The organism is Pseudomonas entomophila L48, from assembly GCF_000026105.1.
GTDB lineage: Bacteria > Pseudomonadota > Gammaproteobacteria > Pseudomonadales > Pseudomonadaceae > Aquipseudomonas > Aquipseudomonas entomophila.
Window position 1 is genome coordinate 5,334,523 of record NC_008027.1, and the last position, 55,910, is coordinate 5,390,432.

General features: G+C 65.2%; 54 protein-coding genes and 1 riboswitch (1 of these 55 running past the window's edge). Of the genes, 35 read left to right on the forward strand and 19 right to left on the reverse strand.

Annotated elements, in window-relative coordinates:
• Window positions 1-71, reverse strand: the 5' portion of a protein-coding gene (epd, locus tag PSEEN_RS23215) for an erythrose-4-phosphate dehydrogenase (protein WP_011536017.1). It extends 991 nt beyond the left edge of the window; the window shows 71 of its 1,062 coding nt (coding positions 1-71); its start codon is at window positions 69-71; its stop codon lies beyond the left edge, outside the window.
• 154 nt (window positions 72-225) lie between these two features.
• Window positions 226-2,223: a transketolase gene (gene tkt, locus PSEEN_RS23220; RefSeq protein WP_011536018.1), complete on the reverse strand. Its 1,998-nt coding sequence runs from the start codon at window positions 2,221-2,223 to the stop codon at window positions 226-228.
• Window positions 2,224-2,482: 259 nt separating this feature from the next.
• Between tkt and PSEEN_RS23225 the strand changes: the two genes are divergently transcribed.
• The 4 genes from PSEEN_RS23225 to PSEEN_RS23240 all read left to right on the forward strand — a co-directional run bounded on the left by PSEEN_RS23225 (window position 2,483) and on the right by PSEEN_RS23240 (window position 6,960).
• Window positions 2,483-3,475: an ArsR/SmtB family transcription factor gene (locus PSEEN_RS23225; protein ID WP_011536019.1), complete on the forward strand. Its 993-nt coding sequence runs from the start codon at window positions 2,483-2,485 to the stop codon at window positions 3,473-3,475.
• A 19-nt stretch (window positions 3,476-3,494) separates the two neighbouring features.
• Window positions 3,495-4,685: a methionine adenosyltransferase gene (metK, locus tag PSEEN_RS23230; protein ID WP_011536020.1), complete on the forward strand. Its 1,191-nt coding sequence runs from the start codon at window positions 3,495-3,497 to the stop codon at window positions 4,683-4,685.
• Window positions 4,686-4,830: 145 nt separating this feature from the next.
• Window positions 4,831-6,504 (forward strand): NAD-dependent DNA ligase LigB, encoded by a 1,674-nt coding sequence (gene ligB / locus PSEEN_RS23235; RefSeq protein ID WP_011536021.1) that lies wholly within the window; start codon window positions 4,831-4,833, stop codon window positions 6,502-6,504.
• Between the two features lie 60 nt (window positions 6,505-6,564).
• A complete protein-coding gene (locus PSEEN_RS23240) occupies window positions 6,565-6,960 on the forward strand; it encodes a DUF1090 domain-containing protein (RefSeq protein ID WP_011536022.1) in 396 nt (131 codons plus the stop codon).
• A 115-nt stretch (window positions 6,961-7,075) separates the two neighbouring features.
• Here PSEEN_RS23240 and PSEEN_RS23245 read toward each other — a convergent pair whose 3' ends face one another.
• On the reverse strand, window positions 7,076-7,522 hold the full coding sequence (locus PSEEN_RS23245; RefSeq protein ID WP_044488514.1) for a c-type cytochrome: 447 nt from the start codon (window positions 7,520-7,522) through the stop codon (window positions 7,076-7,078).
• 119 nt (window positions 7,523-7,641) lie between these two features.
• Here PSEEN_RS23245 and mltA point away from each other — a divergent pair, with 119 nt between their 5' ends.
• Window positions 7,642-8,793: a murein transglycosylase A gene (mltA, locus tag PSEEN_RS23250; protein WP_011536024.1), complete on the forward strand. Its 1,152-nt coding sequence runs from the start codon at window positions 7,642-7,644 to the stop codon at window positions 8,791-8,793.
• Between the two features lie 178 nt (window positions 8,794-8,971).
• On the opposite strand, the gene PSEEN_RS23255 is transcribed toward mltA, so the two are convergent.
• Complete coding sequence (locus PSEEN_RS23255; RefSeq protein WP_011536025.1) at window positions 8,972-9,358, reverse strand: MAPEG family protein; 387 nt, start codon at window positions 9,356-9,358, stop codon at window positions 8,972-8,974.
• Window positions 9,359-9,389: 31 nt separating this feature from the next.
• Complete coding sequence (locus tag PSEEN_RS23260; protein ID WP_011536026.1) at window positions 9,390-10,223, reverse strand: DMT family transporter; 834 nt, start codon at window positions 10,221-10,223, stop codon at window positions 9,390-9,392.
• A 205-nt stretch (window positions 10,224-10,428) separates the two neighbouring features.
• On the opposite strand from PSEEN_RS23260, the gene PSEEN_RS23265 reads away from it, so the two are divergent.
• Window positions 10,429-11,667, forward strand: a complete 1,239-nt coding sequence (locus PSEEN_RS23265; RefSeq protein ID WP_011536027.1) for a cation:proton antiporter — start codon at window positions 10,429-10,431, stop codon at window positions 11,665-11,667.
• Between the two features lie 109 nt (window positions 11,668-11,776).
• Here PSEEN_RS23265 and PSEEN_RS23270 read toward each other — a convergent pair whose 3' ends face one another.
• On the reverse strand, window positions 11,777-12,178 hold the full coding sequence (locus PSEEN_RS23270) for an acyl-CoA thioesterase (RefSeq protein WP_011536028.1): 402 nt from the start codon (window positions 12,176-12,178) through the stop codon (window positions 11,777-11,779).
• Between the two features lie 338 nt (window positions 12,179-12,516).
• Between PSEEN_RS23270 and PSEEN_RS23275 the strand changes: the two genes are divergently transcribed.
• From PSEEN_RS23275 to PSEEN_RS23305, 7 genes are all read left to right on the forward strand, one after another.
• Window positions 12,517-13,023: an inclusion body family protein gene (locus tag PSEEN_RS23275; RefSeq protein WP_011536029.1), complete on the forward strand. Its 507-nt coding sequence runs from the start codon at window positions 12,517-12,519 to the stop codon at window positions 13,021-13,023.
• 85 nt (window positions 13,024-13,108) lie between these two features.
• Window positions 13,109-13,621, forward strand: coding sequence for a hypothetical protein (locus PSEEN_RS23280; protein WP_011536030.1), 513 nt, complete (start codon window positions 13,109-13,111; stop codon window positions 13,619-13,621).
• 98 nt (window positions 13,622-13,719) lie between these two features.
• Window positions 13,720-13,815: riboswitch (S-adenosyl-L-homocysteine riboswitch) on the forward strand.
• 21 nt (window positions 13,816-13,836) lie between these two features.
• Window positions 13,837-15,246 (forward strand): adenosylhomocysteinase, encoded by a 1,410-nt coding sequence (ahcY, locus tag PSEEN_RS23285; RefSeq protein WP_011536031.1) that lies wholly within the window; start codon window positions 13,837-13,839, stop codon window positions 15,244-15,246.
• 141 nt (window positions 15,247-15,387) lie between these two features.
• Window positions 15,388-16,233: a methylenetetrahydrofolate reductase [NAD(P)H] gene (gene metF, locus PSEEN_RS23290; protein WP_011536032.1), complete on the forward strand. Its 846-nt coding sequence runs from the start codon at window positions 15,388-15,390 to the stop codon at window positions 16,231-16,233.
• Between the two features lie 98 nt (window positions 16,234-16,331).
• Window positions 16,332-16,541 carry a hypothetical protein gene (locus PSEEN_RS23295; protein WP_011536033.1) on the forward strand — a complete coding sequence of 70 codons (210 nt, stop codon included), beginning with the start codon at window positions 16,332-16,334 and terminating at the stop codon, window positions 16,539-16,541.
• 37 nt (window positions 16,542-16,578) lie between these two features.
• On the forward strand, window positions 16,579-17,379 hold the full coding sequence (locus tag PSEEN_RS23300; protein ID WP_011536034.1) for a substrate-binding periplasmic protein: 801 nt from the start codon (window positions 16,579-16,581) through the stop codon (window positions 17,377-17,379).
• Window positions 17,380-17,601: 222 nt separating this feature from the next.
• The gene (locus PSEEN_RS23305) at window positions 17,602-19,506 is read left to right on the forward strand and encodes an RNA helicase RhlE2 (RefSeq protein ID WP_011536035.1); all 1,905 of its coding nucleotides are present in this window, start codon (window positions 17,602-17,604) and stop codon (window positions 19,504-19,506) included.
• 123 nt (window positions 19,507-19,629) lie between these two features.
• On the opposite strand, the gene PSEEN_RS23310 is transcribed toward PSEEN_RS23305, so the two are convergent.
• From PSEEN_RS23310 to PSEEN_RS23320, 3 genes are all read right to left on the reverse strand, one after another.
• Window positions 19,630-20,208 (reverse strand): YceI family protein, encoded by a 579-nt coding sequence (locus tag PSEEN_RS23310; protein WP_011536036.1) that lies wholly within the window; start codon window positions 20,206-20,208, stop codon window positions 19,630-19,632.
• A gap of 35 nt (window positions 20,209-20,243) precedes the next feature.
• Entirely contained in the window at window positions 20,244-20,795 is a 552-nt protein-coding gene (locus PSEEN_RS23315) for a cytochrome b (RefSeq protein ID WP_011536037.1), read from the reverse strand.
• A 241-nt stretch (window positions 20,796-21,036) separates the two neighbouring features.
• Window positions 21,037-22,899 (reverse strand): flavin monoamine oxidase family protein, encoded by a 1,863-nt coding sequence (locus PSEEN_RS23320; RefSeq protein WP_011536038.1) that lies wholly within the window; start codon window positions 22,897-22,899, stop codon window positions 21,037-21,039.
• Between the two features lie 206 nt (window positions 22,900-23,105).
• On the opposite strand from PSEEN_RS23320, the gene PSEEN_RS23325 reads away from it, so the two are divergent.
• The 3 genes from PSEEN_RS23325 (at window position 23,106) to PSEEN_RS23335 (ending at window position 25,975) form a co-directional block, all read left to right on the forward strand.
• Window positions 23,106-23,594: a hypothetical protein gene (locus PSEEN_RS23325; protein WP_011536039.1), complete on the forward strand. Its 489-nt coding sequence runs from the start codon at window positions 23,106-23,108 to the stop codon at window positions 23,592-23,594.
• 78 nt (window positions 23,595-23,672) lie between these two features.
• Window positions 23,673-25,079, forward strand: coding sequence for an adenosylmethionine--8-amino-7-oxononanoate transaminase (locus PSEEN_RS23330; RefSeq protein WP_011536040.1), 1,407 nt, complete (start codon window positions 23,673-23,675; stop codon window positions 25,077-25,079).
• Between the two features lie 176 nt (window positions 25,080-25,255).
• Window positions 25,256-25,975, forward strand: coding sequence for a 16S rRNA (uracil(1498)-N(3))-methyltransferase (locus PSEEN_RS23335; RefSeq protein WP_011536041.1), 720 nt, complete (start codon window positions 25,256-25,258; stop codon window positions 25,973-25,975).
• Here the strand turns inward: PSEEN_RS23335 and trhA are convergent.
• From trhA to pilG, 7 genes are all read right to left on the reverse strand, one after another.
• On the reverse strand, window positions 25,972-26,589 hold the full coding sequence (trhA, locus tag PSEEN_RS23340; RefSeq protein ID WP_011536042.1) for a PAQR family membrane homeostasis protein TrhA: 618 nt from the start codon (window positions 26,587-26,589) through the stop codon (window positions 25,972-25,974). The genes PSEEN_RS23335 and trhA overlap by 4 nt on opposite strands.
• Before the next feature lie 98 nt (window positions 26,590-26,687).
• Window positions 26,688-27,161 (reverse strand): chemotaxis protein CheW, encoded by a 474-nt coding sequence (locus PSEEN_RS23345; protein ID WP_011536043.1) that lies wholly within the window; start codon window positions 27,159-27,161, stop codon window positions 26,688-26,690.
• The gene (locus PSEEN_RS23350) at window positions 27,154-32,451 is read right to left on the reverse strand and encodes a hybrid sensor histidine kinase/response regulator (RefSeq protein ID WP_231845284.1); all 5,298 of its coding nucleotides are present in this window, start codon (window positions 32,449-32,451) and stop codon (window positions 27,154-27,156) included. The genes PSEEN_RS23345 and PSEEN_RS23350 overlap by 8 nt, the downstream gene beginning before the upstream one ends.
• Window positions 32,448-34,472 carry a methyl-accepting chemotaxis protein gene (locus tag PSEEN_RS23355; RefSeq protein WP_086009465.1) on the reverse strand — a complete coding sequence of 675 codons (2,025 nt, stop codon included), beginning with the start codon at window positions 34,470-34,472 and terminating at the stop codon, window positions 32,448-32,450. Before PSEEN_RS23355 ends, PSEEN_RS23350 begins: the two co-directional genes overlap by 4 nt.
• Window positions 34,473-34,535: 63 nt before the next feature.
• Window positions 34,536-35,093: a chemotaxis protein CheW gene (locus PSEEN_RS23360; protein WP_011536046.1), complete on the reverse strand. Its 558-nt coding sequence runs from the start codon at window positions 35,091-35,093 to the stop codon at window positions 34,536-34,538.
• The gene (gene pilH, locus PSEEN_RS23365) at window positions 35,090-35,455 is read right to left on the reverse strand and encodes a twitching motility response regulator PilH (RefSeq protein ID WP_011536047.1); all 366 of its coding nucleotides are present in this window, start codon (window positions 35,453-35,455) and stop codon (window positions 35,090-35,092) included. Before pilH ends, PSEEN_RS23360 begins: the two co-directional genes overlap by 4 nt.
• Before the next feature lie 47 nt (window positions 35,456-35,502).
• Window positions 35,503-35,904 carry a twitching motility response regulator PilG gene (pilG, locus tag PSEEN_RS23370; RefSeq protein WP_044488517.1) on the reverse strand — a complete coding sequence of 134 codons (402 nt, stop codon included), beginning with the start codon at window positions 35,902-35,904 and terminating at the stop codon, window positions 35,503-35,505.
• A 313-nt stretch (window positions 35,905-36,217) separates the two neighbouring features.
• Between pilG and gshB the strand changes: the two genes are divergently transcribed.
• From gshB to PSEEN_RS23440, 14 genes are all read left to right on the forward strand, one after another.
• Window positions 36,218-37,171, forward strand: a complete 954-nt coding sequence (gene gshB / locus PSEEN_RS23375; protein WP_011536049.1) for a glutathione synthase — start codon at window positions 36,218-36,220, stop codon at window positions 37,169-37,171.
• Window positions 37,172-37,262: 91 nt separating this feature from the next.
• Window positions 37,263-38,162, forward strand: a complete 900-nt coding sequence (locus tag PSEEN_RS23380) for an energy transducer TonB (protein ID WP_011536050.1) — start codon at window positions 37,263-37,265, stop codon at window positions 38,160-38,162.
• A 159-nt stretch (window positions 38,163-38,321) separates the two neighbouring features.
• Window positions 38,322-38,891, forward strand: coding sequence for a YqgE/AlgH family protein (locus tag PSEEN_RS23385; protein ID WP_011536051.1), 570 nt, complete (start codon window positions 38,322-38,324; stop codon window positions 38,889-38,891).
• Entirely contained in the window at window positions 38,891-39,316 is a 426-nt protein-coding gene (ruvX, locus tag PSEEN_RS23390) for a Holliday junction resolvase RuvX (RefSeq protein ID WP_011536052.1), read from the forward strand. The genes PSEEN_RS23385 and ruvX overlap by 1 nt, the downstream gene beginning before the upstream one ends.
• A 51-nt stretch (window positions 39,317-39,367) precedes the next feature.
• Window positions 39,368-39,886, forward strand: a complete 519-nt coding sequence (pyrR, locus tag PSEEN_RS23395) for a bifunctional pyr operon transcriptional regulator/uracil phosphoribosyltransferase PyrR (protein WP_011536053.1) — start codon at window positions 39,368-39,370, stop codon at window positions 39,884-39,886.
• A gap of 12 nt (window positions 39,887-39,898) precedes the next feature.
• The gene (locus tag PSEEN_RS23400) at window positions 39,899-40,903 is read left to right on the forward strand and encodes an aspartate carbamoyltransferase catalytic subunit (protein WP_011536054.1); all 1,005 of its coding nucleotides are present in this window, start codon (window positions 39,899-39,901) and stop codon (window positions 40,901-40,903) included.
• On the forward strand, window positions 40,900-42,171 hold the full coding sequence (locus tag PSEEN_RS23405) for a dihydroorotase (RefSeq protein ID WP_011536055.1): 1,272 nt from the start codon (window positions 40,900-40,902) through the stop codon (window positions 42,169-42,171). Before PSEEN_RS23400 ends, PSEEN_RS23405 begins: the two co-directional genes overlap by 4 nt.
• A gap of 231 nt (window positions 42,172-42,402) precedes the next feature.
• On the forward strand, window positions 42,403-42,933 hold the full coding sequence (gene hslV, locus PSEEN_RS23410) for an ATP-dependent protease subunit HslV (RefSeq protein ID WP_011536056.1): 531 nt from the start codon (window positions 42,403-42,405) through the stop codon (window positions 42,931-42,933).
• Between the two features lie 74 nt (window positions 42,934-43,007).
• Window positions 43,008-44,351 (forward strand): ATP-dependent protease ATPase subunit HslU, encoded by a 1,344-nt coding sequence (hslU, locus tag PSEEN_RS23415; RefSeq protein ID WP_011536057.1) that lies wholly within the window; start codon window positions 43,008-43,010, stop codon window positions 44,349-44,351.
• 187 nt (window positions 44,352-44,538) lie between these two features.
• Window positions 44,539-44,916, forward strand: coding sequence for a gamma-butyrobetaine hydroxylase family protein (locus tag PSEEN_RS23420; RefSeq protein WP_011536058.1), 378 nt, complete (start codon window positions 44,539-44,541; stop codon window positions 44,914-44,916).
• A 336-nt stretch (window positions 44,917-45,252) separates the two neighbouring features.
• Entirely contained in the window at window positions 45,253-46,932 is a 1,680-nt protein-coding gene (gene phaC, locus PSEEN_RS23425; protein ID WP_011536059.1) for a class II poly(R)-hydroxyalkanoic acid synthase, read from the forward strand.
• Window positions 46,933-46,996: 64 nt separating this feature from the next.
• Window positions 46,997-47,848: a poly(3-hydroxyalkanoate) depolymerase gene (phaZ, locus tag PSEEN_RS23430; protein WP_011536060.1), complete on the forward strand. Its 852-nt coding sequence runs from the start codon at window positions 46,997-46,999 to the stop codon at window positions 47,846-47,848.
• Between the two features lie 81 nt (window positions 47,849-47,929).
• Entirely contained in the window at window positions 47,930-49,612 is a 1,683-nt protein-coding gene (gene phaC, locus PSEEN_RS23435) for a class II poly(R)-hydroxyalkanoic acid synthase (RefSeq protein WP_011536061.1), read from the forward strand.
• A 4-nt stretch (window positions 49,613-49,616) separates the two neighbouring features.
• Window positions 49,617-50,231, forward strand: a complete 615-nt coding sequence (locus PSEEN_RS23440) for a TetR/AcrR family transcriptional regulator (RefSeq protein WP_011536062.1) — start codon at window positions 49,617-49,619, stop codon at window positions 50,229-50,231.
• A gap of 86 nt (window positions 50,232-50,317) precedes the next feature.
• On the opposite strand, the gene PSEEN_RS23445 is transcribed toward PSEEN_RS23440, so the two are convergent.
• The 3 genes from PSEEN_RS23445 to PSEEN_RS23455 form a co-directional block, all read right to left on the reverse strand.
• Window positions 50,318-51,022 (reverse strand): phasin family protein, encoded by a 705-nt coding sequence (locus PSEEN_RS23445; protein ID WP_011536063.1) that lies wholly within the window; start codon window positions 51,020-51,022, stop codon window positions 50,318-50,320.
• Between the two features lie 10 nt (window positions 51,023-51,032).
• The gene (locus PSEEN_RS23450) at window positions 51,033-51,452 is read right to left on the reverse strand and encodes a phasin family protein (protein ID WP_011536064.1); all 420 of its coding nucleotides are present in this window, start codon (window positions 51,450-51,452) and stop codon (window positions 51,033-51,035) included.
• 158 nt (window positions 51,453-51,610) lie between these two features.
• A complete protein-coding gene (locus PSEEN_RS23455) occupies window positions 51,611-51,886 on the reverse strand; it encodes a polyhydroxyalkanoic acid system family protein (protein ID WP_011536065.1) in 276 nt (91 codons plus the stop codon).
• A gap of 125 nt (window positions 51,887-52,011) precedes the next feature.
• Between PSEEN_RS23455 and ubiE the strand changes: the two genes are divergently transcribed.
• The 5 genes from ubiE (at window position 52,012) to PSEEN_RS23480 (ending at window position 55,817) form a co-directional block, all read left to right on the forward strand.
• On the forward strand, window positions 52,012-52,782 hold the full coding sequence (ubiE, locus tag PSEEN_RS23460) for a bifunctional demethylmenaquinone methyltransferase/2-methoxy-6-polyprenyl-1,4-benzoquinol methylase UbiE (protein WP_011536066.1): 771 nt from the start codon (window positions 52,012-52,014) through the stop codon (window positions 52,780-52,782).
• Window positions 52,782-53,405, forward strand: coding sequence for a ubiquinone biosynthesis accessory factor UbiJ (locus tag PSEEN_RS23465; RefSeq protein ID WP_011536067.1), 624 nt, complete (start codon window positions 52,782-52,784; stop codon window positions 53,403-53,405). Before ubiE ends, PSEEN_RS23465 begins: the two co-directional genes overlap by 1 nt.
• Entirely contained in the window at window positions 53,402-55,015 is a 1,614-nt protein-coding gene (gene ubiB, locus PSEEN_RS23470) for a ubiquinone biosynthesis regulatory protein kinase UbiB (protein ID WP_011536068.1), read from the forward strand. The genes PSEEN_RS23465 and ubiB overlap by 4 nt, the downstream gene beginning before the upstream one ends.
• Window positions 55,016-55,087: 72 nt before the next feature.
• Window positions 55,088-55,480, forward strand: coding sequence for a phosphoribosyl-AMP cyclohydrolase (gene hisI / locus PSEEN_RS23475; protein WP_011536069.1), 393 nt, complete (start codon window positions 55,088-55,090; stop codon window positions 55,478-55,480).
• Between the two features lies 1 nt (window position 55,481).
• Window positions 55,482-55,817 carry a phosphoribosyl-ATP diphosphatase gene (locus PSEEN_RS23480; RefSeq protein ID WP_011536070.1) on the forward strand — a complete coding sequence of 112 codons (336 nt, stop codon included), beginning with the start codon at window positions 55,482-55,484 and terminating at the stop codon, window positions 55,815-55,817.
• Window positions 55,818-55,910: the final 93 nt, after the last annotated feature.

The following is a 55,910-nucleotide window of genomic DNA, read 5'->3' on the forward strand; positions in this document are numbered from 1 at the left end:
GCGCGCAGGACACAGCGGCCGATGCGGCCGTAACCGTTGAGTGCAACTTTGTAGGGACGCGGGTGGGGCATTCGATGGCTCGCTAACGCATGATGGCTTTTGGGGCCGCGTCGCGGCCCATCGCGACGCAAGGCCGCTCCCACAAGGTACGGTGTACGCCATACCTTGTGGGAGCGGCCTTGCGTCGCGAAACGAGGGCAACGCCCTCGCCTCGCACAGTCTGAATCAGTCTTCCAGCAGCTCTTCGGCGGTGCCCAGGATGTTGTCCAGGGTGAAGCCGAATTCCTCGAACAGCGCGCTGGCCGGCGCCGACTCACCGTAGGTGGTCATGCCGATCACGCGACCTTCGAGGCCGACGTACTTGTACCAGAAGTCTGCATGAGCAGCTTCGATGGCGATGCGCGCACCGACTTGCAGCGGCAGTACCGACTGCTTGTAGGCGGCGTCCTGGGCGTCGAACACGCTGGTGCTCGGCATCGACACGACGCGGACCTTGCGGCCCTGCTCGGTCAGCTTGTCGAACGCCTGGACCGCCAGGCCCACTTCGGAACCGGTGGCGATCAGGATCAGCTCAGGCTCGCCGGCGCAGTCTTTCAGCACATAACCGCCACGGGCGATATCGGCGATCTGCTGGGCGTCGCGTGGCTGATGCTGCAGGTTCTGGCGCGAGAAGATCAGCGCCGACGGGCCATCCTTACGCTCCAGAGCGGCTTTCCAGGACACGGCGGACTCGACTGCGTCGGCCGGGCGCCAGGTGTCCAGGTTAGGGGTGCTGCGCAGGCTGGTCAGCTGCTCGATCGGCTGGTGGGTCGGGCCGTCTTCGCCCAGGCCAATGGAGTCGTGGGTGTAGACGTGGATCACGCGCTGCTTCATCAGCGCCGACATGCGTACCGCGTTGCGGGCGTATTCCATGAACATCAGGAAGGTCGCGCCGTACGGTACCAGGCCGCCGTGCAGGGCGACGCCGTTCATGATCGCGGTCATGCCGAACTCACGCACACCGTAGAACACGTAGTTGCCGCTGGCGTCGTTGGCCTCGACACCCTTGCAACCTTTCCACAGGGTCAGGTTGGAGCCGGCCAGGTCAGCCGAGCCGCCGAGGAACTCGGGCAGCAACGGGCCGAAGGCATTCAGGGCATTCTGGCTGGCCTTGCGGCTGGCGATGGTTTCGCCCTTGGCGGCGACTTCCGCGATGTAGGCGGCGGCCTTCTCCGAGAAGTCAGCCGGCAGTTCGCCGCTCAGACGGCGCTTGAGCTCGCTGGCCAGCTCCGGGAAGGCGGCGGCATAGGCATCGAAACGCTTGTTCCACTCGGCTTCGACCTTGGCACCTTTGTCCGTGGCGTCCCACTCGGCCTTGATGTCGGCCGGGATTTCGAACGGGCCGTGGTTCCAGTTCAGTTCCTTGCGGGCCAGGGCGATTTCATCGTTGCCCAGCGGAGCACCGTGGCAGTCTTCCTTGCCCTGCTTGTTCGGGGAGCCGAAGCCGATGATGGTCTTGCAGCAGATCAGGGTCGGACGGTCGCTCTTGCGCGCAGTCTCGATGGCGGTCTTGATCTCGTCGGCGTCGTGGCCATTGACGTTGCGAATCACCAGCCAGTTGTAGGCTTCGAAGCGCGCCGGGGTGTTGTCGGTGAACCAGCCGTGCACTTCGCCGTCGATGGAGATGCCGTTGTCGTCGTAGAAGGCGACCAGCTTGTTCAGGCCCAGGGTGCCGGCCAGCGAGGCGACTTCGTGGGAGATGCCTTCCATCATGCAGCCGTCGCCGAGGAACACGTAGGTGTTGTGGTCGACGATGTTGTGGCCTTCACGGTTGAACTGGGCGGCAAGCACTTTTTCCGCCAGGGCGAAGCCCACGGCGTTGGCCAGGCCCTGGCCCAACGGGCCGGTGGTGGTCTCGACGCCTGGGGTGTAACCGAACTCCGGGTGGCCCGGGGTGCGGCTGTGCAACTGACGGAACGACTTGAGGTCATCGAGGGTGACGTCATAGCCGGTCAGGTGCAGCAGCGAATAGATCAGCATCGAGCCGTGGCCGTTGGACAGCACGAAGCGGTCACGGTCGGCGAAGCTCGGGTTGCTCGGGTTGTGCTTCAGGTAGTCGCGCCAAAGCACTTCGGCGATATCCGCCATACCCATGGGGGCACCTGGGTGGCCGCTGTTGGCCTTTTGCACGGCATCCATGCTGAGGGCACGAATGGCGTTGGCACGTTCACGACGGCTGGGCATCGCTGAGTCTCCTGGGGCTTGAATAAGTAGTGAAACGAAAAAAGGCGGCCATTTTCGCCCACTGCGGGGGCCGGGGGCAATGACGGATGGTCGCAGTCGGGCTTTTTTCCTGTGTTTATTCGGCAATTTGGGTGAAAACAGCGGAACTGCCCGCAAAGAGGCCCGCACAGGCAAACCCATCCTCCGCCCATCGACCAATATCAAAACTTTTTGATATTGGTCTTGCTAGGGCAACGATGCCTGTCTAGACTCCCGCCCCATGAACGTCAATGCCCCCATCACGCCTCAACGTAACGACGCGTTGGCCGCCCTGTGCAAGGCCAGCGGCGACCCGTTGCGCCTGAACGTGCTGCGCGCGCTGGCCAACGACTCGTTCGGCGTGCTGGAACTGGCGCAGATCTTCGACATCGGCCAGTCCGGCATGAGCCACCACCTGAAAGTGCTGGCCCAGGCCGATCTGGTTGCGACCCGCCGCGAAGGCAACGCGATCTTCTACCGCCGCGCCCTGCCCGACAGCCAGCGCCTGGGCGGCCGCCTGCACACGGCGCTGCTCGAAGAGGTGGACGACCTCGCACTGGCCCAGGACGTGCAAGCGCGCATCGCCCAGGTCCAACAGCGCCGCGCGGCCACCAGCCAGGACTTCTTCCTGCGCGTTGAAGAGAAGTTCCGCGCCCAGCAAGACCTGATCGCCGGCCTGCCGCAGTACCGCGAAAGCCTGCTGGCGCTGCTCGACAACCTGAGCTTCGCGGCCGGTGCCAGCGCCCTGGAGGTCGGCCCCGGCGACGGCGGTTTCCTGCCCGACCTGGCACGGCGCTTCGCCCAGGTCACGGCCATGGACAACAGCCCGACCATGCTCGAACTGGCCCGCCAGGTCTGCGAGCGCAACGAATTGAGTAACGTAAACCTGCAGTTGGCCGATGCACTGAGTGCAACGGATGTGGAAGCCGACTGCGTCGTGCTGAACATGGTGCTGCACCATTTCAGCGACCCGGCCCTGGCCTTGCGCCTGCTGGCCAAACGGGTGAAGGCGGGCGGCAGCCTGCTGGTCACCGAGCTATGCAGCCATGACCAGGGGTGGGCCCGCGAAGCCTGCGGCGACCTGTGGCTTGGCTTCGAACAGGACGACCTGGCCCGTTGGGCCGACGCTGCCGGGCTGACCCCCGGGGACAGCCTCTACGTGGGCTTGCGTAACGGTTTCCAGATCCAGGTCCGGCACTTCCAGCGGGCCGCTGGCGACACACAACATCGGTAAATTTCAGGAACCCATCGAGATGAGCGAATACTCCCTTTTCACCTCCGAGTCCGTGTCCGAAGGGCATCCGGACAAGATCGCCGACCAGATCTCCGACGCAGTCCTGGACGCGATCATCGCCCAGGATAAATACGCCCGCGTCGCCTGCGAGACCCTGGTCAAGACCGGTGTCGCCATCATCGCCGGCGAAGTCACCACCTCGGCCTGGGTCGACCTGGAAGAGCTGGTGCGCAAAGTGATCATCGACATCGGCTACAACAGCTCCGACGTCGGCTTCGACGGCGCCACCTGCGCCGTGATGAACATCATCGGCAAGCAGTCGGTGGACATCGCCCAGGGCGTCGACCGCTCCAAGCCGGAAGACCAGGGCGCCGGCGACCAGGGCCTGATGTTCGGCTACGCCAGCAACGAGACCGACGTGCTGATGCCGGCGCCGATCTGCTTCTCGCACCGCCTGGTCGAGCGCCAGGCCGAAGCGCGCAAGTCCGGCCTGCTGCCTTGGCTGCGCCCGGACGCCAAGTCCCAGGTCACCTGCCGCTACGAGAACGGCCGGGTCGTGGGTATCGACGCCGTCGTCCTGTCCACCCAGCACAACCCTGAAGTGTCACAGAAAGACCTGCAGGAAGCGGTGATGGAGCTGATCGTCAAGCACACCCTGCCGGCCGAGCTGCTGCACAAGGGCACCCAGTACCACATCAACCCGACCGGCAACTTCATCATTGGTGGCCCGGTGGGCGACTGCGGCCTGACCGGCCGCAAGATCATCGTCGACAGCTACGGCGGCATGGCCCGCCACGGTGGCGGCGCGTTCTCCGGCAAGGACCCGTCCAAAGTCGACCGTTCGGCCGCCTACGCCGGCCGTTACGTGGCCAAGAACATCGTTGCCGCGGGCCTTGCCGAGCGCTGCGAGATCCAGGTGTCCTACGCCATCGGCGTAGCCCAGCCGACCTCCATCTCGATCAACACCTTCGGTACTGGCAAGGTGTCCGACGACAAGATCGTCCAGCTGGTACGCGAGTGCTTCGACCTGCGCCCGTACGCCATCACCAAGATGCTCGACCTGTTGCACCCGATGTACCAGGAAACCGCCGCCTACGGCCACTTCGGCCGTACCCCGCAGCAGAAGACCGTCGGCGACGACACCTTCACCACCTTCACCTGGGAGCGCACCGACCGTGCCCAGGCGCTGCGTGACGCTGCCGGCCTGTAAGCCTCCTACAGCGGTAAACGAAAGCCCCTGCCGAGCGATCGGCAGGGGCTTTTTTGTGAAATATCGGCTGACATTTCCCCAGCGCAGAATCCACCCCCGCTGCCTAGGCTGAGCACTCCAAAAACGCCACGCAAGGAGGCTGGCCATGTCACTGCGCCTGCTCATCCCATTGCTGTTTCTCCCTGGCCTCGCCCTGGCCGACCACAGGCCGTGCCCCGACTGGCCGGCACAGCGCGCCCGTGCCGAAGTCAGTCAACTGCTCAAGACCCTCTCCCACTGGGACGATCACTATCATCGCCAGGGCGTCGCGCTGGTGGCGGACGAACTCTACGACCAGAGCCGCCAACACCTTCGGCACCTGCAAGGCTGTTTCGACCTGGCGAGCAACGACGCTCCCCTGGCCACTGCACGTGGCCAGGTCCCTCATCCCGTGCCACACACCGGCGTCGACAAGCTGCGCGACGAGCCTGCGGTACAGCGCTGGCTTCAGGGCAGGCAAGGCATGTGGATACAGCCCAAGGTCGATGGCGTAGCCGTATCGCTGGTGTACCAACAAGGCCAGCTGACCCAACTGCTCAGCCGAGGTGATGGCGTGCTGGGGCATGACTGGAGCCGGCACATCCCCCAGCTGGGTCGTATCGTGCGGCAACTGCCGCAACCGCTGGACACCGTTTTCCAAGGCGAACTCTACTGGCGCCTCGCCGACCACGTGCAAGCCGAGGCGGGCAGCGCCAACGCGCGAGGCATCGTCGCCGGGTTGCTGGCGCGCAAGCAACTGAGCGACGAGCAGGGCTCGGGCATCGGCCTGTTCGTCTGGGATTGGCCCGCAGGGCCAGGCAGCCAGGCTGAACGGTTGGCCCAACTGACCGCCCTGGGCTTTATCGACAGCCAGCGTTTCAGCGTCGCCATCGAGGGTTTCGACGCCGCGGCGCACTGGCGCCAGCACTGGTACCGGACTGCCCTGCCCTTCGCCACCGACGGCGTGATCCTGCGCCAGGACGCCCGACCACCTGCACAGCGCTGGCGAGCCCAGGCCCCTTACTGGATTGCCGCTTGGAAATACCCCTTCAGCCAAGCCCTGGCGCAGGTCCGCGACATTCACTTCCGCATCGGCCGGACCGGGCGAATCACACCGCTTTTGCAACTGGAGCCCATTCAACTGGATGACCGGCGGATCAGCCAGGTCAGCCTCGGCTCCCTGGCCCGCTGGACACAACTGGACATCCGGCCGGGTGACCAGGTGGCGGTCAGCCTGGCAGGCCTGACCATCCCACGAGTGGAGAGCGTGGTACATCGCAGCCCGCTGCGAGCGCCAGTGCTCGTGCCCGATCCAGCGGACCATCACTTGCTGAGCTGCTGGCAGGCCAGCCCGGCCTGCCAGGAACAGTTTCTCGCCCGCCTGGCCTGGCTGGGTGGCAACAAGGGGCTGGACATGGCCGGGGTCGGTTCCGGCGTCTGGCATCAACTGGTCGAAAGCGGAAAGGTCGCCACCTTGAGCGATTGGTTGGAGTTGACCCGGGAGGACCTGCTGGAAGTGCCGGGTATCGCCCAGGCGCGAGCCGAACGCTTGCTACAGGCGTTCTCCCTTGGGCGCCGGCAACCTTTCGAACGTTGGCTGCGGGGCCTTGGCCTGCCGGCCCCCAGCCATTTCTCGCCTGGGGCCGACTGGTCCGCCCTGGCCTCCAGAAACATCGAGCAATGGCTTGCTGAACCGGGTGTCGGCGCCGTTCGCGCCGCGCAATTACAGGCATTCCTCTCCCATGAGCAGGTGCAAGCCTTGGCCCGACGCCTGCGCGCCCATGAAATAGAGGGTTTCTAATTTCCGCGGATCAGGGCAGCATTTCGCTTTCCGTTGCCCTGCCTTCGAATGGAGTCCCTGATGAAACTGCTCTCGTCCATCGCACTGTCCGCCTTGCTCGGCCTGACCGCCCAGACCGCGCTGGCCGCCGAGGAGCAACCTGTGCTGACCGGCTGCGCGGCCAAACGCCAGGCCATCAGCGAGCAGATCGAGCAGGCCCGCGCCCATGGCAACAGCGACCAGCAGGCCGGGCTTGAAAAAGCCCTGGCCGAAGTCACCGAACACTGCACCGATGTGGGCCTGCGCAAGGAGCGTGAACAGAAGGTGCTCGACGCCCGTCATGAAGTGAACCAGCGCACCAAGGATCTGGACAAGGCGATGAAGAAAGGTGACGCGGAGAAGATCAACAAGCGCAAGGACAAGCTCGCCGAGGCGAAGAAGGAGTTGCAGGAAGCCGTGGACGAATTGGAGCGTTAACCCTCACACGATCACTGTAGGAGCGGTTTCAGCCGCGATCACCCGCGAAGCGGGTGCCGCACACCGTGCCGTCTGCATCGCGGCCAAAGCCGCTCCTACAGAGGACTCTGCTCCTTCAATGATTGCGAAACTCGTTATGACAGGCCTTGCACGCCGCCTCGACCTTGTCCATCGGCGCCTTCATCTGTGCAACGTCCAGCGGCTGGGTGCGGGTCACTTCGACCAGCTCGCCGGTAACACCCTCCAATTGGCGGGCCAGGTCCTGGAACCTGACCTGACGCTCCCAGACTTCCGGCCGCGCACTGCTGTCACCCTCGTCACGCACTTGCGGGAAATGCTGCCAGGGCTGATGGGACAGACCATCGAGCTTCACCGCCCCATCAGCGAACTTCGCGCCATCGAACGGCAAGCGGCCACGCAGCATGCCGCCCATGTCTTCACTGGTCTTGAGCATCGCCTTGAAAATGGCCTTGCGCTGGCCCAGCGGCGAGTTTGGGTCAACGCGGTCACAGGCACTCAGGGCAAGGGCGGCGAGCAGAACTACGGTCAATCGCTTGAACATCACGGTCACTTCGGCCTGGCAAAACGGGCGGTCAGTATCACCGCCTGTCGGGCAAAGACCAATAGCCACACAGAAAACAGGGGCGATTTTTCATCTTCCCCCGTATCAGGATCACATTCATGACATCTGTAATGCGCCATCTCATCTGGGCAATCCCGGCCTTGGCCCTCTTGGCCGGCTGCAATGGCGGCGAGAACGCCAAGCCCGAACCCCATGCCATTGCCACCTATGCCAACGCCACCTGGCAAGACCTGCCCACGGTCAGCGACAACGATCTGCTGGCCGGTTTCCAGGCCTGGCGCAATGGCTGCGAGAAACTCACCCGCGACCCGGTCTGGGCTGAAACCTGCACGGCTGCCGCCGGTGTCGCGCCAGACCCCGCCCAGGTACGCGCCTTCCTGCAGCAGAACCTGCAGGTCCACGGCCTGCGCTCTGCCGAGAACAATGCCAACGGCCTGATCACCGGTTACTACGAACCGGTCTACCCCGGCAGCCTGACCCGTACCGAAGCCGCTCACGTTCCGGTGTATGGCGTTCCCGAGGACATGATCGTGGTCGACTTGGCCAGCGTGTACCCCGAGCTCAAGGGCAAGCGCCTGCGCGGGCGCCTCGAAGGTCGCGTGCTCAAGCCCTACGACACCGCCGAGGTGATCAACCGCGAGGGCGCCAAAGCCCCCGTGCTGGCCTGGCTGACCGACCCGATGGACTTGCAGTTCCTGCAGATCCAGGGCTCGGGGCGCATCCAGCTGGAAGGCGGACGGCAGCTGCGCCTGGGTTATGCCGACCAAAACGGCCACCCCTATCGACCGATCGGCCGCTGGCTGATCGAGCAGGGCCAGCTCAAGAAAGAGGATGTGAGCATGGGCGCCATCCACGCCTGGGCCCAGGCCAACCCGCAACGTGTGCCGGAACTGCTGGCCAGCAACCCCAGCTATGTCTTCTTCGGCACTCGCCCAGACAGCAACGAAGGCCCGCGCGGGTCGCTCAACGTGCCGTTGACCGCAGGTTACAGCGTGGCCATTGATCGCAAGGTGATTCCACTGGGCAGCCTGCTATGGCTCTCCACCACACGCCCCGACGGTTCGCCGGTAGTGCGCCCGGTGGGTGCGCAGGATACCGGTGGTGCCATCACCGGCGAGGTGCGTGCGGACCTGTTCTGGGGTACGGGAGCAGAGGCTGGCGAGCTGGCCGGCAACATGAAGCAGCAGGGGCAGATCTGGATGCTGTGGCCCAAGGGAAAGCCACTGCCAGAGGTACCCAAGGTTCCTTGATGGCCGTATGCATCCTGTAGGAGCGGCCTTGTGCCGCGAAAGGCCCGCGGAGCGGGCCCGGCAATGTCTGCTGCGAGGCTGAAAATGTGGGGCCGCTGCGCGCCCCGTTCCGGCCGGTCCGACGCCTCGGCAAGGCCGCTCCTACAAAAATCAGCGCAAACCGACTGATTTTCTCAGGTCAAATGGACACCACGAAGAACGACACGATCAACGCCAGCCCGGCAAACCACACCAGCGAGCGCAACGCCGCCCAGTCCGCCAGATAGCAGATGATGTAGAGCAGGCGGCTGGTGATATACAGCACCGCCAGCACATCCTGGGTCACCTGCTCGGCGTTGCCGACGATATCGGCCACCAGCACCGCCGCGGCAAACGCCGGAAACGCCTCGTAGCCGTTCTGCTGCGCGGCGTGGGCACGCCGTGGCAGACCGGAGAGTTTGTCGAGGAACGCGCGCGGATCGTGATTGTCCTTCAGCCCGAAGCGGCCGCTGCCCGCCTTGGCAATCAATGCACAAAGCGGCGGCAGGACCAGCGCGATCAGGATGCACCACAGGGCTACGGTCATGCACAGGACTCCTTGTTCAAAGGGAATAGGTTCAGAGCTTCATCACCAGCATGCCTGCCAGCACCAGCCCGCAAGCTAGGAGTCTCGGCCCGCCAAAAGGTTCTTTGAGGTAACGCATGCCCAGCAGCACCACAAGGATCACGCTCAGCTCGCGCAACGCCGCCGCTTCGGCCACAGAACCCAGGTGCATGGCCCACAGCACCAGAGCGTAGCTCAGCAGCACGCACAGCCCCACGGCCAGCCCCAACCGCCACTGGGTGCGCCAGAACAGCGCGAACTGCGGGCGGCGGGCGACGCCGGCCAGCAGCGGGAACGGCCAGGCACTGAGCAGGGTCAGCCATACCAGGTAGTCCATGGGCTTACCCCACAGGCGCACGGCCTGGCCATCGAACCACGTGTAGCAGCCGATACACAGGCCGATCAGCGCCACCACCGGCAGCATCGACCAAGGCAGGCGATCACCGCCCCCGCCTTGCCACAACAGGCAGGCCATGCCACACGGGATCAGCAGGATGCCGATGATCTGTTGCTGGCTGAGCGACTCGCCGGCAAAGGCAAGGGTCAGCCCCAGCACGACCAATGGCGACAGGCCGCGCATCAGCGGATAGACCAGGCCCAGGTCACCCACTTTGTAGGCTTTTATCAACAGGTAGCGATACAGCTGTTCGGCAAGCGCCGACGCCAGCAGCCAAGGCCAGATGCTGGCCGGGGGAAAGTCGACGAAGGCCACGGCCAGTACCGCGAAAACCAGCGCGACCAGATCCATGCTGGCGATGACCAGCAGGCGTTCGGCGCTGAATTTGATCAGGGTGTTCCAGGTGGCGTGCAGCAGGGCCGCGACCAGAACCAGGGAGGTTGCCAACACGCCTTTGGGTCCTTGAGGCCGATGAGAGGCGATCACTATATAGCGTCACGGCGGGTTCGCCGGCAAGCCGGCTCCTACAAGGGGGGGGCGGAACGAATTCGGTAATTCCGGTCATAAGGTGTGTCCCGGGTGCCGCGTCAGATCATCAAAGAACTGCCCGGTTCACTCGGGTAACGACTTGGAAGCCACTGTCACAGGATTCGGGATGCTTGAATTAGTTGCCGCGTTTATCTGCCTCACCACCCTCCTCACCTACGTGAACTACCGCTTTATCGGCCTGCCGCCGGCCATTGGCGTGATGGTCACCGCACTGCTGTTTTCCCTGCTGCTCCAGGGCCTGAGCCTGATCGGCTTCCCCGGCCTGGAAGAGCGCGTCGAAGGCTTGATGAACCAGATCGACTTCAATGACCTGCTGATGCACTGGATGCTGTCGTTCCTGCTGTTCGCCGGCGCCCTGCACGTCAACCTCGCCGACCTGCGCAGCTACCGCTGGCCGATCGGCCTGCTGGCCACGCTGGGCGTGCTGATCGCCACCGTGGTGATCGGCTACCTGGCGCACTGGGTGTTCGCCCTGTTCGGCTGGAACGTGCCGCTGATCTACTGCCTGCTGTTCGGCGCGCTGATCTCGCCGACCGACCCGATTGCCGTGCTGGGCGCCCTGCGTACCGCCAATGCCTCGAAACCGCTGAAGACCACCATCGTCGGTGAGTCGCTGTTCAATGACGGCACCGCGGTGGTGGTGTTCACCGTGTTGCTGGGCATCATCCAGCTGGGTGAAACCCCAAGCATCGCCGACACCGCCACCCTGTTCGCCCGCGAAGCCATCGGTGGCATCGTCTTCGGTGGCCTGATCGGCTACGCCACCTACCGCATGATCAAGAGCGTCGAGCAATACCAGGTCGAGGTCATGCTGACCCTGGCGCTGGTCATCGGTGGCTCGGCGATGTGCTACGAGCTGCACGTCTCGGCGCCGATCGCCATGGTGGTGGCCGGCCTGATCATCGGCAACCTGGGGCGCAACCTGGCGATGAACGACATGACCCGCCGCTACATGGACGGTTTCTGGGAACTGATCGACGACATGCTCAATGCCCTGCTGTTCGCGCTGATCGGCCTGGAACTGTTGCTGCTGCCGTTCAACTGGCTGCACCTGGCGGCTGGTGGCGTGCTGGCGGTGGCGGTGCTGGCCTCGCGCCTGCTGACCGTGGCGCCGGCCATCGTCTTGCTGCGCCGCTGGCGCAGCGTGCCCCAGGGCACCATTCGCGTGCTGACCTGGGGTGGCTTGCGCGGTGGCGTGTCGGTGGCCCTGGCGCTGTCGTTGCCGCAGGGCGATGAGCGCGACCTGCTGCTGTCGATCACCTACATCGTGGTGCTGTCGTCGATCCTGGTGCAGGGTTTGACAGTAGGAAAAGTGGTGCGCAAGGTGAGCCAACCGGCCGAATGACGCGCGGCGTAGGAGCCGGCCTTGCCGGCGAACACCGGCATGGCCGGTGCCATGCACCGCGGTGCCTGGGGTTCGCCAGCAAGGCTGGCTCCTACTTCCCTTGCGGCGCTTATTCGACGGCGCTGTCCGGGAACTGGTCCTGGATGTACTTGATCTCGGTACGCCCGTGCGGTGCCGGCTGGCCATCCTCGCCCAGGTTGACGAAGACCATCTTGTCGACGGTCAGAATGGCCTTGCGGGTGATCTTGTTGCGCACTTCGCACTTGAGGGTGATGGAGGTGCGACCGAACGCGGTGGCGGTGATGCCCAGCTCGATGATGTCGCCCTGGCGCGAGGCGCTGACGAAGTTGATCTCGGAAATGTACTTGGTCACCACGCGCTGGTTGCCCAGCTGGACGATGGCGTAGATCGCCGCCTCCTCGTCGATCCAGCGCAGCAGGCTGCCGCCGAACAACGTGCCATTGGGGTTGAGGTCTTCGGGTTTTACCCATTTGCGGGTGTGAAAGTTCATCTGTACTCCTGGCCGGTGGCCTCATGAACGTCGAGCGGCGGGGCGGCGGATCAGCCGGCCCGGCCACGCCCTACATGGTAGTCCCATTGACTTGCGTCAACCATGTCCACGCCCTACGACCATTGGTCAGTATCCGCAGGCCGCCGTTTGACACCCACCCCCACGGATCTAGCCTGATCCTGTGATCCGCAGATCACTCCAAGTGGTCGGACAACCGGAACTTGGCATACGGCGCGGCGAGACCGGCATTCGCGGGAAGCGAGGCTCCGGGCAGTGCCAGTGGAGAGCGACTGAGGCTCACCATTGACCTACTCGAAATCAGTGAAAGGGAATCCACTATGTCCAGAATCATTGATGTCAGCATCAACTTCGACACCGAAACCATCCTCAAGAAGTTCCCCAACGCGAGCAAGGACCCGAACAAGCCCACGTTCATCCCGCCGGAACATATCTACATGGTCACCTACCAGGACAACGTCATCTCCGGCCAGGCCGGGGGTGAATTGCACCTGAAAGGTCGGGTAGGCGATGTGGTCCGCTGGCGCGAGCAGAGCATCTCGTTCGGCTTCGAGCAGTCGGTGATCCTCTATGGGTTCGTATCGGACGATCCGAACCATCAACTGCTGGAGGATCCGCGCGCGCTCAAGGCCAAGGTGCAGACCGCCGTACCGAACGCCAACAACAAGACCGTGCCAACCTGCCAGGTCAACGAAAACTACTACTGGCGCGGCGACCTGCTCGCGCAGGGCAAGGTCACCTACCACTTCAAGTTCATGATCATCGACCGTGACTGCAAGTGCTGCGGCTACTTCGAATGGGATCCGTTCATCACCATCACCAACTGATCCACGCCGCGCACCGCCGAGCCTGGGGCCGGCGGTGCGCGCCTGTACCCGGACCTATCGTTGGTGCTCAAGGAAGGAGCGCATCATGACTACGGAGAATTCCCCCCATCACTTGCTGCTGATCGTCGACACCCGGGGCCTGCTGGAGGCCTTCGCGCAACTCCCCGACGACCCCGACGCACCCGCCGAACTCGATCCCCGGCACCTGTGCATCCTGCACACCCGCCCGACATCGGAAGAAACCCTGCTTCTCGACTCTCCAGCACTGGACGTGGCGACCGGAGACACCCTGCTCCTCAAGGTGATCCCGGTGGCGCTGCTCGGTGAAGAAATGCTGTTCAGCCACAGCCCCGCCAGCGAACCGCCGCTGGACATCGAGCTGATCGAACAACGCAACCTGCGCCTGGCGCTCCCCGATGCCTCGGCGCCCCTGCAACCGGAAAGCTGCCTGGTCGATACTTATCACTGGCGTATCCAGTGCGACACACCGGGCGAGTTCGCGCTGACCTGGCAGGTCATGGTGCTCGCCCAGGGCTGCGAGCCCATGGCCCACCTCACCCTGCGTCTTGCATTGCGGACCAACGGCCGCCCTCAGTGAGCCCATCTGTGCTGTTTAGCGCTTGGGATGCATCGAAAGCCCCGCTATAATCGCCCGGCACTTTCGACGGTGGCCCCTGCGGCCGCCGTTCCCGCCACCCGGCCGAGGGGCGCTGCAGCAGGTTCGTCCTGTCAGGCTCGGTCGGGGCGTTGTCCGCGCAGCGGACGCTCAACGCACAACGGCGCCCATTCGCACACTACGAATGGAGGCTCTCAATGAGCGCTGTAAACACGCCTGCTGGTTTTTCCGACTTCAAGGTCGCCGACATCTCCCTGGCCGACTGGGGCCGCAAGGAAGTCATCATCGCCGAATCGGAAATGCCCGCGCTGATGGGCCTGCGCCGCAAGTACCAAGCCGAGCAACCGCTCAAGGGCGCGAAGATCATCGGCTGCATCCACATGACCATCCAGACCGCCGTGCTGATCGAAACCCTGGTTGCCCTGGGCGCTGAAGTACGCTGGTCGTCCTGCAACATCTTCTCCACTCAAGACCAGGCCGCCGCCGCCATCGCTGCCGCCGGTATCCCGGTGTTCGCCTGGAAAGGTGAAACCGAGCAGGAATACGAGTGGTGCATCGAGCAGACCATCCTGAAGGACGGTCAGCCTTGGGACGCCAACATGGTCCTGGACGACGGTGGCGACCTCACCGAAATCCTGCACAAGAAATACCCGGCCATGCTGGAGAAGATCCACGGCGTGACCGAAGAGACCACCACTGGCGTGCACCGCCTGCTGGACATGCTGGCCAAGGGCGAGCTGAAAGTCCCGGCGATCAACGTCAACGACTCGGTCACCAAGAGCAAGAACGACAACAAGTACGGCTGCCGTCACAGCCTGAACGACGCCATCAAGCGCGGCACCGACCACCTGCTGTCGGGCAAGCAGGCCCTGGTGATCGGCTACGGCGACGTGGGCAAGGGCTCGGCCCAGTCCCTGCGCCAGGAAGGCATGATCGTCAAGGTCACCGAAGTCGACCCGATCTGCGCCATGCAGGCCTGCATGGACGGCTTCGAAGTCGTCTCGCCGTTCAAGGACGGTATCAACACCGGTACCGAAGCCGGCATCAACAAGGACCTGCTGGGCCGCATCGACCTGATCGTCACCACTACCGGTAACGTCAACGTCTGCGACGCCAACATGCTCAAGGCCCTGAAGAAGCGCGCCGTAGTCTGCAACATCGGCCACTTCGACAACGAGATCGACACCGCCTTCATGCGCAAGCACTGGGCGTGGGAAGAGGTCAAGCCACAGGTGCACAAGATCCACCGCACCGGCGCCGGCACCTTCGACCCGCAGAACGACGACTACCTGATCCTGCTGGCCGAAGGCCGCCTGGTGAACCTGGGCAACGCCACCGGCCACCCGAGCCGCATCATGGACGGCTCGTTCGCCAACCAGGTCCTGGCCCAGATCTTCCTGTTCGAGCAGAAGTTCGCCGAACTGCCAGCCGCGAAGAAGGCCGAGCGCCTGACCGTGGAAGTGCTGCCGAAGAAGCTGGACGAAGAAGTGGCCCTGGAAATGGTCCGCGGCTTTGGTGGCGTGGTCACTCAGCTGACCCCGCAACAGGCTGAGTACATCGGTGTGACCGTCGAAGGTCCGTTCAAGCCGGACGCCTACCGCTACTAAGCGGCGGGTTGCCAGTACCCGGTACCTCGCCGGGCACTGGCTGGCAACGTTTCGAACCGATGTCCGAGCCAGGCCGGCCCCCACCGTCCTGGCTTTTATTTGCAGGCAGCTGCCCAGTGTTCGCTGTCCAAGGAACCAGAGATGTCACAAGAACGCCGCTACAGTTTCGAGTTCTTCCCCACCAAGACCGACGCCGGCCATGAAAAGCTGATGGGCGTCGCCCGCCAGCTGGCCAGCTACAACCCGGACTTCTTCTCCTGCACCTACGGTGCCGGTGGCTCGACCCGCGACCGCACGCTCAACACCGTGCTGCAGCTGGAGAGCGAAGTGAAGGTCCCCGCAGCGCCGCACCTGTCGTGCGTGGGTGACAGCAAGGACGACCTGCGCGCCCTGCTCGCCGAATACAAGGCCGCCGGCATCAAGCGCATCGTCGCCCTGCGCGGCGACCTGCCCTCCGGCATGGGCATGGCCAGCGGCGAGCTGCGCTACGCCAGCGACCTGGTCGAGTTCATCCGCCAGGAAACCGGCAACCACTTCCACCTGGAAGTCGCTGCCTACCCGGAGATGCACCCCCAGGCGCGCAACTTCGAAGTGGACCTGGCCAACTTCGCGCACAAGGTCAAGGCCGGTGCTGACAGCGCCATCACCCAGTACTTCTTCAACGCCGACAGCTACTTCTACTTCGTCGAGCGTGCGCAGAAGCTGGGCGTGGACATCCCGGTGGTGCCCGGCATCATGCCGATCACCAACTACAACAAGCTGGCGCGGTTTTCCGACGCCTGCGGTGCAGAGATCCCGCGCTGGATCCGCAAGCAGCTGGAAGCCTATGCCGACGACACCGCCAGCATCCAGGCCTTCGGCGAGGAAGTGATCACTCGCATGTGCGAGCAATTGCTTCAAGGCGGCGCCCCTGGCCTGCACTTCTACACCCTCAACCAGGCCGAGCCGAGCCTGGCTATCTGGAACAACCTGAAGCTGCCGCGCTGAAGGTATTTCCCAGTAATAATTATTTCGAGCTATGAAGAAGGCTTTGGCTTAGGCTAAAGCCTTCTTCAATTTTGCCTCGCAATAGGTTAGCGGCCAGCATGCAGCCCTCTCCAACCGCCACGCCTCAGCTTGTCTACCTGGCATTCGGTGCGTCCACCTACCACCAGGAGGCTTGCTTCAGCATTGTCAGCGCCCCGTCCCATCCACGGCCGAGCGAGACCATGGGCAATCTGGTCTACACCGACGACCCTGCACCCTACGGCAAGCTGCCCGTGACCCTGCGGCTGCTCCAGCAGCAGAAGGCCTGATCGACATGCCGGGCACGCCACCGCAGGGACACCGACCTTGCCTCTGACACGCGCCCTGCTCTCACTCCTGCGCCCTGCCGGCCTTCTGTTGCTCATATGCCTGAGCCCCCAGGCACACAGTGAGCGGCTGCGTATCGTCAGTGACGACTGGGCCCCTTACCTCTACCAGGTAAATGCCCAGGCCAAAGGCATCGACTACGAAGTCACCAATGAGGTATTCAAACGCCTTGGTGTCGAGGTGGAGTGGGAATTCCTGCCCTGGAAGCGCTGCATGGCGATGATCCAGCAAGGGCTGGCTGACGGCGTGATGGATACTTTTCGGGTCGAATCGCGTCAGGGCTATCTGATCTATCCGGACGAGCCCATGTCGGATGTCGAGTTCATCCTGTACCAGGCCCGTGCCCGGCGCCACGCCATCGAACGCCCCGAAGACCTGGCCGGCCTGACCGTAGGGACCTCACCGGGCTACAACTATGGTGATGCCTTCGATAATTCAGCGTTGTTTCGCCGCGAATCGGCCCCGACTCAGGAAGCCAATTTCGGCAAGCTGGCACTGGGGCGCATCGACCTGCTGGTGACCGATCGCCGGGTCGGCCGCTTCCTGAGCCGGCAACTCGGCATGGAGCAGACGGTCGAGGCCCTCCCCATTGTCATAAGCCGTCGCCAACAGTACCTGGGACTGGCGCGCAAACCGGGCCGAGAGCAACTGGCCAAGGCGTTCTCGGACGAACTGCGGCGCTTCAAGCAGGAGCCGGCCTACGCCGCCATCGCCTTGCGCTATGACAACCTGGATAACTTTCCTGTCACCGTTGAGCAGCAGGAACGCAGCACGCGCTGATTGCTCTGTTATACTCGGGCCTTCCCGCCAGGCTCACGCCCGGACGCTCGGCCTCACCACAGGCATCCCAAACGACGGCAGCATCTCCATGATGCCCGCCAAGCGTTTCCCGGATGCACCGTGAAAGCCCAGCTGGACCGGACGCGATCGCATCCCTCCGATGCCCGTCGCGCCAGGCAGAACACCCCATCGGGCCCAGCCCCCACGAGAACAGGATTGCCCATGTCCTTTGCTTCCCTCGGTCTCTCCGAGGCTCTTGTCCGCGCTATCGAGGCTGCGGGCTATACCCAGCCCACTCCGGTGCAACAGCGGGCCATTCCCGCCGTGTTGCAAGGCCGCGACCTGATGGTTGCCGCCCAGACAGGTACTGGTAAAACCGGCGGCTTCGCGCTTCCGATTCTCGAGCGCCTGTTCCCAGGTGGCCACCCCGACAAGTCGCAACGCCATGGCCCGCGCCAGCCGCGCGTGCTGGTGCTCACGCCAACCCGCGAGCTGGCAGCCCAAGTGCACGACAGCTTCAAGGTCTATGCCCGCGACCTGAATTTCATCAGTGCCTGCATCTTCGGCGGCGTCGGCATGAACCCGCAGGTCCAGGCCATGGCCAAGGGCGTCGACGTGCTGGTCGCCTGCCCAGGCCGCCTGCTCGACCTGGCCGGCCAAGGCAGCGTCGACCTCTCCCGCGTCGAGATCCTGGTCCTGGACGAAGCCGACCGCATGCTCGACATGGGCTTCATCCACGATGTCAAGAAAGTGCTCGCGCGCCTGCCAGCCAAGCGCCAGAACCTGCTGTTCTCGGCCACCTTCTCCAAAGACATCACCGACCTGGCCGACAAGCTGCTGCACAACCCCGAGCGTATCGAGGTCACGCCGCCGAACACCACGGTCGAGCGTATCGAGCAGCGCGTCTATCGCCTGCCGGCCAGCCACAAGCGTGCGCTGCTGGCGCACCTGATCACCCTGGGTGCCTGGGAACAGGTGCTGGTGTTCACTCGCACCAAGCATGGCGCCAACCGCCTGGCCGAGTATCTGGAGAAGCACGGCCTGACCGCCGCCGCGATCCACGGCAACAAGAGTCAGAACGCGCGCACCAAGGCCCTGGCCGACTTCAAGGCCAACACCGTGCGTGTGCTGGTCGCCACCGATATCGCCGCCCGCGGCCTGGACATCGACCAGTTGCCCCACGTGGTCAACTTCGAACTGCCCAACGTCGAGGAAGACTATGTGCACCGCATTGGCCGTACCGGCCGTGCCGGTCGCTCGGGCGAGGCCATCTCGATGGTCGCGCCGGACGAAGAGAAGCTACTCAAGAGCATCGAGCGCGTCACCAAGCAGAAGATCCCCGATGGCGATCTGATGGGCTTTGACGCATCGACCGTCGAGGCGGAGAAGCCGGAAGTCCGCGAACGCCAGCAGAACAACGGCCGCGGAGGCCGCAACCAGCAACCTCGCGGCGAAGGCGGCAAGGAAGGCAGTGGCGGGCGCAAGGACAAGGGCAAGGACAAAGGCAAGCAGAAGCCTGCCGCCGAGAAGCAGGCCGACAAGGAAAAGTCCGGCGACAAGCAGCAGCAAGGCCAGCAACGCAAGCCGCGTGACAAGAAGCCGCGCCAGCAGCAAGCTTCCCAGGGCCAGAAAGCAACGCCATCGGCACCTGCCGACCGTGATCCGGAAGAGTTTCTGGACGACGATGTCGACAATTTCGGTAACCGCGCCGACTACGTCAGCCCCTACCAGAACGCCAAGAACCAGGGCCGCAACCGCCGCCCGGGCGGCAATGCCGGGCAGGGTCAGGGCAACGGTCAGCGTAGCGGCGGTGGTCAAGGTCAGGGTCAAGGCCGTGGCAACAGCCAGCAGCGTCAGGGCCAGAACCAGGGCTCCGGCGAAAAACGCGCCCGCAGTGGCGGTGGCAGTAACGGTGGTGCTCGTCGCGACAACAACGGCGGCCGCAACCGCCGCGACGACACCGCGCGCCAGGAGCCGGCGGTGCGCAACCCGCGCGAGCCGCAGAACACCCCGGTGATCATCCGCAAGGAATCCAAGCTCGACCGTTATCCGACGCCCGAGCAATTGGACGACCTGCCAAGCCGCCCACGGGGTGAGCGCCCGGCGCTGTTGACCCGCAAGGGTTGAGGCCTGTTCGCCGGCAAGCCGGCTCCTACACGGATCCCTGTAGGAGCCGGCTTGCCGGCGAACCTGTACGACACACCAACAAAAACGCCGCCCATTGGGCGGCGTTTTTGTTGGTGCAACCGATTACTTCTGCTTCACGCCTTCGACGCTGATGTCCAGGTCCAGGGTCTGCGAGGTAGCGCCCGGGCCCTTGATACCGAAGTCGTTCAGGTTCAGGGTGGTGGTGGCGTTGAAGCCAGCACGCTCGCCGCCCCACGGGTCCTTGCCTTCGCCATTGAACACAGCCTTGAAGGTGACCGGCTTGGTCACGCCGTGCATGGTCAGGTCGCCTGTTACATCAGCGGTCTTGTCGCCAGTCGACTTGACACTGGTGGAGACGAACTTGGCTTCCGGGTACTTTTTCACATCCAGGAAGTCTTTGCTGGCGATGTGCTTGTCTCGCTCGGCGTGGTTCGACCACAGGCTGGCAGTCTTCAGGTCGACGCTGATCTTGCTGGCCTCGGGCTTGGCGCTGTCCCAGGTGAAGTTACCGTCGAAATCCTTGAAGGTGCCGTGGATGAAGCTGTAGCCCAGGTGGCTGATCTTCCAGTCGACGAACGCGTGCTGGCCTTCCTTGTCGATCTTGTACTCGGCGGCCATGGCCTGGCCGGCGGAAATCAGGGCGGTACCGAGCGCCAGGGCGGCAAAAGTCTTTTTCAACATCCTTACGTTCCTTCCATTGCAATTGAGGTTGAGGGTCAAGCTTTGCGGCCCAACATACGGGTCAGGGTCGCGTCACGGTCGATGAAATGATGCTTGAGTGCCGCCAGTGCATGCAGGACGGCGAAGATCACCAGCCCCCACGCCAGCCACAGGTGGATCACGCCGGCGGTGTCGGCCTGGTCTGGCAAGTCGCTGACCAAGGCCGGCACCTCGAACAGGTCGAACACCGGAATGCCGACGCCGTCGGCGGTGGAGATCAGGTAGCCCGCGATCATCACCGCGAACAACCCCAGGTACAGCGCCAGGTGGCCAAGCTTGGCGGCCAGGCGGGTCACCTTGCCGTGGTTGGCCGGTGCTGGCGGCGGCGGGCTGACAAAACGCCAGAGCACGCGCAGCAGCATGACAGCCAACAGCACCAGGCCAATGCTCTTGTGCAGGTCGGGGCCGGATTTGCGCCAGGGGCTGTAGTAATCCAGGCCGACCATCCACAACCCCAGGCCGAACAGGCCGAAGACCGCCAGCGCCACGCCCCAATGCAGGACGATGCTGACCAGGCCATAGCGAGAAGATGAGTTGCGCAGTTGCATGTTGGCGTATTTCCCCGTGAAAGCTGTGCACAGACTAGCGCGTAACATATCGAAGAAAAGCGGAAAAAATTGCTTCGGATAATCGAAAAATCCGATGTTTAGTCTGCAACCTTCCCATTAAGGAAACATTAACGATAGACCTAGAGAGGGAGGCTGCCAATCCGGGAGGGGTGATGCGCCAAAATTTCGCCGGCAAGCCGGCTCCTACGCAGGAGCCAGCTTGCCGGCGAAGTGCCAGGTGTCAGTTCGCGTTAGCCTGGCTATTCACCACTGGCTTTTTCATAGGCTCGGACTTGGCCGTGGCTTTCTTGACCGGCTCAGACTTGGACGCAGGCTTATGCGAGGCCTGCTTGGCCGCTGGCTTGGCGGCTGCCTTGGCCGAGGCTGGCTTGGTAGCAGCCGGCTTGACAGGCTCTTCCTTTGCCTCGATTACCGGGGCTACCGGAGCAGGAGCCTGGACAGGGGCCGGCGCAGGTGCTGCCTCTTCGGCCTTGGCGACCGGAGCAACCTTGGCTTGTGGCTTGTCGTCACCCCCGAACAGGCGAGAGAAGAAGCCCAGTTTGTCCTGCGCGGCCTCTTCGGTCTTGACCGGCTCGGCCTTGGCAGGTGCTGGCTGTGCCTTGTCGGAGGAGCCGCCGAACAGGTTGGAGAAGAACCCACCCTTGTCCTTGGCCGCAACAGCGCCCACCGCAGCGGCGGCGGCCACTGGCGCTGCCTTGACCGGGTCGAACGACTTGCCTGCCGCCAGCTCCTGCACCTGGCTGGCGGCACGCTGGCCACTGCGCAGTGCGCCTTCCAGGGTGCCGGGATAGAGCGCGTCGGTGTGCTCACCGGCAAAGGTGATGCGTTGCACCGGGCGCTCCCACAGGCGCCAGTACTTGCTGATCTGGCCAGGCCCGTAGGCCAGGTAGGCACCGCCTGTACCCGCATCGGTGCTGTAGCGACGGATTTCGTAGCCAGTGAACGCGCCGCGGGCTTGCGGATAGAAGGCATGCAGGCGAATCAGCACCTGGTCGACCATCTGCTTGTCGCCGAACGCCTGCAGCAGGCGCGCATTGTCGCCGGACAGGTTGATCACCACATTGGCCCCGCCCTTGAGCGCCGGTTCGATCCACAGCATCCCCAGGCCGGCGTTGCTGAAGATCTCACCGGACATGCGCGCGCGGCTTTCCCAGACCGGGTTCTTGAACTTGAGCATCAGCTGGTCGCGCCAGCCGTAGTTGGTGCCCTTGAGCGCAGCCAGGTGCTGGTTGTCCAGGCCCGGGGTCATCTGGATCTTGGCCAGGGCGCGCAGCGGCACGGCCATCACCAGATAGTCCGCCTGGTAGCCGACGCTGCCGACCTTGACCGTCACCCCGTCCTTGTCCTGGACGATGGAGGTGACCGGCGAGCTGGTCTTGATGGTCTTCAGTTGCTTGACGAACGCCTGGGCCAGCACTGGGCTGCCACCCGGCAGGCGCGCGGCGCGCAGGTCACGGTCGCTGATATTGCGATAGACGCGGTTCTGCTGGGCGAAGTACAGCAGCGACAGGCGCGACGGCTCATCGTAGCGGGTGCGGATCTGCTGGTTGACCAACTGACGGGCGGTCGCCGGCAGTTGCAGCTTGTCGAGCCAGGTGGACACGTTCATCTGGTCCAAGGCGAACAAGGTGCTGTTGGCCGCTGGGTTGAGCGGGTCTTCGATGGAGCGTGCCAGGTCGTCGAGGGTCTTCTCGTAGCGCTTGAGCGCCTCGGCAGTGGTCGGCTGCTTGGCGGAAAGGTCGGTGGCGCTGAAGTACTCGCCGTCGATCAGGTAACCGGGGGTGCGGACGAACTCCGGCGCCGGCAACGTACCGACCTTGAACTGCTCCAGGTACTGGTTGAGCACCGGCTGGCTCTTGCCGTTGCCGATCCATTCGCTGGTGGCCAGGCCCGAGCGCCCGCCCATGCCCGGCTTGGCTTCCAGCAGGGTGACCTGCCAGCCCTTGCCTTGCAGCTCGTAGGCGGCGGTCAGGCCCGCCAGGCCGCCGCCGACAACGATCGCGGTCTTGTCTTTGGCCAGCGTCGCGCCGCTGGACACCCCAATCAATACAAACGCGCACAGGCGCACCCAAGCAGCAGCCATGATGGCGAACTCCGGTAAGAGGGTTATCAGGGAAAAAGGAGGGGAACGCCCCCCGAGGCAGATGCGTTAAGAATACGTCACCTCTGCCCACCCTGCCACCGCAGTGCCATCAAGTGCTTTTGGCAACTGGTAATTTTGTCAGTTGCCCACGGTGCAACGTTTGGTCAATGCTCGCCCTGGCCCCCATTCGCCTGCCAGGAGGCGCGATGATCTATCAGAAGCGATTCGCCAGCGTGTCCCCGCAATTGCTCGAGAAAAAGCAGCCCTGGCGCACCTCGTCAGGCTTGCAGATCAAGTCGAATGGCTCTTTGTGCACAGGTTTCTGGCCCGCTGCCGGGCAAAGGGAGACCGAGCTGATCATCGGTAGCCAATGCGATGTCGAAATCAGCTTCGCCCGCGAGGTCGACAGCCTGGCCATCGAGTTCTACGCGGTCTGTGACGACGCCGAGCAGTGCCCCCAGACCCTGCTCGAGATCGAGCGGCCCAACCAGGCTGGCCGGCCCGATCAGCCCGGCCATTTCTTCTGGCTGACCCTGGCCGAAGACTTCGCCATCGACAGCGTTCCCGGGGCTTACACCACCGAGCCCAGGTGGCAGATTCTGCCGGGGCCGTTACGCCGCCTGACCCTGTCGACCTCGCCACACGCGCAGCTGCATATCCGTAACCTGAAGTGGACGCCCGTCCGTCGCCAATGAGCCCCAAGGTTGTCCTGCCCTGTCGCTTTGCTTAGGCTTACGCGGTCCAACCAAGCCGCACTGTCAGGAGAAGCGCCCATGGGCCTCAACGATCAGTGGATGCAACGCGACCTGAAGGTCCTGTGGCACCCCTGCACCCAGATGAAAGACCACGAGCAGCTGCCGCTGATCCCGATCCGTCGCGGCGAAGGCGTTTGGCTCGAGGACTTCGAGGGCAAGCGCTACCTGGACGCGGTCAGTTCCTGGTGGGTCAATGTATTCGGCCACGCCAACCCGCGCATCAACCAGCGCATCAAGGACCAGGTCGACCAGCTCGAGCACGTGATCCTCGCCGGTTTCAGCCACCAGCCGGTGATCGAGCTGTCCGAGCGCCTGGTGGCCATGACCCCGGCCGGCCTCGAGCGGGTGTTCTACGCCGACAACGGCTCGTCGTGCATCGAAGTGGCGCTGAAGATGAGCTTCCACTACTGGCAGAACACCGGCAAACCCCAGAAGAAGCGCTTTGTCACCCTGACCAACAGCTACCATGGCGAAACCATCGCCGCCATGTCGGTGGGCGACGTGCCGCTGTTCACCGAAACTTACAAGGCCCTGCTGCTGGACACGATCAAGGTGCCCAGCCCGGACTGCTACCTGCGCCCCGAAGGCATGGGCTGGGAGGAGCATTCGCGGAACATGTTCGCCGCCATGGAACAGACCCTGGCCGAGCACCATGCCACCATCGCCGCGGTGATCGTCGAGCCGCTGATCCAGGGTGCAGGGGGCATGCGCATGTACCACCCGGTGTACCTCAAGCTGCTGCGCGAAGCCTGCGACCGCTACGACGTGCACCTGATCCACGACGAAATCGCCGTGGGCTTCGGCCGCACCGGGACGATGTTCGCCTGCGAGCAGGCCGGCATCCGCCCGGACTTCCTGTGCCTGTCCAAGGCCCTGACCGGCGGTTACCTGCCGCTGGCCGCCTGCCTGACCACCGACAAGGTGTACCAGGCGTTCTACGATGACTACCCGACCCTGCGCGCCTTCCTCCATTCGCACAGCTACACCGGCAACCCGCTGGCCTGCGCCGCGGCGTTGGCGACCCTGGACATCTTCGCCCAGGACAACGTGATCGAAGCCAACAAGGCCTTGTCGGCGCGCATGGCCAGCGCCACCGCGCACCTGGCCGACCACGCTCACGTCGCTGAAGTGCGCCAGACTGGCATGGCCCTGGCTATCGAGATGGTCAAGGACAAGGCCGGCAAGATCGCCTTCCCCTGGCAGGAGCGCCGCGGCCTGAAGGTGTTCGAACATGCCCTGAGCCGTGGCGCGCTCTTGCGCCCGTTGGGCAGTGTGGTGTATTTCCTGCCGCCCTACGTGATCACCCCGGAGCAGATCGACTTCCTGGCCGAAGTAGCCAGCGAAGGCATCGACATCGCCACCCGTGACAGTATCAGCTTGGCGGTACCGGCCGATTTCCACCCCGATTTCCGCGATCCGGGCTAGGCCCCATGCCGTCACCCGGTCCCTGTAGGAGCGGCCTTGCGTCGCGAAAGGCCTGCGGAGCAGCCCCAGGTTTTCAGCTTCGCAGCAGAAATTGCCGGGGCCGCTTTGCGGCCCTTTCGCGACGCAAGGCCGCTCCTACAAAGTGACGATGCCTCCATCAGATTCCGAGTAGAACTATGAGACTCTCCCGCTTCTTCATCGACGCCCCGCTTGGCCTCGGCGAGCACGAGCTCCCCGAAGCCCAGGCCCATTACATCGGCCGCGTGCTGCGCATGGCCCCCGGCGACGCCGTGCAGCTGTTCGACGGCAGCGGCCAGGAATACCTCGGCCAACTGCTCGAGGTGGGCAAGAAAACCGTGCGCGTCAGCCTCGACCAGGCCCTCCCCGGCCAGGCCGAATCGTCGCTGCACGTCCACCTCGGCCAGGGCCTTTCCCGCGGCGAACGCATGGACTGGGCGATCCAGAAAGCCACCGAGCTTGGCGTCAATGAAATCACTCCAATCGTCAGCGAGCGCTGCGAGGTCCGCCTGAAGGACGAGCGCGCCGACAAACGCCTGGCCCACTGGCGCCAGGTGGCGATCAGCGCCTGCGAGCAGTGCGGCCGCTCGAGCGTGCCGGTCATCCACCCGCCGGTCACCCTGGCGGAATGGATCAAGGGCAGCGACGCCGACCTCAAGCTGGTCCTGCACCCCGTGGCGGCACCGCTGACCAGCCACGCCAAGCCCGCCCGCCTGGCCTTCCTGATCGGCCCCGAAGGCGGCCTCAACGATGCCGAGGTCGAGCAGGCCAAGGCCGCCGGCTTCCACGCCGCCCGCCTTGGCCCGCGCGTGCTGCGTACCGAGACCGCGCCGGTGGTGGCACTGTCGGTGGCGCAGCAGCTGTGGGGCGACTTCTAGCGCACGTAGAGAGATACCGCGACGAAGTGCATCAGGCTCCCGGCAATCACGAACAGGTGCCAGATGCCATGCCAGTGGCGGAAGCGACTGTCGAAGGCGAAGAAGACGATGCCGACGGTGTAGAACACACCGCCGGCAGCCAGCCAGGCGAAGCCCGCGGCCCCCAGGCTGGACAGCAGCGGCTTGACCGCCACCAGCACGATCCAGCCCATCACCGCGTAGATGACGATCGACAGGATGCGTGCTTCCGAACGCGGCTTGATCTCCTGCAGCATGCCGATCACCGCCAACCCCCAGACCACCCCGAACAGGCTCCAGCCCCAGGGGCCGCGCAAGCTGACCAGGCAGAACGGGGTGTAGCTGCCGGCGATCAGCAGGTAGATCGACAGGTGGTCGAGCTTGCGCATGACCTGCTTCGCCCGCCCGCGAGTGCTGTGGTAGAGCGTGGAGATGCTGTAGAGCAGCAGCAGCGTGAAGCCATAGATGGAAAAGCTGACGATCTTCCAGGGGTCGCCCTGGAGCCCGGCCACGACGATCAGCCAGACCGCGCCAATGCAGGCCAGCACCGCACCAACCAGGTGGGTCCAGGCGTTGAAACGTTCACCATGGTACATGCAGGCACAGACCTCCTGAGGCGGTGCGGGTTCCGAAATAGACTGCTTTGCGACCGGTTCGCCGGCAAGCCGGCTCCTTCAGGGGCAACCGGTCCATTCTAATTGGCCGCTGATTGCAGTTCGGCGTCACGCACCAACCGTTCCAACCCCGCCAGGTCCGGCACCCGTGCCACCTGCTCGCCCACCTGCACCGCCGCCAGCTCGAACTCGGCCAGCGGCACATCCACGTAGTTGAGCTGGCTGTCGAGCTTGCACGAGCGCGGAATTCCCTGCAGCAGCATCGCCAGGTAGCGTAGCCCGGTGTCACCCAGGGCATTGAGCACGACGATCCGCGCCCGCTCGCCAGACGGGGTATGACCGCCACAGGCCATCTCGAAGCCGATCAGTGGCAGGCGCTGCTGGCGCCAGTCGACCCAACCCAGGTGCCAGGCCGGCTCGCCGGCCTCGCAGGCGATGGCAGGGTGGCCGATCAGTTCGGCCACCGCGACGTTGGGCAACACCAGCGTCCGGTCGCCCAGGGGCAGCAACAGCCCGGTCAGGCTGCTGCGCTGGCCGGCGATGTGGTCAAGCATGGTTCTGGCTCCAATGGGCGATGCTCTGCAACAGCACCGATTCCTGGTAAGGCTTGCCCAGGTACTCGTTGACGCCGATGGCCATCGCGCGCTCGCGGTGCTTCTGCCCGGTGCGCGAGGTGATCATGATGATCGGCAACTGCTTGAGGCGTTCGTCGCGGCGAATGCGGGTGGCCACCTCGAAACCATCCATGCGCGGCATCTCGATGTCCAGCAGCAACACGTCCGGGCGATGCTCCTCGAGCAGGGCCATGGCATCGACACCATCCTTGGCGGTCAGCACGCTGATGCCATGGCGTTCGAGCAGGCGGCTGGTGACCTTGCGCACGGTCACCGAGTCGTCCACCACCATCACCAGCAGCGGCCGCCGTTGCGTCGGCCCGACCAGCCCACGCTGGCTGCCCGCCGCACCCGGCAGACGTGCCAGGCGCCGCTGCTGGCCACGCAGCTGGCCGAGCAAGTCGAGAATCAGCACCACCCGGCCATCGCCAAGCAACGTCGCGCCCGACAACCCAGGCACGGCGGCGAACTGTGGCCCCAGGCTCTTGACCACGATCTCGCGGCTGGGTGACAGGTTGTCGACCTGGATGGCGAACGACTGTTCGTGGGAATGGGTGAGCAGCACCGGCAATGGCACGCTCTGGCCCAGCAGGCTGGGCTGCCCGCTGCCCTGTACCAGCTCGCCCAGGTAGCGCAGCGCATAGTCGTGACCGGCATAGCTGTAGCGCGGCGGGTCGAGCCGATAGCAGGCCTCCAGCTCGGCGGGCGGCACCCGGACGATACCTTCGATTGTGTTCAGCGGGATGGCGTACTGCTCTTCCCCCAGGTGCACCATCAGCGCCCGGTTCATCGACACGGTGAACGGCAGGCGGATCAGGAAGCGCGCGCCCTTGCCAGGGCTGGACTCGATGCTCATGGAGCCACCCAGCTGCTTGACCTCTTCATGGACCACATCCATGCCCAGGCCACGCCCGGAGATCTGAGTGATCTTCTCTGCCGTGGAGAACCCCGGGCGCAGGATGAATTGCAGGATCTCGTGGTCACTCAGACGCGCCTGCGGGTCGAGCAGCCCACGCTTGATGGCTTTGTTGCGCACCGCGTCCAACGGCACGCCGGCACCGTCGTCGCTCATCTCGATGACGATGTCGGCGCCCTCGTGCAACAGGTTCAGGTGGATGGTGCCCAGCTCCGGCTTGCCGGCGGCCAGGCGGGATTCGCGGGTTTCAAGACCGTGGTCGACAGCGTTGCGCAGCATATGCTCCAGCGGCGCAACCATGCGTTCGAGCACGCTACGGTCCAGCTCGCCCTCGGCGTTGCCGACCACCAGTTCGACCTGCTTGCCCAACTCGCTGGCCACCTGCCGCACCACCCGTTGCAAACGCGGTACCAGGCGTTCGAACGGCACCATCAACGTGGCGGTCAGGCCTTCCTGCAACTGGCTGTTGACCCGCGCCTGCTGCTGCAGAAGGCTGTGCGCCTCCTGGGCGCGCTGCATCAAGGTTTCCTTCAGGTCGAGCAGGTCGGAGGCCGACTCGAACAGGGCCCGGGACAACTGCTGCAACTGTGAATGGCGGTCCATCTCCAGCGGGTCGAAGTCGTCGTAGGCATCGCCTTCGAACTGTTGCCGGCTGGAGATCCGCCCTTGGGTTTCGATGTCCAGGCGCAGCAGCTGGTCGCGCATGCGCTCCAGCGTGGTTTCCATCTCGTTCAGGGCGAACTGGGCGTCGTTGACCTGTTGTTCGATCCGCCCGCGGATCACCGAATGCTCGCCGGCCAGGTTGCCCAGATCGTCGAGCAGTTCGGCGTCGACCTTGACCATGTCCCCCGCGGCTCTCTCGGGAGCGGCGGTCGGTGTATCGACCGGGGCGACCTCGCCCTGGGCCTGGCCAGCCGCGCTGTCGGTGAGGGCGGCGCTGGAGAAGTTGCGGATGTAGTCGATCAGCGCCGTGGCGGCGTGCAGCGGCTGGCCCAGGCGTACCGCGTCGAGCATGTGCGCCAGGCGGTCGTGGCAGTTCTGCAGCAGGCTGAACAGCGCCGGGGTCGACGGCAGGCGCCCGGCAGCCAGCAGCTCGTAGAGAAACTCCAGTTCATGGGCGAGGTCGCCGATGGCCGCGATCTCCACCATCCGTGCACCGCCCTTGAGCGTGTGCAGGTCGCGCAACAGGTTCTCCACTTCGACCGTGTTGCGCGGGTCGGCCTGCCAGAGGGCCAGCGATTGCGCGGCGCTCTCGACGATGTCGGAGCTTTCTTCGAGGAAGACCTCCAGCAGCTCCTTGTCGCCTGCGGCCTCGTGTTGTTCCTCGAACTGTTCTGCCTGGCCCGGTGGCGGCGTGGTATGGCGGAACTCGCGCAATTCGCCGAGTAGCGCCACCGCCGAGGCGGGCACCTGGCCCTGCTGAACGCTGTGCAGCATCCCGGCCAGCGCGCCGTGGCTGCGTGCGAGCAGGTCGAACAATGCCGCGCTGGCACCCAGGCGGCGGTCAACCAGGCCTTCGTAGAGCAGCGCCAGCTCCTGGGCAAGGAGCTCCACCGCGCCGATGGCGGCCATCTGTGCCCCGCCCTTGAGCGTCAGCACATCGTGCTGCAGGGCCGACAGCACGGAGAGGCTGTCCGGATCGGCCTTCCACTGCTGCAAGGCCTGGTCGGCGCTGTCGAGGATGTCTCGCGCCTCTTCCAGGAACAGCTCGACCACCGCAGGGTCCGGCAGTGCGCCTGAACCCGGGAGCGGCGTCACTCGGTCGGCGCCAACCACCCCCATGGCATCCGGGTCGAGCGCGTCATCCAACAGGCCGCGCAATGCCGCCAAGCTCTCCGGACGGGCATCCAGGTCTTGCCCGGCGGCAATCTCATCGAGCATGTCGAGCAGCGCCTCATGGGCCTGCTGTGCCACGGCGAACAACCGTGGCGTGACCGCCAGGCTGCCCTCCTCCACCGCGCCGTACAGGTCGAGCAGCCCTTCGCAGATCTCATCCACCTGCCACAGCTCGGCCTGATGGGCGCTGTGGCCAAGGGTGGTCAAGTCATCCAGCAAGGTCTCCAGTGGCTGGCGCTCGCCTGGGTGCGCCTGCCAATGCATCAGCAGCGACTCGGCATCGAGCAGGATGTCCATGCCCTGGGCCAGGAAAGTGCTGATCAACTGCGGGTCGCGGCGGCTGCGCCGCGGCTGATGCGGGTCGTCCTGATGCTGCGCCAGGCGGTTGTCGACAGCCTGGCCGACCTGCTCGATCAACGATGCGGCGCCGGGAATGGCGGCCAGCGGCGTGCTGCCCAGCTGGGCCAGGCCCAGGTGGAACAGGGCTCGGGCTGCCTCAAGCAGCTCTATTTCGGCCAGCTGCAGCGATATCTGGTGCCCCTTGTACTCACGCACCAGACGGTCAAGCGCGGTGGCCAGCTCCGCCACCGGCATCACCCCGGCCATGGCGGCGCTGCCCTTGAGCGTGTGCAAGGCGCGCTGCAGGCTGTCGCTGACCGCGGTGCCCTGCGCATCGGCGCCTTGCAGGAAAGTATCGAGCCCGGCCAGATGGCCCAGGGCCTCGTTGCGGAAGATCTCCAGCAGGTGCGGGTCGAGCCCGTCGATGCTGGCGCTGGCCGGCGTATCGTTGAGTGCCAGCGCATGCAGGTGGCTCGCCAGCTGTTCGATCTCGGCCGAAGGCGGCAACTGGCTGGCAGCGAAATCGGCCAGCAGGTCGGGCAGGCGCACGAACACCTGCTGCAACGCCACCAACCCTTCCGGGCTGAGCACGATGCGCCCTTCCAGCACCCGGTTGAGCAGGTGCTCGGCGCCCCAGGCCAGCTCCGCCACGGCTTCGGCATGGACCATGCGCCCACTGCCTTTTAGCGTGTGCAAGGCCCGGCGCACTTCGACCAACGGCTCGCGCAGGCTGTTGTCCGCCCGCCAGCGCAACCAGTGGCGCTCGATCTCCGGCAGCAGTTCGGCGGCTTCCTCAAGAAACACTTCGCGCAACTCATCGTCGATGCCATCGATGGACTGCCCGGCATCGACTCGCTGGCATTGCACACCCAGGGCGGCCAGGCTGGCATGGGCCATGTCGATGAAACGCTGGGCGTCGGCCAACGGGTCGGCCACCCGCCATTGCAGGTAGGCCTCGCCGGCGCTGAGGGCGTCGGCCAGGTGCGCCAGCTCGTCGGGCAGGGGCTCCTCCTCGAGGTGCACCAGCCAGCCCTGGACATACCCGGCACAGCCGGCGAACACCTCGGCGGCCGCAGGCAGCGCCAGCATCGCCAGGGCACCGCGCACTTGGTGCAACAGCCCGGGCAGAGCCTGCAGGCGCTGGCGCGACCAGTCAGACTCCAGACAGTCGCCGATCAGGTCCTTGGCCTGTTGCAGTACGTTGAGCGCTTCACTGAGTACCAGCTGGCGAATCTCCGCAAGGTCCGAGCCTGGCAAGTTGCCCGGCGCGGTCTCCTCCAGCGGCCCCACCATGCCATTGAGGGTCGCTTCCACGTAGAGCAGCGCGCCAGCCACGTCCATCAGCACCGCTTCGTCCACGCCATCGTCTCGCTCGACCACGGCCTGCAACGCCAGCACCTGGTCGATGATCACCCGGCGTGGTTGCTGGAAGCCCAGCACCGACAGGGTATCGGCCACATGCCGTAACGGCGCCAGCAGGTGCTCCAGAGGCTCGCGAGGCTGTCGCTCGCCACTGACGAACGGGTCGAGGCGCTCCTTGATGCGCATCAGGTCGTCGCACAGCGCCATCACCACCGAACGCAGTGCGTCGCGACCGGAGCCGGCCTGCATGTGCTCCCGCCAGTTACCCAGCGACAGGTCGAGGTTGGCCAGGTCTTCGGCACCCGCCAGGCGCTGGCCGAGTTCGCCCAGCAGGCTACCTTGGGCCAGGGGCTCGGCGCCCCGGCAGACACGCAACTGGTTGAGCAGCGGCATCACCACCAACGGCAGGTCGTGCCGCGCGCCCCGCAAGCGGTCGAGGTACGGGGGCAACTGCTCCAGGCCGCGGAACAACGCGCCCAGGCAATCGCCACGGGGGCTGACCTGGCCCTCGGCCATGGCCCGCCCGAGCAGTTCCAGCTCTTCGGCCAGGCGCGCGGCACCCGGCAGTTCGAGCACCCGCAGGCAGTTGTGCACCTGGTGCAGGTTGTCGACGAAGAACGCGAGGATCGACAGGTCCTCGGGCATGCCGGTAAAGCGCTCCAGGGCCTGGCGCGCCTGGCCCAGGCAATCGAGGATCGGCGCCTTGGTCCAGGCCAGGGCGACGGTGTCGTGCCGCGCGCCGCCGAGCATGCCGGCCATCACACTCGCCCCTTTCATTGACGCTCGACCGGTTTGGGCAGGGTGAAGCCGGACACCGAGCGGCGCATCTCGCTGGCCATGCGCGCCAGGTGACGGATGCTGTCGGCGGTGGCGCCGGAGCCGGCCGAGGTCTGCGCAGTGATCTGCTGGATCACCGCCATGGTGTGGGAGATCTGCCCGGCGGACGAGGTCTGCAACTGGGCCGCATCGGAGATGCTGTGGATCAGGTCGGCCAGGGTCTGCGATACCCCCTCGATCTCGGCCAGGGCCACGCCCGCGTCCTGGGCCAGGCGCGCGCCGCGCACCACTTCAGCGGTGGTCTGCTCCATGGAGATCACCGCTTCGTTGGTGTCGGCCTGGATGGTGCGCACCAGCGCCTCGATCTGGCGGGTGGCCGAGGACGAACGCTCGGCCAGGCGCTGCACCTCGTCGGCGACCACGGCGAAGCCGCGCCCGGCCTCGCCGGCCAGCGAGGCCTGGATAGCGGCGTTGAGGGCCAGGATGTTGGTCTGCTCGGCAATGTCGTCGATCAGGCTGACGATGTCGCCGATCTCCTGGGAGGACTCACCCAGGCGCTTGATCCGCTTGGCGGTGTCCTGGATCTGTTCGCGGATGTTGTCCATACCGTGGATGGTGTTGTGCACCACCTCGTTGCCCTTGTTGGCGATGGCCACCGAACGCTCGGCAACCTTGGCCGACTCGTAGGCATGGGCCGACACCCGGTCGATCGACTCGACCATGTCGCCCACCGCCTCCGACGCCTCGCTGATCTGCTCGGCCTGGTGCTCCGAGGCCTTGGCCAGCTGGCGCGCGGTGTTCTGCGTGTCCTGCACCGCCGCGGCGACCTGCTCGGCGCTGTGGTTGATGGTGGCCACCAGGTCACGCAGCTGGTCGACCGAATAGTTGATCGAGTCGGCGATGGCGCCGGTGAAGTCTTCGGTGACCGACACGGTGACGGTCAGGTCGCCGTCGGCCAGCTCCTCGATCTCGTCGAGCAGGCGCATGATCGCCTGCTGGTTGCGCTCGTTCTTCTCGGCGGTTTCGCGCAACTGGCGGCTGGTGGCGCGCACCATCACCAGGCCGATCAGGATGATCGAGGCCAGCGCCAGCAGGCCGAGCACATAGCCGCCGACGGTGTCGAGGGTGCGCCCGCCGGCCAGGTTCTCGAAGCCGTTGGCCAGGTGCGAGGCTTCGTCGAGCAGCGTCTGCGACAGGCTGAAGATGTTGCCTGCGGCCTCGCGCACACGGAACAGCTCGGGCGAGGTCTCGAGGATCTCGTCCACCGAGCCTGCGACGAACTGGAACAGCTCGGCGATCTCGGCCAAGCGTGCGCGGGCATCGGCGTCTTCGACCCGGGTCACCTGGATCGCCGGGTTGCCGGCGAGCATGCCTTCGAGCACCTGGCCGAAACGGCTGGCATCGCGGCCGAAGGCATCGGCCGCCTGGACCGAGGTATCGTCGCCGGCCAGCACGGTATTGACCGAGCCCAGAATCCGTTCGGCGAGCAGCAACTGGCGCTGGGCCACCGCCACCTGGTTGGCCGGGGCGCCGCTCTGCAGCAGGATCTCCACCACCTTTTCGTATTCGACCTGCAATTGCGGCACGGTCTCGGCCAGCGTGGCCGCGACCTGGTGCAGCGACAGCACGGTCTGCTCGCTGGCGAGGATGGTATCGGTGTTCTTGCGCAGGTTTTCCCAGTCCTGGCGCACCGCGTCCATTTCATCGCGCACCTTCACCGGCGCGGGCGGCAGCCCAGTGGCCTTGTCGCCCTCGCGCAGGTAGCTCCAGCGGCGCTCGAAGTCGTTGCGCGCATCGCTGAGCAGCTTGAACGCCAGTGCCTTGCCCGCCGCCGCCTCGGTGGCGTTCTTGGCGATGCGCTGCGACAGCACCCGCAGCTCGCCGGCATGGCCGATGTACTGCTTGTCGTGGTTGGCCTGGGTGTTGAGGTAGGCGAAATTGGCGAACAGCAGGACGATCGACAGGATCAGCACCACGAACAGCACGGTGATCTGCGCGGTGCTGCGTGGTCGCTGGGCCACGGCGGCCGGGGAAACGGCCGGCGCGACGACGGTGGGGCCGGGCTTGTTCACGTCGAAAATCCTCTACAACGCCACATCGAGAAAACCCGGGGCCTGGGCCAGGGCGAAAGGGCTGAAGATTGCCCAGTTGCGTTCACGGGGGAAATACCCCTGCACGAAAGGCGCGGCCGCGCGGATCAGCGGCTGCGGCGGTGACAGTTCCAGGCTGCTGAGGGCAAAGTGCTGCAGGCCCACCACCTCGTCCACCAGCAGGCCGGCGAACAGCTCCTCGTGGTCCAGCACCAGTACGCGCCGCTGCTTGCCGGCAGCGGCGGCCGGGCCCAGGCCGAAAAAGGCGCACAGGTCCATCAGCGGCAGCAGACGCCCACGCAGGTTGGCCACCCCGCGCACCCAGGGCTGGACCCCCGGAACCCGGCTGCTGCGGGGTTCGCGCAGCACCTCGGCGACCTCGCCCATGGGGGCGACGAACCACTGCCCGGCAATGCGAAAGCCGATGCCGCTCCACTGCTGCAGACGCGTGTCCTGAGGCGGCTGGTCGGCGACCAGCAGGCGGCAACGGCGGTCGATGTCCAGCAACAGCTCGAAGGCGGTCAGCGACGCGCCCTGAGGCCGGGTGGTCAAGCGCCGAGCACTTCTTTCAATTTGGCGATAAGCGCGTCTTCTTCCACCGGCTTGGTCAGAAAGTCACGGGCGCCCTGGCGCTGGGCCCAGATACGGTCGGTTTCCTGGTCCTTCGCGGTGATGACCAGCACTGGGATGGCCTTGGTCGCCGGATCCTTGGCCAACTGGCGGGTCGCCTGGAAGCCGTTGAGGATCGGCATGACGATGTCCATCAGGACGACGTCCGGTTTCTCCTGACGCGCCAGGGCCACGCCATTGGCACCATTTTCGGCCTTGAGAACTTGATGGCCGTTTTTTTCCAGTATCGCGGTCAGCTTGTACAACTCTGTCGGCGAATCGTCGACAATCAAAACTCGGGCCATGCTGTTTCCCCATGAGGAAAGTGAACCCCCCGCCGGTGTTGGCGGCGTCAGGGTGCGGGTTGGTCTTGCACGGCGAAACCGGGCACATGGGCGCGGATCGCGTCGAGCAGTTCTTCCTTGCTGAACGGTTTGGTAAGGAACTGGTCGGAACCGACCACCCGGCCGCGGGCCTTGTCGAACAGGCCGTCGCGGGATGAGAGCAGAATCACCGGGGTGTCCTTGAATTCGCTGTTGTGCTTGATTACCGCGCAGGTCTGGTAGCCATCCAGGCGCGGCATGAGCACGTCGACGAAGATGATCCGCGGCTTGTGATCGATGATCTTCGCCAGGGCGTCGAAACCATCGCTGGCGGTGATCACCTCGCAGCCCGCCTCGCCAAGCAACATCTGCGCGGTGCGGCGGATCGTGCGGGAGTCGTCGATCACCATCACCTTCAGGGGTTGTTCCATAGTTGCTCTACCATCGTTGCTGGGGCCGAAATCCTGGGGCCGCTTCGCGCCCCATCGCGACGCAAGGCCGCTCCCACCTGTCTGTGCCATTCAACGATATTCTGTCCAACGCAAAACCTCTGTGGGAGCGGCCTTGCGTCGCGATGGGCTGCACAGCAGCCCCAAGTCCGCAGGCCGCATGCCTGGCCTTTTTAACACAGTCCCGATGGCCATTCCATCCGCCAGCCCCTTGACCGCGGGCGCGCCCGGCGCCACCCTGAGCCACTTTTCTTTTCGTGCCATCGCGGCCACCGCCGCCAAGAGGAATTACCCCATGAGCGTTCGCCTCGGGATTGTCATGGACCCCATCGCGTCCATCTCCTATAAAAAGGACAGCTCGCTGGCCATGCTGCTGGCCGCCCAGGCCCGCGGCTGGAGCCTGTTCTACATGGAGCAGCGCGACCTGTACCAGGGCGAAGGCAAGGCCCGAGCACGGATGCGCCCGCTGAAGGTGTTCGCCGACCCGGCGCGCTGGTTCGAGCTGGGCGAGGAGCAGGACAACCTGCTGGGCGATCTGGACGTGATCCTGATGCGCAAGGACCCGCCCTTCGACATGGAGTTCGTCTACAGCACCTACCTGCTGGAGCAGGCCGAAACAGACGGCACGCTGGTGGTCAACCGCCCGCAGAGCCTGCGCGACTGCAACGAGAAGCTGTTCGCCACCTTGTTCCCGCAGTGCACGCCGCCTACCCTGGTCAGCCGCCGCCCGGATATCATCCGCGCATTCGCCGCCCAGCATGGAGACGTGATCCTCAAGCCGCTGGACGGCATGGGCGGCACCTCGATCTTCCGCCACCGGGTCGGTGACCCCAACCTGTCGGTGATCCTCGAAACGCTGACCGCGCTGGGCGCCCAGCAGATCATGGCCCAGGCCTACCTGCCGGCGATCAAGGACGGCGACAAACGCATCCTGATGATCGACGGTGAGCCGGTGGACTACTGCCTGGCGCGCATTCCGGCCAGCGGCGAGACCCGCGGCAACCTGGCCGCGGGCGGTCGTGGCGAAGCCCGCCCGCTGAGCGAGCGCGACCGCTGGATCGCCGCCCAGGTCGGCCCGACCCTGCGGGCGAAGGGCCTGCTGTTCGTCGGCCTCGACGTGATCGGCGAGCACCTCACCGAAATCAACGTCACCAGCCCGACCTGCATCCGCGAGATCGACGCCGCCTACAACACCGACATTGGCGCCAAGCTGATGGACGCCATTGATCGCCAGCTGAAGGCGCGCTGACCGCCGACACGTGGCAAACACGCGCAGTGGGGTATGATGCCGGTCCTTTTCACCCGACCTGCTGCCCCGCTTCGCGATTGCTGGATACCAGATGACGCTGCCCGCCGACATCCCCGCCGACCTTTTGCCACCCCGCGTCCGCCCGGTGGACCGGCTCGGCTTCACCCTGTTCCTGGCTGCCCTGGTGCACCTGGCGCTGATCCTGGGTGTGGGTTTCACCGTGGTCAAGCCGGCCGACATCCGCCACACCATGGACATCACCCTGGCCACCTTCAAGAGCGAAAAAGCACCTGAGAAGGCCGACTTCCAGGCCCAGGAGAACCAGCAGGGCAGCGGCACCCTGGAAAAAAAGGCGGTGCCCAAGACCACCGAAGTGGCGCCGTTCCAGGACAGCAAGATCAACAAGGTCACCCCGCCGCCCGCCGCGCGCCAGGAAACGCCGCCGGCACCGGAGAAGTCCGTGGTCGCGACGAAAGCGCCCAAGGCGCAGAAAGTCGAGCCCAAGCCGAAGGAAAACAAGCCGCAAACGGCACCTGCCACCAAGGTGGTGGACTTCGACAGCTCGCAGCTGTCCAGCCAGATCGCCAGCCTCGAAGCCGAGCTTTCCAACGAACAGCAGCTATACGCCAAGCGCCCGCGCATCCACCGCCTGAACGCCGCCTCGACCATGCGCGACAAGGGCGCCTGGTACAAGGAGGAGTGGCGCAAGAAGGTCGAGCGCATCGGCAACCTCAACTACCCCGAAGAGGCACGGCGCCAGCAGCTGTACGGTAGCCTGCGGATGATGGTGTCGATCAACCGCGACGGCTCCTTGTATGAAGTGCTGGTGCTGGAATCCTCCGGCCAACCGGTGCTGGACCAGGCGGCCCAGCGCATCGTGCGCCTGGCGGCGCCGTTCGCGCCGTTCACCGGCGACCTGGCCGAGTTCGACCGGCTGGAGATCATTCGCACCTGGCGCTTTGCCCGCGGGGACCGGTTGTCGAGCAACTGATCCAGGGCCGCTCGCGCCCCATCGCCGGCAAGCCGGCTCCTACCTGAGGTCTGCACTGTACCTGTAGGAGCCGGCTTGCCGGCGATGGGCTGCATGGCAGCCCCAAGGGACCTTCAGAGCACCTTGCCAGCCTCACCACCTGGCGCCACACTAGCGCTCATGAAAACCTTCGCCCCCAGCTACCTCAAGCACCAGTTCCTGATCGCCATGCCGCACATGGCCGATCCGAACTTTGCCCATACCCTCACCTACATCGTCGAGCACAACGCCAACGGTGCCATGGGCCTGGTGATCAACCGCCCGCAGGAGCTGAACCTGGCCGACATCCTCGAGCAGCTGCGCCCGAACGAGCAGCCGCCGGCCAGCACGCTGCAGGTGCCCATCTACCAGGGTGGCCCGGTGCAGACCGACCGGGGTTTCGTGCTGCATAGCGACGAGTGCAGCTTCCAGGCCACCGTGGCACTTGAAGGGCTGTCGCTGACCACCTCGCAGGATGTGCTGCTGGCCATCGCCGCGGGCGTAGGCCCGAAAAAAAGCCTGATCACCCTCGGTTATGCCGGCTGGGAAGCCGGCCAGCTGGAGGCAGAGCTGGCCGACAACGCCTGGCTCAACTGCCCGTTCGACCCCGAGATCATCTTCGGCCTGGCCAGCGACCAGCGCCTGGGCGCAGCCGCCGCGAGCCTGGGGATCAACCTCAGCTTGCTGACCAGCCAGGCGGGCCACGCCTGATGGCCGAACTGCGCCTGCTGCTGGGCTTCGACTATGGCAGCAAACAAATTGGCGTGGCCGTCGGCCAGGTGATCACCGGCCAGGCCCGCGAGCTGTGCGTGCTCAAAGCGCAGAACGGTGTGCCGGACTGGAACCAGGTCGAGAAGCTGATAAAGGAATGGAAGCCCGACGCCATCGTCGTGGGGCTGCCGTTGAACATGGACGGCACGCCCAGCGACATGAGCGAGCGCGCCGAAAAGTTCGCCCGCCGCCTCAATGGTCGCTACAACCTGCCCGTGCACACCCACGACGAACGCCTGACCACCTTCGAAGCCAAGGGCGAGCAGATGGCCCGTGGCGGCCGCCACGGCAGCTACCGCGACAACCCGGTCGACGCCATCGCCGCCGCCCTGCTGCTGCAAGGCTGGCTGGAGGCCAACACTTAAATCCGCTTTGCCGCCGGCTGGACCCGGCGCCCGCCCTCCAAGGAGCCCGCAATGAGCCTACCCAATCCCGCCGACCTGATCCGGCAGATGGCCGTCGACCTTCGCGCCCACCTGGCCCGTCGTGAAATCACCGAGCCACGCTTCATTGGTATCCGCACCGGCGGTGTATGGGTGGCCCAGGCCCTGCAGGCCGAGCTCGGCGACCAGAGCCCGCTGGGCACCCTCGACGTGTCCTTCTACCGCGACGACTTCAGCCAGAACGGCCTGCACCCGCAGGTACGCCCCTCGGAACTGCCGTTCGAGATCGAAGGCCAGCACCTGGTGCTGGTGGACGACGTGCTGATGAGCGGGCGCACCATCCGCGCCGCCCTCAACGAACTGTTCGACTACGGCCGCCCGGCCAGCGTGACGCTGGCGTGCCTGCTCGACCTGGATGCCGGTGAACTGCCGATCCGCCCGAACGTGCTGGGGGCCACCCTGTCCCTGGCCGCCCATGAACGGGTAAAATTGACCGGACCCACGCCGCTCGCCCTCGAGCGCCAGGACCTCGCCCCCGCTTCCGCCCTTTAAGAGTCCCCCGCGATGACGCCATTCGACGCCAAGCGCCCGCTGCAGCTCAATGACCAGGGCCAGCTGCGCCACTTCCTCTCGCTCGACGGTTTGCCCCGCGAACTGCTCACCGAGATCCTCGACACCGCCGACTCGTTCCTCGAAGTCGGCGCCCGGGCCGTGAAGAAAGTCCCGTTGCTGCGCGGCAAGACCGTGTGCAACGTGTTCTTCGAGAACTCCACCCGTACCCGCACCACCTTCGAACTGGCCGCCCAACGGCTGTCGGCCGATGTGATCAGCCTGAACGTGTCGACCTCCTCGACCAGCAAGGGCGAGACGCTGTTCGACACCCTGCGCAACCTCGAAGCCATGGCCGCCGACATGTTCGTCGTGCGCCACTCCGACTCCGGTGCCGCCCACTTCATCGCTGAGCATGTGTGCCCGGATGTAGCAGTGATCAACGGCGGCGACGGCCGCCACGCCCACCCCACGCAAGGCATGCTCGACATGCTGACCATCCGTCGGCACAAGGGCAGCTTCGAGAACCTGTCGGTAGCGATCGTCGGCGATATCCTGCACTCGCGCGTGGCCCGCTCGGACATGCTCGCGCTCAAGGCCCTGGGCTGCCCAGACATCCGCGTGATCGGCCCGAAGACGCTGATTCCGATCGGCATCGAACAGTATGGGGTGAAGGTCTACACCGACCTGGCCGAAGGCCTGAAGGACGTCGACGTGGTGATCATGCTGCGCCTGCAGCGTGAGCGCATGGCCGGCGGCCTGCTGCCGAGCGAAGGCGAGTTCTACCGCTTGTTCGGCTTGACCACCGCACGCCTGGCCGGGGCCAAGCCCGACGCCATCGTCATGCACCCGGGCCCGATCAACCGGGGCGTGGAAATCGAGTCGGCGGTGGCCGATGGCAAGCACTCGGTGATCCTCAACCAGGTCACCTACGGCATCGCCGTGCGCATGGCCGTGCTGTCCATGGCCATGAGCGGGCAGAACGCGCAACGTCAATTCGACCAGGAGAACGCCCAGTGACCATCAGCATTATCGGCGCCCGGGTCATCGATCCTGCCAGCGGCCTGGACCGCGTCACCGACCTGCACCTGGAAGGCGGGCGCATTGCCGCCATCGGCGCGGCCCCGGCCGGCTTCAGCGCCAGCCGCACGCTCCAGGCCGATGGCCTGGTGGCCGCGCCGGGCCTGGTCGACCTTGGCGTGTCGCTGCGCGAGCCGGGCTACAGCCGCAAGGGCACCATCGCCAGCGAAACCCGCGCCGCGGTGGCCGGCGGCGTCACCAGCCTGTGCTGCCCGCCGCAAACCAAGCCCATCCTCGACACCTCCGCCGTCGCCGAGCTGATCCTCGACCGCTCCCGCGAGGCGGCCAACAGCAAGGTATACCCGATCGGCGCCCTGACCAAGGGCCTGGAGGGCGAGCAACTGGCCGAGCTGGTCGCCCTGCGCGACACCGGCTGCGTGGCCTTCGGCAACGGCCTGAAGGAGATCCCCAACAACCGTACCCTGGCGCGGGCGCTGGAGTATGCGGCGACCTTCGACCTGACCGTGGTGTTCCACTCCCAGGACCGCGACCTGTCGCAAGGCGGCCTGGCCCACGAAGGCCCGATGGCCAGTTTCCTCGGCCTGCCGGGCATTCCGGAAACCGCCGAGACCGTGGCCCTGGCCCGCAACCTGCTGCTGGTCGAGCAGACCGGCGTGCGCGCCCACTTCACCCAGATCACCAGCGCCCGTGGCGCGCGGCTGATCGCCCAGGCCCAGGCGCTGGGGCTGCCGGTCACCGCCGACGTGGCGCTGTACCAGCTGATCCTCACCGACGAGGCCCTGCGCGACTTCTCCAGCCTGTACCACGTGCAGCCGCCGCTGCGCACCGCCGCCGACCGCGACGGCCTGCGCGAGGCGGTGAAGTCCGGGGTGATCCAGGCGATCTCCAGCCATCACCAGCCCCATGAGCGTGATGCCAAGCTGGCGCCGTTCGGCGCCACCGAACCGGGCATCAGCAGCGTCGAGCTGTTGCTGCCACTGGCCATGACCCTGGTGGAAGACGGCCTGCTCGACCTGCCGACGTTGCTGGCGCGCCTGAGCAGCGGCCCGGCCGCGGCCATGCGCCTGCCGGCCGGCGAGCTGAAGGTGGGTGGCGCGGCAGACCTGGTGCTGTTCGATCCGAAGGCGTCCACCGTTGCCGGCGAGCAGTGGTACTCCCGCGGCGCGAACTGCCCGTTCATCGGCCACTGCCTGCCGGGCGCGGTGCGTTACACCCTGGTCGACGGGCACATCTGCCACGAAGCCTGATGACCACCCTGTAGGAGCCAGCCTTGCTGGCGAACCATGCACCACGGTGCCTGGCACCGGCCTTGCCGGTGTTCGCCGGCAAGACCGGCTCCTACAGGGGTCATGCAAGTCCTGCCCTTTCGGAAACATCCTGTCTTGGCACCGCTCATCCTTTGCGGTTGAAATCCTTCCCCCCTCCCCCCATATGAGTCGGCATCAGGCATTTTCGCCCCGCTGCGTGGAGACTCTCCCTTGACTACCATCGTTTCTGTCCGCCGTAACGGCAAAGTCGTCATGGGCGGCGACGGCCAGGTTTCCCTCGGCAACACCGTGATGAAAGGCAACGCCAAGAAAGTCCGGCGCCTGTACAACGGTCAGGTCATCGCCGGTTTCGCCGGTGCCACCGCCGACGCCTTCACCCTGTTCGAGCGCTTTGAAGCGCAACTGCAGAAACACTCCGGCCACCTGGTGCGCGCCGCCGTCGAGCTGGCCAAGGAATGGCGCACCGACCGCTCGCTCAGCCGCCTGGAAGCGATGCTCGCCGTGGCCAACAAGGACGCCTCGCTGATCATCACCGGCAACGGCGACGTGGTCGAGCCCGAGGATGGCCTGATCGCCATGGGCTCCGGCGGTGGCTACGCCCAGGCCGCGGCCCGCGCCCTGCTGAACAAGACCGACCTGTCGGCCCGGGAAATCACCGAGGCCGCCCTGAACATCGCCGGCGACATCTGCGTGTTCACCAACCACAACCTGACCATCGAGGAGCAGGACCTGGCCGAGTGAATCAGTTGTTTTGGCGTCCCGCTCGCAGCGGGACTTTTCCACACTGATCACTCTGCTCGAGGACCCCATACATCATGTCCATGACCCCCCGCGAAATCGTCCACGAACTCAACCGCCACATCATCGGCCAGGACGACGCCAAGCGCGCCGTCGCCATCGCCCTGCGCAACCGCTGGCGGCGCATGCAGCTGCCTGCCGAGCTGCGTGCCGAAGTCACCCCCAAGAACATCCTGATGATCGGCCCCACCGGCGTGGGCAAGACCGAAATCGCCCGCCGCCTGGCCAAGCTGGCCAACGCGCCGTTCATCAAGGTCGAGGCGACCAAGTTCACCGAAGTCGGCTACGTCGGTCGTGACGTCGAGTCGATCATCCGCGACCTGGCCGACGCCGCGCTGAAGATGCTGCGCGAGCAGGAAATCGTCCGCGTGCGCCACCGCGCCGAAGACGCCGCCGAGGACCGTATCCTCGACGCCCTGCTGCCGCAGGCGCGGGTCAGCAGCTTCAGCGAGGAAGCCCAGCAGTCCAGCGGCGACTCCAATACCCGCCAGCTGTTCCGCAAGCGCCTGCGCGAAGGCCAGCTGGACGACAAGGAAATCGAGATCGAAGTCGCCGAGAGCATGGGCGTCGATATCGCCGCGCCGCCCGGCATGGAAGAGATGACCAACCAGCTGCAGAGCCTGTTCGCCAACATGGGCAAGGGCAAGCGCAAGAGCCGCAAGCTGAAGGTGAAAGAAGCCCTGAAGATGGTCCGCGATGAAGAAGCGGGCCGCCTGGTCAACGAGGAAGAGCTCAAGGCCAAGGCCCTGGAAGCGGTCGAACAACACGGTATCGTATTCATCGACGAAATCGACAAGGTGGCCAAGCGTGGCAATGTCGGCGGCGCCGACGTGTCCCGTGAAGGCGTGCAGCGCGACTTGCTGCCGCTGATCGAAGGCTGCACCGTCAACACCAAGCTGGGCATGGTCAAGACCGACCACATCCTGTTCATCGCCTCCGGTGCGTTCCACCTGAGCAAACCCAGCGACCTGGTACCTGAGCTGCAAGGCCGCCTGCCGATCCGTGTCGAGCTCAAGGCGCTGACCCCGGAAGACTTCGAGCGCATCCTGAAAGAGCCGCACGCCTCGCTGACCGAACAGTACCGCGAGCTGCTCAAGACCGAAGGCCTGCACATCGAGTTCGCCGACGAAGGCCTCAAGCGCCTCGCCGAGATCGCCTTCCAGGTCAACGAGAAGACCGAGAACATCGGTGCCCGCCGCCTGCACACCCTGCTCGAGCGCCTGCTCGAAGAGGTGTCGTTCAGCGCCGGCGACCTGGCCAGCACTCACGACGAGACGCCGATCCACATCGACGCGGCCTACGTGAACAGCCACCTCGGTGAGCTGGCGCAGAACGAAGACCTGTCGCGCTACATCCTGTAAGACCGCATAGGGCCGCTGCGCGGCCCATCGCGACACAAGGCCGCTCCCACAGAATGTTGCTGCATTCAAATGCAGCACCCTACCTGTGGGAGCGGCCTTGTGTCGCGATGGGCTGCGCAGCAGCCCCCTTGCACATTGGCAGGAATCTCTCGAAGCTTGTTCTATCCGCTTCCCTGAGACCTGACCCATGGCCCGCCTGCCCACCGCGATCAACCTGCACAAAGCCTCGAAAACCCTCACCCTCACCTACGCACCCGGCGAGGTCTACCACCTGCCCGCCGAGTTCCTGCGCGTGCACTCCCCCTCCGCCGAGGTCCAGGGCCACGGCAACCCCATCCTGCAGTTCGGCAAGATCAACGTCGGCCTCAGCGGCCTGGAACCGGCTGGGCAATATGCACTGAAACTGACCTTCGACGACGGCCATGACTCCGGATTGTTCACCTGGGAGTACCTCGAGCAACTGTGCCTGCGCCAGGAGCAATTGTGGGCCGAGTATCTGGACGAACTGCACAAGGCCGGCAAATCCCGCGACCCGTCGGAATCGGTCGTGAAACTGATGCTCTAGCTCAAGCCCCCCACGCTTTAGAGCGCATTTTCTAATCTCATCTGCTTGAATGCCTGGATGGCAGCCAAAGACTGGCTGTCTTGCGCATTACACGAAAGTCGGGTAACCAATGGAGCTGGCAAGTTCCCTGCATCGCTTTTCGCGTAAGCAGGGCCAGGCCGGTAGGTAGAGGTCGCGAGCGAAAGCAGGCTGTCTTCACACGCAGAAAATCCCGCCGCTCATCACTAACACGCCTCCGGTCGCAGCACCGCTGTTCCTTATCACTGGTCACCCGAGTAGCAGTACCGGGCTGTCACAGCACACCGGTACTCGTCTCAGGACAACGGAGCGTCGTAGATGAGTAACAAGAACAACGATGAGTTGCAGCGGCAGGCCTCGGAGAACACCCTGGGGCTGAACCCGGTCATCGGCATTCGCCGTAAGGATCTGCTGACCTCGGCGCGCACAGTATTGCGCCAGGCATTGCGTCAACCGCTGCACAGCGCCAAGCACGTGGCGCATTTCGGCCTTGAACTGAAGAACGTGCTGCTGGGCAAATCGAGCCTCCAGCCTGAAAGCGATGACCGTCGCTTCAGCGACCCGGCCTGGAGCAACAACCCGCTGTACCGCCGCTACCTGCAGACTTACCTGGCCTGGCGCAAGGAGCTGCACGACTGGATCGGCGAAAGCGACCTGTCGCCCCAGGACATCAGCCGCGGCCAGTTCGTCATCAACCTGATGACCGAAGCCATGGCGCCCACCAACACCCTCTCCAACCCCGCCGCGGTCAAGCGCTTCTTCGAGACCGGCGGCAAGAGCCTGCTCGACGGCCTCTCCCACCTGGCCAAGGACCTGGTCAACAACGGCGGCATGCCCAGCCAGGTGAACATGGAAGCCTTCGAGGTGGGCAAGAACCTGGCCACCAGCGAAGGCGCTGTGGTGTACCGCAACGACGTGCTGGAGCTTATCCAGTACAGCCCGATCACCGAACAGGTGCACGCCCGCCCCCTGCTGGTGGTGCCGCCGCAGATCAACAAGTTCTACGTCTTCGACCTGAGCCCGGAAAAGAGCCTGGCGCGCTTCTGCCTGCGCTCCCAGCAACAGACCTTCATCGTCAGCTGGCGCAACCCGACCAAGGCACAGCGCGAGTGGGGCCTGTCGACCTACATCGATGCGCTGAAAGAGGCGGTCGACGCGGTGCTGGCGATCACCGGCAGCAAGGACCTGAACATGCTCGGCGCCTGCTCGGGCGGCATCACCTGCACCGCACTGGTGGGCCATTACGCGGCGCTCGGTGAGAAGAAGGTCAACGCCCTCACGCTGCTGGTCAGCGTGCTCGACACCACGGTCGACACCCAGGTGGCGCTGTTCGTCGACGAGCAGACACTGGAAGCAGCCAAGCGCCACTCCTACCAGGCCGGCGTGCTCGAAGGCAGCGACATGGCCAAGGTGTTCGCCTGGATGCGCCCCAACGACCTGATCTGGAACTACTGGGTCAACAACTACCTGCTGGGCAACGAGCCGCCGGTGTTCGACATCCTGTTCTGGAACAACGACACCACGCGCCTGCCGGCCGCCTTCCACGGCGACCTGATCGAGATGTTCAAGAACAACCCGCTGATCCGCTCCAACGCCCTGGAAGTGTGCGGCACCGCCATCGACCTGAAGCAGGTCGACTGCGACATCTACAGTGTCGCCGGCACCGCCGACCACATCACTCCGTGGCAATCATGCTACCGCTCGGCGCACCTGTTCGGCGGCAAGATCGAGTTCGTGCTGTCGAACAGCGGGCACATCCAGAGCATCCTCAACCCACCGGGTAACCCCAAGGCGCGCTTCATGACCGGCGAAGACCGCCCGGACGATCCGGTGGCCTGGCAGGAAAACGCGGTCAAGCACGCCGACTCCTGGTGGCTGCACTGGCAGACCTGGCTGGGCGAACGCGCGGGCGAACTGAAGAAAGCACCGACGCGCCTGGGCAACCGCACCTACGCGGCCGGCGAGGCATCGCCGGGCACCTACGTCCACGAACGCTGAGTGAAACCGCGGTGGTGCGCCCCGCGGCGCATCACCGCGCTACGTCCACCACAGAGTCACGCGTATGCCGCCACCCTACATCTTCAGGACCGTCGAACTGGATGATCAATCCATCCGCACCGCGGTCCGTCCGGGCAAGCCGCACCTGACACCCTTGCTGATCTTCAACGGCATCGGTGCCAACCTCGAACTGGTGTTCCCGTTCATCGAGGCCCTGGACCCGGACCTGGAGGTGATCGCCTTCGACGTGCCCGGTGTCGGCGGCTCGTCCACGCCGCGCCACCCCTACCGCTTCCCGGGGTTGGCCAAGCTGACGGCGCGCATGCTCGACTACCTGGACTACGGCCAGGTCAACGCGATCGGCGTGTCCTGGGGCGGCGCCCTGGCCCAGCAGTTCGCCCACGACTATCCGGAGCGCTGTAAGAAGCTGGTGCTCGCCGCCACCGCCGCCGGCGCGGTGATGGTGCCGGGCAAGCCCAAGGTGCTGTGGATGATGGCCAGCCCACGGCGCTATATACAGCCCTCCCACGTGATCCGCATCGCCCCGACCATCTATGGCGGTGGCTTTCGCCGCGACCCCGACCTGGCCCTGCACCACGCGTCGAAGGTGCGCTCCGGCGGCAAGCTGGGCTACTACTGGCAGCTGTTCGCCGGGCTTGGCTGGACCAGCATCCACTGGCTGCACAAGATCCACCAGCCCACCCTGGTGCTGGCCGGCGACGATGACCCGTTGATCCCGCTGATCAACATGCGCCTGCTGGCCTGGCGAATTCCCAATGCGCAGCTACACATAATCGACGATGGCCATCTGTTCCTGATCACCCGGGCCGAGGCCGTCGCCCCGATCATCATGAAATTCCTCCAGCAAGAGCGCCAGCGCGCGGTCATGCACCCCCGGCCCGCCTCCGGCGGCTGACGCCGGGCCGGCGCATGGAGTACGCGCCGGCCTGCCCTTGCTGTGTTCCAGCGCTTGCTGGCCTGACGATGGAGTGTTGGCATGAAAGACAAACCGGCAACAGGGACGACACCGGCCCCCGCCACCAGCATGAACCTGCAGAACGCAATCAACGGCCTGCGCGGTCGCGACCTGCTGTCGACCCTGCGCCACGTCGGCCGCCACGGCCTGCGCCACCCGTTGTACACCGCCCGCCACCTGCTGGAACTGGGCGGCACCCTGGGCCGGGTGATCCTCGGCGACACGCCGCTCCAGCCCCATGCCCGCGACAACCGTTTCAGCGACCCGACCTGGAGCGAGAACCCGTTCTACCGCCGAGGGCTGCAAGCCTACCTCGCCTGGCAGAAGCAAACTCGCCGCTGGATCGAGGAAAGCACCCTGAGTGACGACGATCGTGCCCGTGCGCAGTTCCTGTTCACCCTGGTCAGCGACGCCATGGCCCCCAGCAATTCACTGCTCAACCCGCTGGCGGTCAAGGAGCTGTTCAACACGGGCGGCCAGAGCCTGCTACGCGGCGCCAGCCATCTGCTGGACGACCTGCGCCACAACGACGGCCTCCCGCGCCAGGTCGACGAACGCGCCTTCGAGGTGGGTGGCAACCTCGCCGCCACCGCGGGCGCGGTGGTGTTTCGCAACGAGCTGCTGGAGCTGATCCAGTACAAACCCATGAGCGAACAACAGTACGCCCGCCCGTTGCTGGTGGTACCACCGCAAATCAACAAGTTCTATATCTTCGACCTGAGCCCGACCAACAGCTTCGTCCAGTACATGCTCAAGAACGGCCTGCAGGTGTTCATGGTCAGCTGGCGCAACCCCGACCCGCGCCACCGCGAATGGGGCCTGTCGAGCTACGTGCAGGCACTGGAGGAAGCGCTGAATGCCTGCCGCAGCATCAGCGGCAGCCGCGACCTCAACCTCATGGGTGCCTGCGCCGGGGGGCTGACCATGGCCGCCCTGCAGGGCCACTTGCAGGCCAAGAAGCAGCTGCGCAAGGTGCGCAGTGCCACCTACCTGGTCAGCATGCTCGACAGCCAGTTCGACAGCCCCGCCAGCCTGTTCGCCGACGAGCAGACCATCGAGGCGTCCAAGCGTCGCTCCTACCAGCGCGGCGTGCTTGACGGCGGCGAGGTGGCGCGGATCTTCGCCTGGATGCGCCCCAACGACCTGATCTGGAATTACTGGGTCAACAACTACCTGATGGGCAAGAAGCCACCGGCGTTCGACATTCTCTACTGGAACGCCGACAGCACCCGCCTGCCCGCCGCTTACCACGGCGAGCTGCTGGACTTCTTCAAGCTCAACCCACTGACCTTCCCCGAGGGGCTCGAAGTGTGCGGCACCCCCATCGACCTCAAGCAGGTCGACCTCGACAGTTTCACCGTGGCCGGCAGCAACGACCACATCACCCCCTGGGACGCGGTGTACCGCTCGGCCCTGCTACTCGGTGGCGACCGGCGCTTCCTGCTGGCCAACAGCGGGCATATCCAGAGCATCATCAACCCGCCCGGCAACCCCAAGGCCTACTACCTCGAGAACCCCAAGCTGTCCAGCGACCCGCGCGCCTGGTTCCACGATGCCCAACGTCGCGACGGCAGCTGGTGGCCGCTCTGGCAGGAGTGGATCACCCAGCGCTCGGGCACGCTCAAGCCGCAGCGCACGGAACTTGGCAACGCCACCTATCCATCGCTGGGCCCTGCGCCGGGCAACTATGTGATGGCCCGCTGAACGGATGAAGACCCGCGACCGTATCCTCGAATGCGCCCTGCAGTTGTTCAACCGCCAGGGCGAGCCAAACGTCTCGACCCTGGAGATCGCCAACGAACTGGGCATCAGCCCGGGCAACCTGTACTACCACTTCCACGGCAAGGAGCCGCTGGTGATCGGCTTGTTCGAGCGCTTCGAGGAAGAGCTGATGACCTTGCTCGACCCGCCGCTGGACGTACAGCTGGAGGCCGAGGACTACTGGCTGTTCCTGCACCTGATCGTCGAACGCATGGCCCAGTACCGGTTCCTGCTCCAGGACTTGTCCAACCTCACCGGCCGCCTGCCCAAGCTGGCGCGGGGCATGCGCAGCCTGATCAACGCCCTCAAGCGCACCCTGGCCGCGCTGCTGGCCAGCCTCAAGGCTCAGGGCCAGGTGACTAGCGAGACCCAGGCATTGGGGCAACTGGTGGAGCAGATCACCCTGACCCTGATCTGCTCGCTGGACTACCAGCGAGTGATCGGTCGCGAGGGCGATGTGGGGGTGGTGGTGTACCAGGTGATGATGCTGGTGGCACCGCATCTGCAGGCACCGGCGCGCCGGGCGGCGGAACAGTTGGCGATGAGGTACCTGGAGGGTTGAAATGATCGCGGGGCAAGCCCGCTCCCACGTGCCCTGTGCGAGCTGCGTGGAAGCGGGCCTGCCCCGCGATCAAGGGCGACGCGGTGTCAGGCCTGGGCGGCCGCGTTCACCGGTGCCGACGGGGTGCTGCTGGCCGGGGCTGCGCTGGGTGCCGGGGCCGCCGTTGCTGCTGGCGCAGCGGCCGCAGGCTTAGCGGCTGCAGGCTTGGCCGGAGCGGCTTTCTTCACCGCAGGCTTCTTGGCCGCAGCCGGCTTGGCTGCCGGTTTTGCCGCAGGCTTGGCTGCAGCGGTTTTAGCCGCAGGCTTGGCAGCTGGCTTCGCCGCGGCGGCCTTGGCCAGCGGTTTGGCCGCGGTCTTGCTCGCGCCCGCCTTGGAGATCGGGGTGACCGAGGCACCGGTCAGTTTCTCGATCTGCTTGGTCAGGGTGTCGACCTGCTGGTGCAGGGCCTTGATCTCATTGCGGCTGGGTACGCCCAGGCGCGAGATGGCGCTGTTCAGACGCTTGTCGAAGGCTTCCTCGAGCTCGCTCCACTTGCCCAACGCGCGGTCTTTCACGCCCGAGACCCGGGAATTGGTCGACGACTTGGCGCTTTCAGCCACATCTTCTGCGGTTTTCTTCGCCTGCTTTTCAGCTTTCTCGCCATCCTTCACCAGCGTGTCGAACAGCTTCGGACCGTCCTGGTCGATCTTCGAGTAGATACCCAGGCCAGCCAGCCAGATCTTGCGGGAGTACTTCTCGATTCCGCCGACCCAGGAGCTACCTTCTTTCTCGGTGTTCTTCTTGCCAGCCATCCTGCTCTCCTTATGGTTTGTGCGCGACGCGCTCGAGCAGCTCGTGCAGCTGTTCAAGCTTGATGGACAACGCCTCAACGTCATGTTTAGACGGAATGCCGAGGCGATTCAAGGCGCGACCGACGCGGGCGTCGAAGGCTTTCTCGATTTTGTCCAGTTGGACCTCGACTTTGCCGCGCACGCGGGTCACTTCACGGGTGGCTTCGTCGAGCTGGCCGTTGGCGGCATCGAGCTCCTTGTCGATGCGTTTCTTGCCGCGCTTCTCGACGCCTTCGCCGGCCTTGACCAGCTCCTTGAAGTAGTCGGTGCTTTCCTGGCCGACGCGGGCGTAGGCGCCCAGGCCCGCCAGCCAGATCTTGCGCGCGTAGCCGCGCACTTCGCCCAGGGTGCCCTGGTCGTCGTCTTTGTGCTTGAGACTCACTTTGGCCATGCTCTTCACCTCATGCTCATGATGGGAGGGAGAAACTGCCCATGGATTGCGGGCTTGAGCATAAGGTAGGGGGAGAAATTAGAATCCTCACCCTAAGGTTCGCCAGCAAGCTGGCTCCTACGGGCCAAGGTAGGAGCCGGCTTGCCGGCGAACCGAGGTCAGGCCAGGGCCTTGTCCAGCGCCCGCTCGATCTCGCCCTTGATGGTGCCGCTCATCATCGACAGCATCATGCCCAGCTTCAGCTCGACGCGGATGCTGTCGTCGAAGATCTGCACGCTGCCATTGGCGCCGCTGCGCGACACATCGACACGGTCACCGTTCCAGCTGGCCTTGAGGTCGTACTCCTGGGCCAGCCGGTCCACCAGCGCCTGCGCCTTGGCGCGGACGGCTTCGCGGCCGAGGGAGTGTTTGCGTTCGACGCTGATCTGGGTCATGCGGGTGTTCCTGGATATGAAGACAATGGCGCCATTATGCCCCCGCCCGCCCGACGGCACACCCCGTCAAGACAAATGCGCCCGATCCCCCTAGAATGGCCGTAATTTTTTTCTGGTGAAGCGAAATGACCGACCCGCGCAAAGGCGACCACGCCGAACCCACCACACACTTCGGCTACCAGGACGTGCCCGAGAGCCAGAAGGCGAAGAAAGTCGCCGAAGTGTTCCACTCGGTGGCCGCCAAGTACGACCTGATGAACGACGTGCTCTCCGGCGGCATGCACCGGCTGTGGAAGCGCTTCACCATCGAGCTGTCCGGTGTACGCAGCGGCAACCGGGTGCTGGACATCGCCGGCGGCACCGGTGACCTGGCCGCCAAGTTCTCGCGCCTGGTCGGCCCGACCGGCCAGGTGGTGCTCGCCGACATCAACGAGTCGATGCTCAAGGTCGGCCGTGACCGCCTGCTCGACCGTGGCGTGGCCGGCAACATCGAGTTCGTCCAGGCCGACGCCGAGAAGCTGCCGTTCCCGGACAACCACTTCGACTGCGTGACCATCGCCTTCGGCCTGCGCAACGTGACGCACAAGGATGAAGCCATCCGCTCCATGCTGCGCGTGCTCAAGCCGGGCGGCCGCCTGCTGGTGCTGGAATTCTCCAAGCCCACCAACAAGCTGATGTCCAAGGCCTACGACGCCTACTCGTTCGCCTTCATGCCACTGGCCGGCAAGCTGATCACCAACGACTCGGAAAGCTACCGTTATCTCGCCGAGTCGATCCGCATGCACCCCGACCAGGAAACCCTCAAGGCGATGATGGTCGAGGCCGGTTTCGACCGCGTCACCTACCACAACATGACCAGCGGCATCGTCGCCGTGCACCGGGGAATCAAGCCCTGATGCTGCTGGCCGGCCTGCTCGCCAGCGTCGAGCACGGGCTCAACCGCGTCCTGCGCCTGGACAGCACCGCGCTGCCGCGGCTGGCCATGCTCGAAGGCAAGGTGGTCGAGATCGACTGCGTGCAGCCGGCCCTCAAGCTGTTCGTGCTGCCCGATGAACAGGGCCTGATGCTCGCCGCCCACTGGCAGGGCGAGGTCGACTGCACCTTGCGCGCCCCCGCCGGGCGCCTGGCACAGCTGGCCCTGGCCAAGGACAAGACCGCCGTGCTGCACAGCCCGCAGGTCGCATTGCATGGCGACAGCGCGGTGATGCTCGACCTGTTCGGCATCCTGCAGGACCTCGACCTGGACTGGGAATACGAGCTGCAACGCTGGCTCGGCCCGGTGCCGACCGCGTTGATCGCCGGCCACCTGCGCCTGCGCGCGCGCTGGACCAAGCAGGGCCTGGCCCGCTTTGGCCAGAACCTCTCCGAGTACCTGGCCGAAGAGTCCCGCACCCTGGTCGGCAAACGCGAAGCCGAAGCGGCCTTCAGCGAGCTCGATGCGCTGAAAGTCGACATCGAACGCCTCGAGGCGCGCCTGCGCCGCCTCGCCCACACTCTTGATACCAGCGATAACGCATGAAGCTGCTCGCCGTCCGCCGTCTGTTGCGCATCCAGCGCGTCGTGATCCGCTACCGCCTCGATGACCTGCTGTTCGAACAACCCCTGCTACCCTGGTGGCTGGCCAGCCTGCGCCTGCTGATGCCCTGGCGCTGGCTGCCGCGCAAGCCGCTGGCGCTGAGCCGTGGCGCGCGCCTGCGCCTGGCCTTGCAGGACCTCGGGCCGATCTTCATCAAGTTCGGCCAGTTGCTCTCTACCCGCCGCGACCTGCTGCCCACCGATATCGCCGACGAGCTGATGCTGCTGCAGGACCGGGTGCCGCCGTTCGACCCGCAGCACGCCGTGGCGCTGATCGAAGAGCAGCTCGGCGCCAAGGTGGGCGAAGTGTTCAGCCGCTTCGATGTCGAGCCGCTGGCCTCCGCCTCGGTGGCCCAGGTGCATGCCGCCCGCCTCAAGAGTGGCGAGGAAGTGGTGGTCAAGGTGGTGCGCCCAGGCCTCAAGCCGGTCATCGCCCAGGACCTGGCCTGGCTGTTCCTGATCGCCAAGGCCGCCGAACGGGCCTCGGCCGACGCCCGTCGCCTGCACCCGGTGGAGATCGTTGGCGACTACGAAAAGACCATCTACGACGAACTCGACCTGTTGCGCGAGGCGGCCAACGCCAGCCAGCTGCGGCGCAACTTCGAGGGCTCCGAGCTGATGTACGTGCCCCAGGTCTACTGGGACCTGTGCCGCCCGAAAGTGCTGGTGATGGAGCGCATCTACGGCGTGCCGGTCACCGACATGGCCACCCTGGCCGACCAGCGCACCGACATGAAGATGCTCGCCGAGCGTGGCGTCGAGGTGTTCTTCACCCAGGTGTTCCGCGACAGCTTCTTCCACGCCGACATGCACCCGGGCAACATCTTCGTCAGCACGGTCAAGCCCTGGAGCCCGCAGTACATCGCCATCGACTGCGGTATCGTCGGCAGCCTGACGGCCGAGGACCAGGACTATCTGGCGCGCAACCTGATCGCCTTCTTCAAGCGCGACTACCGCCGCGTGGCTCAACTGCACATCGATTCGGGCTGGGTGCCGGCGCAGACCAAGGTCAACGAGTTCGAAGCGGCAATCCGCACCGTGTGCGAGCCAATCTTCGAAAAACCGCTCAAGGACATCTCCTTCGGCCAGGTACTGATGCGCCTGTTCCAGACCGCGCGGCGCTTCAACATGGAAGTCCAGCCGCAGCTGGTGTTATTGCAGAAGACCCTGCTCAACATCGAAGGCCTGGGCCGCCAGCTGTACCCGGACCTGGACCTGTGGAGCACCGCCAAGCCGTTCCTCGAGCGCTGGATGCGCGAGCGCATGAGCCCGAAGGCGGTGATCGGCAACTTGTACAACCAGGCCGAGCAGTTGCCGCACCTGGCCGACATGACCCGCGACCTGCTCGAACGCCTGTCACAGCCACACCTTAATGATGCGCAACTGCCCGAACGGCGCCGCCAGGGCGACAACTGGGCGCTGCGCCTGCTCGGTGCCGGCCTGCTCGGCGGCGGCGCCACCCTGGCCGCAGGCGCCGTCAGCCTCAGCGCACCGGCCGCCTGGCCAGCCTGGCTGATGCTGGCCGCAGGCCTGTACCTGATCGTGCGCCGATAGCCAGCCACGCGGCTGGCTGGCACACTAGCGCAAGAGGCCCGGTACAGGAGCGGGCCCGGTTTGGAGTCGACGATGAAAGACTGGCTGGACGAGATCAAGTGGAACAGCGATGGCCTGGTGCCGGCGATCGCCCAGGACCATAAGACCGGGCGCGTGCTGATGATGGCCTGGATGAACCGTGAATCCCTCGCCCTGACCGCCGCCGAGCATCGTGCCATCTACTGGTCACGCTCGCGTGGCAAGCTGTGGCGCAAGGGCGAAGAGTCGGGCCATGTGCAGAAGCTGCACGAGATGCGCCTGGACTGCGACGCCGACGTGATCATCCTGATGGTCGAGCAACTGGGGCATATCGCCTGCCATACCGGCCGCGAAAGCTGCTTCTACCGCGTCTTCGAAGACGGCCAGTGGAAAACCGTCGACCCGGTCCTGAAGGACCCGAACGCCATCTACAGCGCAGGACACTGACATGAGCGACACACTGAACCGCCTCGCCGAGGTGCTGGAAGAACGCAAGCAGGCGGCGCCGGACAGCAGCTATGTGGCCAGCCTGTATCACAAGGGGCTGAACAAGATCCTCGAGAAGCTCGGCGAAGAGTCCATCGAGACCATCATCGCCGCCAAGGATGCCGCCACCAGCAAGGATTACAGCGATGTCATCTATGAGACCGCAGACCTGTGGTTTCATAGCCTGGTCATGCTCAGCGCGCTGGGCCAGCATCCACAGGCGGTGCTCGACGAGCTGGAGCGCCGGTTCGGGCTTTCCGGGCATGACGAGAAGGCCGCGCGTCAGCCTTCTGCCTGAAGATTGCCGGGGGCGCTTTGCGCCCCTTTCGCGACACAAGGCCGCTCCCACAGCGGTCCGCGTCGCCTGACCGATTCGCCACACCCTGTAGGA

Bases quoted from the DNA above. Each gene is read 5' to 3' on its own strand.
- ahcY (WP_011536031.1), top strand. From the start codon at position 13,837: ATGAGCGCTGTAAACACGCCTGCTGGTTTTTCCGACTTCAAGGTCGCC.
- PSEEN_RS23400 (WP_011536054.1), top strand. From the start codon at position 39,899: ATGACGCCATTCGACGCCAAGCGCCCGCTGCAGCTCAATGACCAGGGC.
- PSEEN_RS23315 (WP_011536037.1), bottom strand. From the start codon at position 20,795: ATGCAACTGCGCAACTCATCTTCTCGCTATGGCCTGGTCAGCATCGTC.
- PSEEN_RS23345 (WP_011536043.1), bottom strand. From the start codon at position 27,161: ATGCTTGACCACATCGCCGGCCAGCGCAGCAGCCTGACCGGGCTGTTG.
- PSEEN_RS23245 (WP_044488514.1), bottom strand. From the start codon at position 7,522: ATGTTCAAGCGATTGACCGTAGTTCTGCTCGCCGCCCTTGCCCTGAGT.
- pilG (WP_044488517.1), bottom strand. From the start codon at position 35,904: ATGGAACAACCCCTGAAGGTGATGGTGATCGACGACTCCCGCACGATC.
- PSEEN_RS23225 (WP_011536019.1), top strand. From the start codon at position 2,483: ATGAACGTCAATGCCCCCATCACGCCTCAACGTAACGACGCGTTGGCC.
- hslU (WP_011536057.1), top strand. From the start codon at position 43,008: ATGTCCATGACCCCCCGCGAAATCGTCCACGAACTCAACCGCCACATC.
- ubiB (WP_011536068.1), top strand. From the start codon at position 53,402: ATGAAGCTGCTCGCCGTCCGCCGTCTGTTGCGCATCCAGCGCGTCGTG.
- trhA (WP_011536042.1), bottom strand. From the start codon at position 26,589: ATGTACCATGGTGAACGTTTCAACGCCTGGACCCACCTGGTTGGTGCG.
- hisI (WP_011536069.1), top strand. From the start codon at position 55,088: ATGAAAGACTGGCTGGACGAGATCAAGTGGAACAGCGATGGCCTGGTG.
- PSEEN_RS23450 (WP_011536064.1), bottom strand. From the start codon at position 51,452: ATGGCCAAAGTGAGTCTCAAGCACAAAGACGACGACCAGGGCACCCTG.
- phaC (WP_011536061.1), top strand. From the start codon at position 47,930: ATGAAAGACAAACCGGCAACAGGGACGACACCGGCCCCCGCCACCAGC.
- PSEEN_RS23275 (WP_011536029.1), top strand. From the start codon at position 12,517: ATGTCCAGAATCATTGATGTCAGCATCAACTTCGACACCGAAACCATC.
- pyrR (WP_011536053.1), top strand. From the start codon at position 39,368: ATGAGCCTACCCAATCCCGCCGACCTGATCCGGCAGATGGCCGTCGAC.
- PSEEN_RS23445 (WP_011536063.1), bottom strand. From the start codon at position 51,022: ATGGCTGGCAAGAAGAACACCGAGAAAGAAGGTAGCTCCTGGGTCGGC.
- PSEEN_RS23310 (WP_011536036.1), bottom strand. From the start codon at position 20,208: ATGTTGAAAAAGACTTTTGCCGCCCTGGCGCTCGGTACCGCCCTGATT.
- PSEEN_RS23305 (WP_011536035.1), top strand. From the start codon at position 17,602: ATGTCCTTTGCTTCCCTCGGTCTCTCCGAGGCTCTTGTCCGCGCTATC.
- ligB (WP_011536021.1), top strand. From the start codon at position 4,831: ATGTCACTGCGCCTGCTCATCCCATTGCTGTTTCTCCCTGGCCTCGCC.
- PSEEN_RS23325 (WP_011536039.1), top strand. From the start codon at position 23,106: ATGATCTATCAGAAGCGATTCGCCAGCGTGTCCCCGCAATTGCTCGAG.
- PSEEN_RS23420 (WP_011536058.1), top strand. From the start codon at position 44,539: ATGGCCCGCCTGCCCACCGCGATCAACCTGCACAAAGCCTCGAAAACC.
- ruvX (WP_011536052.1), top strand. From the start codon at position 38,891: ATGGCCGAACTGCGCCTGCTGCTGGGCTTCGACTATGGCAGCAAACAA.
- PSEEN_RS23320 (WP_011536038.1), bottom strand. From the start codon at position 22,899: ATGGCTGCTGCTTGGGTGCGCCTGTGCGCGTTTGTATTGATTGGGGTG.
- pilH (WP_011536047.1), bottom strand. From the start codon at position 35,455: ATGGCCCGAGTTTTGATTGTCGACGATTCGCCGACAGAGTTGTACAAG.
- PSEEN_RS23295 (WP_011536033.1), top strand. From the start codon at position 16,332: ATGCAGCCCTCTCCAACCGCCACGCCTCAGCTTGTCTACCTGGCATTC.
- PSEEN_RS23385 (WP_011536051.1), top strand. From the start codon at position 38,322: ATGAAAACCTTCGCCCCCAGCTACCTCAAGCACCAGTTCCTGATCGCC.
- PSEEN_RS23350 (WP_231845284.1), bottom strand. From the start codon at position 32,451: ATGAAAGGGGCGAGTGTGATGGCCGGCATGCTCGGCGGCGCGCGGCAC.
- PSEEN_RS23380 (WP_011536050.1), top strand. From the start codon at position 37,263: ATGACGCTGCCCGCCGACATCCCCGCCGACCTTTTGCCACCCCGCGTC.
- metK (WP_011536020.1), top strand. From the start codon at position 3,495: ATGAGCGAATACTCCCTTTTCACCTCCGAGTCCGTGTCCGAAGGGCAT.
- gshB (WP_011536049.1), top strand. From the start codon at position 36,218: ATGAGCGTTCGCCTCGGGATTGTCATGGACCCCATCGCGTCCATCTCC.
- PSEEN_RS23330 (WP_011536040.1), top strand. From the start codon at position 23,673: ATGGGCCTCAACGATCAGTGGATGCAACGCGACCTGAAGGTCCTGTGG.
- phaC (WP_011536059.1), top strand. From the start codon at position 45,253: ATGAGTAACAAGAACAACGATGAGTTGCAGCGGCAGGCCTCGGAGAAC.
- PSEEN_RS23265 (WP_011536027.1), top strand. From the start codon at position 10,429: ATGCTTGAATTAGTTGCCGCGTTTATCTGCCTCACCACCCTCCTCACC.
- PSEEN_RS23280 (WP_011536030.1), top strand. From the start codon at position 13,109: ATGACTACGGAGAATTCCCCCCATCACTTGCTGCTGATCGTCGACACC.
- PSEEN_RS23255 (WP_011536025.1), bottom strand. From the start codon at position 9,358: ATGACCGTAGCCCTGTGGTGCATCCTGATCGCGCTGGTCCTGCCGCCG.
- PSEEN_RS23465 (WP_011536067.1), top strand. From the start codon at position 52,782: ATGCTGCTGGCCGGCCTGCTCGCCAGCGTCGAGCACGGGCTCAACCGC.
- PSEEN_RS23335 (WP_011536041.1), top strand. From the start codon at position 25,256: ATGAGACTCTCCCGCTTCTTCATCGACGCCCCGCTTGGCCTCGGCGAG.
- PSEEN_RS23270 (WP_011536028.1), bottom strand. From the start codon at position 12,178: ATGAACTTTCACACCCGCAAATGGGTAAAACCCGAAGACCTCAACCCC.
- phaZ (WP_011536060.1), top strand. From the start codon at position 46,997: ATGCCGCCACCCTACATCTTCAGGACCGTCGAACTGGATGATCAATCC.
- PSEEN_RS23455 (WP_011536065.1), bottom strand. From the start codon at position 51,886: ATGACCCAGATCAGCGTCGAACGCAAACACTCCCTCGGCCGCGAAGCC.
- PSEEN_RS23440 (WP_011536062.1), top strand. From the start codon at position 49,617: ATGAAGACCCGCGACCGTATCCTCGAATGCGCCCTGCAGTTGTTCAAC.
- mltA (WP_011536024.1), top strand. From the start codon at position 7,642: ATGACATCTGTAATGCGCCATCTCATCTGGGCAATCCCGGCCTTGGCC.
- metF (WP_011536032.1), top strand. From the start codon at position 15,388: ATGTCACAAGAACGCCGCTACAGTTTCGAGTTCTTCCCCACCAAGACC.
- PSEEN_RS23480 (WP_011536070.1), top strand. From the start codon at position 55,482: ATGAGCGACACACTGAACCGCCTCGCCGAGGTGCTGGAAGAACGCAAG.
- ubiE (WP_011536066.1), top strand. From the start codon at position 52,012: ATGACCGACCCGCGCAAAGGCGACCACGCCGAACCCACCACACACTTC.
- tkt (WP_011536018.1), bottom strand. From the start codon at position 2,223: ATGCCCAGCCGTCGTGAACGTGCCAACGCCATTCGTGCCCTCAGCATG.
- PSEEN_RS23240 (WP_011536022.1), top strand. From the start codon at position 6,565: ATGAAACTGCTCTCGTCCATCGCACTGTCCGCCTTGCTCGGCCTGACC.